Source organism: Labrys sp. 22185 (genome assembly GCF_052045555.1).
GTDB lineage: Bacteria > Pseudomonadota > Alphaproteobacteria > Rhizobiales > Labraceae > Labrys > Labrys neptuniae.
In genome coordinates, this window is sequence record NZ_JBQEPH010000030.1 from 1 (window position 1) to 53861 (window position 53861).

At 62.6% G+C, this 53861-nt stretch carries 60 protein-coding genes (1 of these 60 running past the window's edge); 34 read left to right on the forward strand and 26 right to left on the reverse strand.

Features of this window, described 5'->3' with window-relative positions; genetic code table 11:
* Positions 1-2042, forward strand: a 2042-nt coding sequence (gene katG / locus ACTJKX_RS31495) for a catalase/peroxidase HPI (RefSeq protein WP_440727389.1), incomplete at its 5' end; no start/stop codon positions are given.
* 77 nt (positions 2043-2119) lie between these two features.
* Here katG and ACTJKX_RS31500 read toward each other — a convergent pair.
* The 6 genes from ACTJKX_RS31500 to ACTJKX_RS31525 all read right to left on the reverse strand — a co-directional run bounded on the left by ACTJKX_RS31500 (position 2120) and on the right by ACTJKX_RS31525 (position 10078).
* On the reverse strand, positions 2120-4171 hold the full coding sequence (locus tag ACTJKX_RS31500; protein ID WP_311939411.1) for a sigma-54-dependent Fis family transcriptional regulator: 2052 nt from the start codon (positions 4169-4171) through the stop codon (positions 2120-2122).
* A 172-nt stretch (positions 4172-4343) separates the two neighbouring features.
* Positions 4344-4817, reverse strand: a complete 474-nt coding sequence (locus ACTJKX_RS31505; protein ID WP_440727675.1) for a hypothetical protein — start codon at positions 4815-4817, stop codon at positions 4344-4346.
* Between the two features lie 299 nt (positions 4818-5116).
* The gene (locus ACTJKX_RS31510) at positions 5117-6085 is read right to left on the reverse strand and encodes a dihydrodipicolinate synthase family protein (RefSeq protein WP_440727676.1); all 969 of its coding nucleotides are present in this window, start codon (positions 6083-6085) and stop codon (positions 5117-5119) included.
* 133 nt (positions 6086-6218) lie between these two features.
* A complete protein-coding gene (locus ACTJKX_RS31515) occupies positions 6219-7574 on the reverse strand; it encodes an MFS transporter (RefSeq protein ID WP_440727677.1) in 1356 nt (451 codons plus the stop codon).
* Positions 7575-7854: 280 nt separating this feature from the next.
* Positions 7855-9261, reverse strand: coding sequence for an FAD-binding oxidoreductase (locus ACTJKX_RS31520; RefSeq protein ID WP_440727678.1), 1407 nt, complete (start codon positions 9259-9261; stop codon positions 7855-7857).
* The gene (locus ACTJKX_RS31525) at positions 9251-10078 is read right to left on the reverse strand and encodes an HpcH/HpaI aldolase family protein (RefSeq protein WP_440727679.1); all 828 of its coding nucleotides are present in this window, start codon (positions 10076-10078) and stop codon (positions 9251-9253) included. Before ACTJKX_RS31525 ends, ACTJKX_RS31520 begins: the two co-directional genes overlap by 11 nt.
* Before the next feature lie 220 nt (positions 10079-10298).
* Between ACTJKX_RS31525 and ACTJKX_RS31530 the strand changes: the two genes are divergently transcribed.
* Positions 10299-11006 (forward strand): GntR family transcriptional regulator, encoded by a 708-nt coding sequence (locus ACTJKX_RS31530; RefSeq protein ID WP_440727680.1) that lies wholly within the window; start codon positions 10299-10301, stop codon positions 11004-11006.
* Positions 11007-11018: 12 nt separating this feature from the next.
* Here ACTJKX_RS31530 and ACTJKX_RS31535 read toward each other — a convergent pair whose 3' ends face one another.
* Positions 11019-11924 carry an SMP-30/gluconolactonase/LRE family protein gene (locus ACTJKX_RS31535; RefSeq protein ID WP_440727681.1) on the reverse strand — a complete coding sequence of 302 codons (906 nt, stop codon included), beginning with the start codon at positions 11922-11924 and terminating at the stop codon, positions 11019-11021.
* Positions 11925-12068: 144 nt separating this feature from the next.
* Between ACTJKX_RS31535 and ACTJKX_RS31540 the strand changes: the two genes are divergently transcribed.
* Genes ACTJKX_RS31540 through ACTJKX_RS31555 form a run of 4 tightly spaced genes read left to right on the forward strand, consistent with a single transcriptional unit; the run spans position 12069 to position 16501 of the window.
* A complete protein-coding gene (locus ACTJKX_RS31540; RefSeq protein WP_440727682.1) occupies positions 12069-13088 on the forward strand; it encodes an ABC transporter substrate-binding protein in 1020 nt (339 codons plus the stop codon).
* 30 nt (positions 13089-13118) lie between these two features.
* A complete protein-coding gene (locus ACTJKX_RS31545; RefSeq protein ID WP_440727683.1) occupies positions 13119-14579 on the forward strand; it encodes a sugar ABC transporter ATP-binding protein in 1461 nt (486 codons plus the stop codon).
* Positions 14576-15541 carry an ABC transporter permease gene (locus ACTJKX_RS31550; RefSeq protein ID WP_440727684.1) on the forward strand — a complete coding sequence of 322 codons (966 nt, stop codon included), beginning with the start codon at positions 14576-14578 and terminating at the stop codon, positions 15539-15541. Before ACTJKX_RS31545 ends, ACTJKX_RS31550 begins: the two co-directional genes overlap by 4 nt.
* A gap of 3 nt (positions 15542-15544) precedes the next feature.
* Positions 15545-16501 (forward strand): ABC transporter permease, encoded by a 957-nt coding sequence (locus ACTJKX_RS31555; protein WP_440727685.1) that lies wholly within the window; start codon positions 15545-15547, stop codon positions 16499-16501.
* On the opposite strand, the gene ACTJKX_RS31560 is transcribed toward ACTJKX_RS31555, so the two are convergent.
* Together ACTJKX_RS31560 and ACTJKX_RS31565 are read right to left on the reverse strand one after the other, a co-directional pair.
* Positions 16474-16755 (reverse strand): hypothetical protein, encoded by a 282-nt coding sequence (locus ACTJKX_RS31560; RefSeq protein WP_394315046.1) that lies wholly within the window; start codon positions 16753-16755, stop codon positions 16474-16476. The two genes, ACTJKX_RS31555 and ACTJKX_RS31560, sit on opposite strands and share 28 nt — an antisense overlap.
* Complete coding sequence (locus ACTJKX_RS31565) at positions 16733-17608, reverse strand: DeoR/GlpR family DNA-binding transcription regulator (protein WP_367625871.1); 876 nt, start codon at positions 17606-17608, stop codon at positions 16733-16735. Before ACTJKX_RS31565 ends, ACTJKX_RS31560 begins: the two co-directional genes overlap by 23 nt.
* Positions 17609-18376: 768 nt before the next feature.
* Between ACTJKX_RS31565 and ACTJKX_RS31570 the strand changes: the two genes are divergently transcribed.
* From ACTJKX_RS31570 to ACTJKX_RS31590, 5 genes are all read left to right on the forward strand, one after another.
* Positions 18377-19660, forward strand: coding sequence for an ABC transporter substrate-binding protein (locus ACTJKX_RS31570; RefSeq protein ID WP_311939446.1), 1284 nt, complete (start codon positions 18377-18379; stop codon positions 19658-19660).
* A gap of 64 nt (positions 19661-19724) precedes the next feature.
* Entirely contained in the window at positions 19725-20663 is a 939-nt protein-coding gene (locus ACTJKX_RS31575; protein WP_440727686.1) for a carbohydrate ABC transporter permease, read from the forward strand.
* The gene (locus tag ACTJKX_RS31580) at positions 20660-21496 is read left to right on the forward strand and encodes a carbohydrate ABC transporter permease (protein ID WP_440727687.1); all 837 of its coding nucleotides are present in this window, start codon (positions 20660-20662) and stop codon (positions 21494-21496) included. The genes ACTJKX_RS31575 and ACTJKX_RS31580 overlap by 4 nt, the downstream gene beginning before the upstream one ends.
* Before the next feature lie 3 nt (positions 21497-21499).
* Positions 21500-22588: an ABC transporter ATP-binding protein gene (locus ACTJKX_RS31585; protein ID WP_440727688.1), complete on the forward strand. Its 1089-nt coding sequence runs from the start codon at positions 21500-21502 to the stop codon at positions 22586-22588.
* A gap of 75 nt (positions 22589-22663) precedes the next feature.
* The gene (locus ACTJKX_RS31590; protein WP_394315042.1) at positions 22664-23392 is read left to right on the forward strand and encodes an SDR family oxidoreductase; all 729 of its coding nucleotides are present in this window, start codon (positions 22664-22666) and stop codon (positions 23390-23392) included.
* Between the two features lie 124 nt (positions 23393-23516).
* On the opposite strand, the gene ACTJKX_RS31595 is transcribed toward ACTJKX_RS31590, so the two are convergent.
* From ACTJKX_RS31595 to ACTJKX_RS31605, 3 genes are all read right to left on the reverse strand, one after another.
* Entirely contained in the window at positions 23517-25802 is a 2286-nt protein-coding gene (locus tag ACTJKX_RS31595) for a hypothetical protein (RefSeq protein WP_440727689.1), read from the reverse strand.
* Between the two features lie 625 nt (positions 25803-26427).
* Positions 26428-27090 carry a hypothetical protein gene (locus tag ACTJKX_RS31600; RefSeq protein ID WP_440727690.1) on the reverse strand — a complete coding sequence of 221 codons (663 nt, stop codon included), beginning with the start codon at positions 27088-27090 and terminating at the stop codon, positions 26428-26430.
* A gap of 267 nt (positions 27091-27357) precedes the next feature.
* Positions 27358-27726: a DUF2171 domain-containing protein gene (locus ACTJKX_RS31605; RefSeq protein ID WP_440727691.1), complete on the reverse strand. Its 369-nt coding sequence runs from the start codon at positions 27724-27726 to the stop codon at positions 27358-27360.
* Between the two features lie 143 nt (positions 27727-27869).
* Between ACTJKX_RS31605 and ACTJKX_RS31610 the strand changes: the two genes are divergently transcribed.
* Together ACTJKX_RS31610 and ku (ACTJKX_RS31615) are read left to right on the forward strand one after the other, a co-directional pair.
* Positions 27870-28229 carry an avidin/streptavidin family protein gene (locus ACTJKX_RS31610; protein ID WP_311939468.1) on the forward strand — a complete coding sequence of 120 codons (360 nt, stop codon included), beginning with the start codon at positions 27870-27872 and terminating at the stop codon, positions 28227-28229.
* 81 nt (positions 28230-28310) lie between these two features.
* Positions 28311-29102 carry a non-homologous end joining protein Ku gene (ku, locus tag ACTJKX_RS31615; RefSeq protein ID WP_440727692.1) on the forward strand — a complete coding sequence of 264 codons (792 nt, stop codon included), beginning with the start codon at positions 28311-28313 and terminating at the stop codon, positions 29100-29102.
* A gap of 26 nt (positions 29103-29128) precedes the next feature.
* On the opposite strand, the gene ligD is transcribed toward ku (ACTJKX_RS31615), so the two are convergent.
* From ligD to ACTJKX_RS31630, 3 genes are all read right to left on the reverse strand, one after another.
* Entirely contained in the window at positions 29129-31666 is a 2538-nt protein-coding gene (ligD, locus tag ACTJKX_RS31620; protein WP_440727693.1) for a DNA ligase D, read from the reverse strand.
* A gap of 1 nt (position 31667) precedes the next feature.
* Entirely contained in the window at positions 31668-32552 is an 885-nt protein-coding gene (gene ku / locus ACTJKX_RS31625) for a non-homologous end joining protein Ku (protein WP_440727694.1), read from the reverse strand.
* A 157-nt stretch (positions 32553-32709) separates the two neighbouring features.
* Positions 32710-32901 carry a hypothetical protein gene (locus tag ACTJKX_RS31630; RefSeq protein WP_311939479.1) on the reverse strand — a complete coding sequence of 64 codons (192 nt, stop codon included), beginning with the start codon at positions 32899-32901 and terminating at the stop codon, positions 32710-32712.
* 118 nt (positions 32902-33019) lie between these two features.
* On the opposite strand from ACTJKX_RS31630, the gene ACTJKX_RS31635 reads away from it, so the two are divergent.
* Entirely contained in the window at positions 33020-33265 is a 246-nt protein-coding gene (locus tag ACTJKX_RS31635) for a DUF982 domain-containing protein (protein ID WP_311939482.1), read from the forward strand.
* A gap of 82 nt (positions 33266-33347) precedes the next feature.
* Here the strand turns inward: ACTJKX_RS31635 and ACTJKX_RS31640 are convergent, their stop codons facing one another.
* Complete coding sequence (locus ACTJKX_RS31640) at positions 33348-33851, reverse strand: sigma-70 family RNA polymerase sigma factor (RefSeq protein WP_440727695.1); 504 nt, start codon at positions 33849-33851, stop codon at positions 33348-33350.
* A gap of 199 nt (positions 33852-34050) precedes the next feature.
* Here ACTJKX_RS31640 and ACTJKX_RS31645 point away from each other — a divergent pair, with 199 nt between their 5' ends.
* Both ACTJKX_RS31645 and ACTJKX_RS31650 read left to right on the forward strand, forming a co-directional pair.
* The gene (locus ACTJKX_RS31645; protein ID WP_440727696.1) at positions 34051-34947 is read left to right on the forward strand and encodes a DUF72 domain-containing protein; all 897 of its coding nucleotides are present in this window, start codon (positions 34051-34053) and stop codon (positions 34945-34947) included.
* Positions 34948-34987: 40 nt separating this feature from the next.
* Positions 34988-35194, forward strand: coding sequence for a hypothetical protein (locus tag ACTJKX_RS31650; protein WP_394315034.1), 207 nt, complete (start codon positions 34988-34990; stop codon positions 35192-35194).
* Between the two features lie 85 nt (positions 35195-35279).
* Here ACTJKX_RS31650 and ACTJKX_RS31655 read toward each other — a convergent pair whose 3' ends face one another.
* Together ACTJKX_RS31655 and ACTJKX_RS31660 are read right to left on the reverse strand one after the other, a co-directional pair.
* Entirely contained in the window at positions 35280-35486 is a 207-nt protein-coding gene (locus ACTJKX_RS31655; protein WP_068290145.1) for a CsbD family protein, read from the reverse strand.
* A 63-nt stretch (positions 35487-35549) separates the two neighbouring features.
* Positions 35550-35825: a hypothetical protein gene (locus ACTJKX_RS31660; RefSeq protein ID WP_440727697.1), complete on the reverse strand. Its 276-nt coding sequence runs from the start codon at positions 35823-35825 to the stop codon at positions 35550-35552.
* A gap of 241 nt (positions 35826-36066) precedes the next feature.
* Here ACTJKX_RS31660 and ACTJKX_RS31665 point away from each other — a divergent pair, with 241 nt between their 5' ends.
* Together ACTJKX_RS31665 and ACTJKX_RS31670 are read left to right on the forward strand one after the other, a co-directional pair.
* The gene (locus tag ACTJKX_RS31665) at positions 36067-36222 is read left to right on the forward strand and encodes a DUF3309 family protein (protein WP_311939738.1); all 156 of its coding nucleotides are present in this window, start codon (positions 36067-36069) and stop codon (positions 36220-36222) included.
* A gap of 409 nt (positions 36223-36631) precedes the next feature.
* On the forward strand, positions 36632-37633 hold the full coding sequence (locus tag ACTJKX_RS31670; protein WP_440727698.1) for a DNA topoisomerase IB: 1002 nt from the start codon (positions 36632-36634) through the stop codon (positions 37631-37633).
* Here the strand turns inward: ACTJKX_RS31670 and ACTJKX_RS31675 are convergent, their stop codons facing one another.
* Positions 37634-38197, reverse strand: a complete 564-nt coding sequence (locus tag ACTJKX_RS31675) for a type 1 glutamine amidotransferase domain-containing protein (protein WP_440727699.1) — start codon at positions 38195-38197, stop codon at positions 37634-37636.
* 171 nt (positions 38198-38368) lie between these two features.
* Between ACTJKX_RS31675 and ACTJKX_RS31680 the strand changes: the two genes are divergently transcribed.
* The 5 genes from ACTJKX_RS31680 to ACTJKX_RS31700 all read left to right on the forward strand — a co-directional run bounded on the left by ACTJKX_RS31680 (position 38369) and on the right by ACTJKX_RS31700 (position 41097).
* Positions 38369-38683 carry a plasmid stabilization protein gene (locus ACTJKX_RS31680; RefSeq protein WP_440727700.1) on the forward strand — a complete coding sequence of 105 codons (315 nt, stop codon included), beginning with the start codon at positions 38369-38371 and terminating at the stop codon, positions 38681-38683.
* Between the two features lie 30 nt (positions 38684-38713).
* Positions 38714-38911, forward strand: coding sequence for a hypothetical protein (locus tag ACTJKX_RS31685; protein ID WP_440727701.1), 198 nt, complete (start codon positions 38714-38716; stop codon positions 38909-38911).
* Positions 38908-39579, forward strand: a complete 672-nt coding sequence (locus tag ACTJKX_RS31690; RefSeq protein ID WP_440727702.1) for a UdgX family uracil-DNA binding protein — start codon at positions 38908-38910, stop codon at positions 39577-39579. The genes ACTJKX_RS31685 and ACTJKX_RS31690 overlap by 4 nt, the downstream gene beginning before the upstream one ends.
* Before the next feature lie 245 nt (positions 39580-39824).
* The gene (locus ACTJKX_RS31695) at positions 39825-40103 is read left to right on the forward strand and encodes a hypothetical protein (protein ID WP_440727703.1); all 279 of its coding nucleotides are present in this window, start codon (positions 39825-39827) and stop codon (positions 40101-40103) included.
* A 28-nt stretch (positions 40104-40131) separates the two neighbouring features.
* Positions 40132-41097 (forward strand): DUF6328 family protein, encoded by a 966-nt coding sequence (locus ACTJKX_RS31700; RefSeq protein WP_440727704.1) that lies wholly within the window; start codon positions 40132-40134, stop codon positions 41095-41097.
* On the opposite strand, the gene ACTJKX_RS31705 is transcribed toward ACTJKX_RS31700, so the two are convergent.
* From ACTJKX_RS31705 to ACTJKX_RS31725, 5 genes are all read right to left on the reverse strand, one after another.
* Positions 41079-41936 (reverse strand): alpha/beta fold hydrolase, encoded by an 858-nt coding sequence (locus tag ACTJKX_RS31705; RefSeq protein WP_440727705.1) that lies wholly within the window; start codon positions 41934-41936, stop codon positions 41079-41081. The genes ACTJKX_RS31700 and ACTJKX_RS31705 overlap by 19 nt on opposite strands.
* 131 nt (positions 41937-42067) lie before the next feature.
* The gene (locus ACTJKX_RS31710) at positions 42068-42328 is read right to left on the reverse strand and encodes a PepSY domain-containing protein (protein ID WP_068290161.1); all 261 of its coding nucleotides are present in this window, start codon (positions 42326-42328) and stop codon (positions 42068-42070) included.
* 78 nt (positions 42329-42406) lie between these two features.
* Positions 42407-43954: a PAS domain S-box protein gene (locus tag ACTJKX_RS31715; RefSeq protein WP_440727706.1), complete on the reverse strand. Its 1548-nt coding sequence runs from the start codon at positions 43952-43954 to the stop codon at positions 42407-42409.
* A gap of 253 nt (positions 43955-44207) precedes the next feature.
* On the reverse strand, positions 44208-44369 hold the full coding sequence (locus ACTJKX_RS31720) for a hypothetical protein (RefSeq protein WP_394315024.1): 162 nt from the start codon (positions 44367-44369) through the stop codon (positions 44208-44210).
* An 83-nt stretch (positions 44370-44452) separates the two neighbouring features.
* Positions 44453-45532 (reverse strand): ROK family protein, encoded by a 1080-nt coding sequence (locus tag ACTJKX_RS31725; protein WP_311939526.1) that lies wholly within the window; start codon positions 45530-45532, stop codon positions 44453-44455.
* Between the two features lie 257 nt (positions 45533-45789).
* Here ACTJKX_RS31725 and ACTJKX_RS31730 point away from each other — a divergent pair, with 257 nt between their 5' ends.
* From ACTJKX_RS31730 to ACTJKX_RS31770, 9 genes are all read left to right on the forward strand, one after another.
* Entirely contained in the window at positions 45790-46056 is a 267-nt protein-coding gene (locus ACTJKX_RS31730) for a hypothetical protein (RefSeq protein WP_440727707.1), read from the forward strand.
* 35 nt (positions 46057-46091) lie between these two features.
* On the forward strand, positions 46092-46529 hold the full coding sequence (locus ACTJKX_RS31735) for a CBS domain-containing protein (protein WP_394315022.1): 438 nt from the start codon (positions 46092-46094) through the stop codon (positions 46527-46529).
* 166 nt (positions 46530-46695) lie between these two features.
* Positions 46696-47085, forward strand: a complete 390-nt coding sequence (locus ACTJKX_RS31740) for a response regulator (RefSeq protein ID WP_440727708.1) — start codon at positions 46696-46698, stop codon at positions 47083-47085.
* 196 nt (positions 47086-47281) lie between these two features.
* Positions 47282-47884, forward strand: coding sequence for a response regulator (locus ACTJKX_RS31745; protein ID WP_394315020.1), 603 nt, complete (start codon positions 47282-47284; stop codon positions 47882-47884).
* A 120-nt stretch (positions 47885-48004) separates the two neighbouring features.
* The gene (locus ACTJKX_RS31750; protein ID WP_311939540.1) at positions 48005-48151 is read left to right on the forward strand and encodes a hypothetical protein; all 147 of its coding nucleotides are present in this window, start codon (positions 48005-48007) and stop codon (positions 48149-48151) included.
* A 286-nt stretch (positions 48152-48437) separates the two neighbouring features.
* Positions 48438-48593, forward strand: a complete 156-nt coding sequence (locus ACTJKX_RS31755) for a hypothetical protein (protein ID WP_440727709.1) — start codon at positions 48438-48440, stop codon at positions 48591-48593.
* A 289-nt stretch (positions 48594-48882) separates the two neighbouring features.
* Positions 48883-49182, forward strand: a complete 300-nt coding sequence (locus tag ACTJKX_RS31760; RefSeq protein ID WP_440727710.1) for a hypothetical protein — start codon at positions 48883-48885, stop codon at positions 49180-49182.
* A gap of 149 nt (positions 49183-49331) precedes the next feature.
* Positions 49332-50651: a S41 family peptidase gene (locus ACTJKX_RS31765; protein WP_440727711.1), complete on the forward strand. Its 1320-nt coding sequence runs from the start codon at positions 49332-49334 to the stop codon at positions 50649-50651.
* A gap of 117 nt (positions 50652-50768) precedes the next feature.
* Positions 50769-51131 carry a hypothetical protein gene (locus ACTJKX_RS31770; RefSeq protein ID WP_311939550.1) on the forward strand — a complete coding sequence of 121 codons (363 nt, stop codon included), beginning with the start codon at positions 50769-50771 and terminating at the stop codon, positions 51129-51131.
* A 33-nt stretch (positions 51132-51164) separates the two neighbouring features.
* Here ACTJKX_RS31770 and ACTJKX_RS31775 read toward each other — a convergent pair whose 3' ends face one another.
* Together ACTJKX_RS31775 and ACTJKX_RS31780 are read right to left on the reverse strand one after the other, a co-directional pair.
* Positions 51165-51398: a cold-shock protein gene (locus ACTJKX_RS31775; protein ID WP_311939552.1), complete on the reverse strand. Its 234-nt coding sequence runs from the start codon at positions 51396-51398 to the stop codon at positions 51165-51167.
* A 747-nt stretch (positions 51399-52145) separates the two neighbouring features.
* Entirely contained in the window at positions 52146-52307 is a 162-nt protein-coding gene (locus ACTJKX_RS31780; protein ID WP_311939554.1) for a DUF1328 domain-containing protein, read from the reverse strand.
* A gap of 310 nt (positions 52308-52617) precedes the next feature.
* Between ACTJKX_RS31780 and ACTJKX_RS31785 the strand changes: the two genes are divergently transcribed.
* Together ACTJKX_RS31785 and ACTJKX_RS31790 are read left to right on the forward strand one after the other, a co-directional pair.
* A complete protein-coding gene (locus tag ACTJKX_RS31785) occupies positions 52618-52920 on the forward strand; it encodes a YMGG-like glycine zipper-containing protein (protein ID WP_311939556.1) in 303 nt (100 codons plus the stop codon).
* A gap of 141 nt (positions 52921-53061) precedes the next feature.
* Positions 53062-53861: the 5' portion of an ABC transporter transmembrane domain-containing protein gene (locus ACTJKX_RS31790; protein WP_440727717.1), read on the forward strand. It continues 328 nt past the right edge of the window; only the first 800 of its 1128 coding nucleotides appear in the window; it begins with the start codon at positions 53062-53064; the stop codon falls past the right edge of the window.

Consider the following 53861-nt stretch of genomic DNA (forward strand, 5'->3'; position numbering starts at 1 on the left):
ACTATGCGCAGGAATTCAAGAAGCTCGACTTGGCGGCGCTGAAGCAGGACCTTTTTGCGCTGATGACGGATTCGCAGGAATGGTGGCCGGCCGATTTCGGCCATTACGGCCCGCTGTTCATCCGCATGGCCTGGCACAGCGCCGGCACCTACCGCACCGGCGACGGGCGCGGTGGCGCGGGTGCGGGCCAGCAGCGCTTCGCCCCGCTCAATTCCTGGCCCGACAACGTTAATCTCGACAAGGCCCGCCGCCTGCTCTGGCCGATCAAGCGCAAATACGGCAACGCGATCTCCTGGGCCGATTTGATGATCCTGACCGGCAATTGCGCGCTGGAATCGATGGGCTTCAAGACCTTCGGCTTTGCCGGCGGCCGCGAGGACGTGTGGGAGCCCGAAGAGGACGTCTACTGGGGCAGCGAGAACGTCTGGCTCGACGACAAGCGCTACAGCGGCGACCGCAATCTGGAGAACCCGCTGGCCGCCGTGCAGATGGGCCTGATCTATGTCAATCCGGAAGGCCCCAACGGCAATCCCGATCCGCTGGCGGCGGCGCGCGACATCCGCGAGACCTTCGCCCGCATGGCGATGAACGACGAGGAGACGGTGGCGCTGATTGCCGGCGGCCACACCTTCGGCAAGACCCATGGTGCCGGCGATGCCGCCAATGTCGGGCCGGAGCCGGAGGCGGCCGGCATCGAGCTGCAGGGCCTTGGCTGGCACAACCAGTTCGGCAGCGGCAAGGGGGGCGACACCATCGGCTCGGGGCTCGAGGTGACCTGGACCTCGACGCCGACCAAATGGAGCAACAACTTCTTCTGGAACCTGTTCGGCTATGACTGGGAGCTGACCAAGAGCCCGGCCGGTGCCCATCAGTGGCAGCCCAAGCATGGGGCGGGTGCCGGCTCGGTGCCGGATGCGCATGACCGCTCCAAGCGCCATGCTCCTTCCATGCTGACCACGGACCTGGCGCTGCGCTTCGACCCGGCCTATGAGAAGATCTCCCGGCATTTCTTCGAGAACCCGGACGCCTTCGCCGATGCCTTTGCCCGGGCCTGGTTCAAGCTGACCCATCGCGACATGGGTCCGCGCGCCCGCTATCTCGGCCCGGAGGTTCCGGCCGAGGAGCTGATCTGGCAGGATCCGCTGCCGGTCGTCGACCATGGCCTGATCGACGACAAGGACGCGGCCGAGCTCAAGGCCAGGATCCTGGCTTCGGGCCTGTCGACCGCCGAGCTGGTCTCCACCGCCTGGGCTTCGGCCTCGACCTTCCGCGGCTCCGACAAGAGGGGCGGGGCCAATGGTGCGCGCATCCGCCTGGCGCCGCAGAAGGACTGGGCGGTCAATCAGCCGGCGCAGCTGGCCAAGGTGCTCGGCGTGCTGGAGGAGATCCAGCAGGGCTTCAACGCGGCGCAGGCCGGTGGCAGACAAGTCTCGCTGGCCGATCTGATCGTGCTGGGCGGCAATGCCGCGGTCGAGCAGGCGGCCAGGCAGGCCGGGCAGGACGTGGCGGTGCCCTTCGCGCCGGGCCGCACCGATGCGAGCCAGGAACAGACGGATGTGGAATCCTTTGCCGTGCTGGAGCCGGTGGCGGACGGCTTCCGCAACTATCTGAAGACGACCTACAGCGTGCCGGCCGAGGGGCTGCTGGTCGACAGGGCCCAGCTCCTGGGCCTGACGGCGCCGGAACTGACCGTGCTGGTCGGCGGCCTTCGGGTGCTCGGCGCCAATGCCGGCGGCAGCCAGCACGGCGTGCTGACCGACCGGCCGGGGGTGTTGACCACCGACTTCTTTGTCAACCTGCTCGACATGGGCACGGCCTGGAAGGCGACCTCGGCAGCCGAGGACGTGTTCGAGGGTCGCGACCGCGCCACGGGCGAGGTGAAGTGGACCGGCACCCGCGCCGACCTGGTGTTCGGCTCCAACTCCCAGCTGCGCGCCCTGGCCGAGGTCTATGCCAGCGACGATGCCAAGGCCCGCTTCGTCGCCGACTTCGTCGCCGCCTGGACCAAGGTCATGAACGCCGATCGCTTCGATCTCGTCTGATCCCGACAGGGAGCGGCGCACATCGGCATGCCGCCGCGCCGTTCCCTCCCCCGCAGGCCAGACAACCTCAGCAGAATTCAGATGAAACCGCGGCGGATGCCATATTGGTCGAGCTTGCGGTAAAGCGTGGGACGGGAGACGCCGAGCCGGCGCGCCGCCCGGCTCAGATTGCCATCCTCGGCCGCCAGGACCTGGCGGATCGCCTGGCGTTCCGCGTCCTCCAGCGTTCCCATCCCCGCCGCGGGCAAGGAAGCCGGAGCGTGAGCGTCGCCCTCGCCTCGGATGATCTCCCCCGGCAGGTCGGCAAGGCCGACGCTGCCGCCATGGCTGAGCACATGCAGCTTCTCGACCAGATTGCGCAGCTCGCGCACATTGCCGGGCCAGTGATAGGCCATGAGATGGTCCAGCGCCTGCGGCGTGAACACCAGCGGCTCCATCTGCATGCGGGTAGCGATCTTCTGGTTGAAGTGATCGAGCAGCAGCACGATGTCCTCTCCGCGCTCGCGCAGGGGCGGCACGCGGATCGACACCGTGCTGATGCGATAATAGAGATCCCGGCGGAAGCGCCCGGCCTCCACCTCCTGCTTGAGCTCGCGATTGGTCGAAGCCACCAGCCGCACGTCGACCGGCCGGCGCCGGCTGTCGCCGATACGGGTCACCACGCGGTCCTCGAGCACGCGCAACAGGAAGGGCTGGATATCGAGCGGCATTTCGCCGATCTCGTCGAGGCTGAGCACACCGCCATTCGCGAGCTCGAACACACCCGGCTTGCCCTCGCGGCTGGCACCGGTGAAGGCACCGGGTGCATGGCCGAACAGCTCGCTGCCGAAGAGCTCTCGGGTGATCGCCCCGCAATTGAGGGCAATGAATGGCGCGCTCGTGCCCGAGCGGCTGCCTTGCTGGAGGAGCCTGGCGAACAGCTCCTTGCCGACGCCGGTCTCCCCTTCGATCAGCAGGGAGGTGACGTCACTGGATTGGGACACCCGGCAGGCGACGTCGACGGCCGCCCGCAAGGCAGGGCTTTCGCCGACGATGGCGGCCCGGGCCTCGTTGAGACGCGTGGATGCCGGATTGACGGCTGGCACGAGGCTCGGCGCCGCAACGGGCGGAAACACCAGCGCCGCTCCCCGCAGATCTCCATCCAGCTCCAGCCGGTTGACATGGCAGGTCTGGAATTCCTGCGGCAGCTGGCTGACCAGCCCCTCCAGGCTGTCGGCCCCCGTCAGTTCGACCAGCCTGCGGGCCGGGGCGCCCGAGAAGGAGGCGAGGAAGCCCCCCTCGATCGGCCTGGGCAGGTTGGCCTTGTAGATCACTCGGCCATGGCGGTCGACGATCATCAAACCGTCGGAACGGCGATAGCGCGGCGCCGAGGTGATGAAGGCTTCGAGCAGGCGCGTGCGCTCCTCGCTCTGCTGGTCGGCCAGGGCTTTCTCGATTTCGCGCGCGGCCGCCGCGACCAGAGCGGTGTTGTGGGGCCTGAAGATGTCGGGATGGCCCGAGAGGTCGACCACGCCGATGATGCGCCCATCGAAGGGATCACGCACCGGGGCACCGGCGCAGGTCCACGCCTTGATGCCCGCGCAGAAATGCTCGGCCGCATGCACGAAGACGGGTTCACCGGCCCACAGCGCCGTACCGATGCCGTTGGTGCCCACGACATCCTCGGTCCATTTGCCGCCAATCGCCAGATGGATATCCATGCCGTCGCGCAAAGTGCGTTCGTCGCCGACCGTATCGATGAGGGTGCCCTCGCCATCGGCGAGAACCAGCATGGCGCCGGTGCCTTCGAGCAACCGGCCGATCGTGAAGAAGGACCGGCGTGCCGCTTCCAGGAGCTCGCGGTTGAGGTAGGCCAGGTGCTCGACCTCGTCCCGCCCGCCCCTGAGGGGGGCTTCGTTCTGCTGTGCATCGATGCCGCCGCTCGCACAGCGGTGCCAGGAATCGCGGATGAGGGAGCGGACCGGCGAACGCGCACGATCCCTGTCCGAAGCGCCGGAGAGCAGATTCTCCCAGGCCCGCATGGTCCGTCGTTCGTCATAGTCGAGGTTTGCCACGGACAGGCTCTGCGTCTGCCGGCCGGGCGGGGCAACGCTGGTGCGGATGTCGTCCAGATCGATATCGCGTGTCATGCGTGCTTCACATCGCTTTCTCGAGTAGCACCTCTAGTTCACGGGAGTTCCAATCGGGCGGCAGCGATAGTGCGAGGCACGGAATGCCAGCGCCATGCCGCAGGTCGTAAGAGCATCAGGAATGCACCGTCCTCGCAAGGTCCGTGGACACGGCAAGAACGGAGCTCCAGATTCATTCCAGATCCAGCCGACGGCCGATCTCGGCAACAAGCCACTCTTCAGTGTGGTCGCCGGACAAGGTCTGGTTGTCGAGACCGGCGAGCAGGGTTGCGATCGGCTCATCCAGGGGAGCGAAAAAGCCATTCTCGCTGGTTGCCAGCACGAAGATCTCGCCGCCGTCCCGAGTCGTGATCTGGCCGAGATGGTGCAGCTGGCGACTGGTGTTTTCATCCACTATGATGACGCGGCCGTTGAGGCTGACGCGTATGCGGGCAAGTGGCTCCTCAGAGGGAGCGCCTGCGCTCATGTCATGGAAGATCAGCCCCTTGGGCTGCGGTTTCGGCTTGGCGACCTTGCTGGCGGAATAGGCACCGGCGCTGAACTGATCGGCAAGACGCGTGATGGTCGTGCGGTTCTCCGACAGAAGCCTGCGCAACGCGGCATCCTCCCGGCGCGGGCCATCCCGCTTGGAAATGATCTCGACCACGAACTCCTCCCAGATTTCATTGGCCAGAACGGCGGCATTTCATGCTCTGCTGCGAGCATATTCTTTTTCCGGCCACCTCACCAGCATGACCTTATAGGCCCGATTTTCTGGCTTGGGGTAGTAGAGGAGTACGACAAAGACCGGCAGGTTTGTGCTGCGACACCCAATGCGGGCCCGCTTCCGACCCAGACAATTTCGGCAAGCAGGCCACATTGGAGGAGGCCCCGACATGCGGAGCGCTCACATCTTCAAAGGCTGCTTTCGTCAAAGACCACACGCCGGGCCAGAAGCCGGGAACGTCAAGAGGGCGAGCCGCTCTCAATCCCGTTTTGAAGAAGCTCGGCCGCCGCAATACGCCTGCGGCAATGTTCCGTCCCCTGGACGATCTTGTCCATAAGCGCATCCAACGCCCAGAATCGCTCGCGAATATCGAAAGTCACGGTCCGGCTGTCGGTGCAGGAGAAAGTGCCAATGCGCTGATGATAAAGCTTTGCCAGTTTCGGATACCCCATCGGCTCGGCCATTGCGGAGAGTGCGAGATAGACCGAGAGCTCATCGGCGAGGGCCGGATTGTCCGAGCTCTTGATCAGCAGCCATTTGTAGAGATCGGGATGGAAATTGGTAAAAACCCCGGTGAAACCGCGCGAGCCCGCCTTGATCGCATCGAAAGCAATCGCTGCATTGGCATTGATGATGGAAAGCGGCGTATCCTTGGTGAGCTCGATGCGCCGCCTGACCGTATCGAGGTCGCACGACACGTCCTTCAAGATGACAAATCTGCCGCTATGGGCGCAGAAGGCCAGCTCATCATCCGTCAACAGACGGCGATAGGGAGCAGGACATTCGTAAAGACCCAATGGCATGTCCTTCGGCAGCCGCAGCAACAGCCAATTGAGATCGTCGATGAATTTCGTGCCGCCCTCTTTCTTGGCATCGAGGCGGTTGGTGACGAGAACGATGCCGTCTACCCCTGTTGCCGCGATCGCGGTGAGTTCGGCGAGCTGATCATCGAGATCTTCGCTCACATGGCCCGATGCGATGACGGGGATCCGGCCTGAAGCCGCCTTCTTCACGAAGGCTGCGAGCTCGACACGCTCCTCCAGGCTCAGGAACTGCATTTCGCTGGATTGGCAAACGGCAAACAAGGCATCCGAGCCGTTTGCGACATACCATTCCACCAGATTGGCCACGCCCGCATAGTCGATCTTCCCGGTCGGCGTGAACGGGGTGATCATCACGGGAATGATGCCCTCGATTTTCTTGGTCATTTTGTGTTCGGCCTAGGTGTTTGTCTTGGACTCAACGAGGTTGGATCGTCAGTTTTAAACGGCTCGACATCGGCGACATTCGGGGAGGCTGATCCTACCCGCAGGACGCCGACATCATGCCGTGCTCCCCTGTTCAGGTCCGAACAGAGGAGATCGTCGCGCTGAGCGGCTGGCTGTCCGAAACCCTTTTGATGAAGAGCACCAGGACGAATGCAAGAAACGCGGCTGCAGCGATCGCGTAGAGACCATAGGCCTCGATGCCGGACCAGGTGATGGCTCCGGTACGGACGTTCGGAGCGACGAAGCCGCCCAGGGCGCCCAGGGAATTGATCACCGCAAAGCCGCCGGCCGCCGCCGCGCCGCCCAGATATTGCGTCGGGAAGGTCCAGAAGATCGGCTGCGCCGTCATGATGCCCATGGTGACGAAGCAGAGCGCCGCAATCGCCAGCGCCGGGCTGGCATGCGCGGAAGCCACCAGGCCGAGCGCGATCGCAGCCAGCGAAAACAGCAGGCAGATTTGACGCCGGCCCGAGCGCACCGCCCAGTCCGGATAGAAGAAGCCCGCGATCAGGGCACAAATCCACGGAATGGCCGAAATGCAGCCCACCAGCAGGCCGACCTTGACCCCGAGCAGCGCCGCGACCTGTGTCGGCAGATAGAAGGCCACGCCAAGGCCGGTGATCTGAATCAGGAAATAGATGGCGGCAAAATAGAACAGGCGCGGATTGCGAACGGCACGCGCAAAATCGATCTCCCCGCTATGGGCCTTTTCGGACTGCTCCGCGGCAAGCGCGGCCGACAGGGCCTGGCGTTCGTCGGCAGGCATCCATTTGGCTTCGGCCGGCGTGTCGGTCAGATAGAAATAGGCCCAGATACCGACCAGAACGGTGATGCCTCCCTCGATCAGGAACATCAATTGCCAGCCATGGAGGCCGAACAGGCCGTCCATATCGAGGAACAGGCCGGATATCGGACCGCCGAAGATCAAAGCGAGCGGACTGCCGAAATAGAAGATCGCCAGGATTTTTCCGCGGACTTCCTTTGGAAACCAGAGCGTCAGATACAGGATGGCGCCGGGGAAAAGGCCGGCCTCGGCAGCGCCCAGGACAACCCGGATCAGCGAGAATGTCGTGTCGTTGTAGGCGAACATCATCAGCGCGGAAATGATGCCCCAAGTCACCATGATGCGGGCCAACCAGCGGCGGGCTCCGACCTTGTGCAGCATCAGGTTGCTCGGCAATTCGAAGAGGGCGTAGGTGAGGAAGAAGACGCCTGCGCCAAAGGCGAAAGCCGCTTCGGTTACACCCGTGGTCGCCTGATAGGATTGCTTGGCGAAGCCGATATTGACCCGATCGAGATAGGCCAGCAGATACATCAGGATCAAGAACGGCAGGATGCGCCATTTCGCCCGAGATATGGCGCGGTCGAGCGATGCCCGATCGGAGCTGTCGCGGCCGGCCAGGTGGGCCTGGCCATTGTTCATAGTCATCATAGTCTCCGTCCCATTGGCCTTTCCCATGTGGCCGGTTCTGTTTTAAGTCGGGTGATCTTCCGAAAGGCCCGTTTGGAGGCTGCCAGGATGCGCGGTCTGGCCCTGCCCTCGAGCCAGACGCCTATCTCCGGCTGCACCGGCTTGCGTGGCGCAGTTCGCTTCGGCCGCAGGCTCGGAGTCCCGACGAGGCAAGCATGCCCTGCGCCCCGTCCGCCGAATGATATGCGTGCGCAATGGCAACCGTCGTGGCTGCGCCACGGCCCGGCTCCGCCAGGCCTCAGACAACCTTTCCAGGGTTCAGCAAACCGCGAGGATCGAGAGCGGCCTTGATCGAGCGCATGAGCTCGAGCTCGGCCGGCGAGCGCGTATAAGGCAGGAACTTCTTCTTTTTCAGCCCAATGCCGTGCTCGGCCGAAATGGTGCCGCCATGGCTGCGCACGAGGTCATAGACGATGTCGTCGATCGCCTCGTAAGGCTGCTGCGCCGTGCCGGGAACGCAGGCGATGATGTGCATGTTGCCATCGGCAATATGGCCGTAGAAGTAGCTCTCGCACCCCGGCAGCTCACGCGCCAATCGTGCGCGGCATGCGCGGGCATAGATATCCATGTCGGCAACCGGAAGGCCGATATCGAAGGAACTGTGCGGCCCCAGCACCTGCCTGAACTCGGCCGCCGCGTCTCGCGCGCCCCAGAATGCCTTTACGTCGCCCAGCGATTGCGCCACTGCCGCATCTTCGATGACGCCGGCTTCCATCTGGTTCTCGAGCAGGGCATCGAAGCGCGCTCTTTCGTCCTCATGGGTGCCCATGCCCTCGACGAGCACGTAGAAGGCATGCTCGCCGGAAATCGGACGGCGGATATTGGGAACGCGCTGGGTCGCCACCTGCCAATAGTCTGGCCACATCACCTCGAAGGCCGACAGGGTCGCCCCCAGCCAGCGACGGGTGCTGGCCAGAAAGGAGAGAACCTTGTCGTAGCTGCCAAGGCCGCACAGGGCTGCCATGACGCAATTGGGCTTGGGATGCAGGCGCAGCACGGCCCGCGTCACGATGCCGAGAGTGCCTTCCGACCCGATGAAGAGCTGCTTGAGATCGAAGCCCGCATTGTTCTTGATCATCTTGTTGAGGCTGGTCATCAGCGTGCCGTCCGGCAGCACGACCTCGAGCCCGAGCACCATGTCGCGAGTCATGCCGTAGCGGATGACGCGGTTGCCGCCGGCATTGGTACCGATATTGCCGCCGATGGCGCAGGACCCGCGGGCCCCGAGATCCAGGGCAAAGAAGAAACCGGCATCGTCGGCCGCCCGCTGGATGGCCTCCAGCGTGGTACCGGCTTTCACGGTCATGGTCGCCGCCGCCGCATCGATCTCCTCGATGCCCACCAGCCGTTCGAGCGACAGGGCGATGGCGCCTTCGATAGGGCGGCTACCGCCGGCCAGGCCCGTCAGCCCACCCTGCGGCACGACAGCGATACCGTGACGCGCGGCAATCCGCATCGCCGTCGCAACGCCCCGGGCATCGGACGGCCGGACCACGGCCAGCGGACGGACGGGTCCGAGCGTGCTCCAGTCCTGGAGATTGCGTTCGGGAATATCGGCACCCGAAAGCACCACGGCAGGCCCAAGCGCCTCCTCCAGCGCACGGATGGCCTCGGCGGAGGCATTTGTCGACATCTTAGTAAGCATGAGCCCTGTCCATCGGCAGGGCGGAGTGAACCGCCACGCCCGTCCGCTCCTCGCGGAATTTCACCTGTTCGCGCACCACCGCCAGAGCGGCGTCGCGCATGAGACCGACATCGCTTGCCACCGGGACCAGGCGATAGCCGGCCTCGATGAGGGACTGCCAATTTGCACCGGCGCTCGGGACGGTACCCATCGGCTTGCTGCTGGCAAGCAGCGCCTTTTCCGCTTCGCTCACCAGGACACGCACTTCCGGCCTGTCGAGCTGCTCCAGCATGCCGATCGAACCGGCCATGTCGTTGACCCCGAGAAACGGCACGTCGACGCCCTCGACGGCACAGATCTCGGCGGCACGATGCACGGCATCGGCGGATTCGAGCTGGATGACGATCAGGAGTTCTTCATTCGCCCGCGCCATGTAGTCGGCGACCTTGCCGAAGGTCGAGGCACGCACCAGCGGCGCCGCATATCCGCGCCGTCCCTGCGGCGGGTAACGGCAGGCGGCGACAGCTGCCCTGGCCTCCTCGGCCGTCTCGACCGATGGGATCATCAGGCTGTTGGCGCCGGCGTCGAGCAAGCGCTTGAGGATAATCGGATCGTTCCACGGTACACGCACGATGCAGGGCGTGCCGCCTTCGGCCGCTCGAAGCATGTCGACGGCATCGCGCAGCTCGCCCAGGCCATGTTCAAGATCGAGGATGAGGAAGTCGAAACCCTGATGCGCCAGGATTTCGACATTGGTGGCGCTGCCAGTCTCCACCCAGGCGCCGAACAGGGCATCCCCCGCTGCAAGGCGTCGCTTCAGCTGATTTGGCTTGAACACTTTCCTCTCCCGTCGGGTGGCACGAGGCCTGTTGATGGCCGGCTTCCCGGATGCTGAGCCAACCAAGGCTGCCCGCAACTTAGACGCCTCCCCACCTGAAGTACAGTACCTCAGTAATTTTTGTTGCTAGCGCCTGCATCTCGGAGAATTTCACTCCCCATTGCCGGTGCGGGCTGTATCTTGCATACTGGAAAGCTGGAATCTGGGAGAACCGCCCATCGTGTCGCTCGCTTCATCCGCAGCCCTGTCGATCGACCGACCGCGCTCGCTGACGACCACCGTGGCCGAAAGGTTGCGCCAAGCCATCATCGATTCTGAATTGCCGCTCGGCAGCGAGCTTTCCGAACTCGGTCTGGCGGCCAAGCTCGGCGTCAGCCGCACACCGGTGCGCGAGGCCCTCTCGATGCTGCAATTGCAGGGAATGGTGAACATCGTGCCGCAGAAAGGCAGCTATGTTTTCTTCCCCACGGAGCAGGACCTGGTGGACCTTTGCGAATATCGCATCCTGCTCGAATGCCGGGCCGTCAGTTTCGCGCTGGCCCGCCGCCGTGCCGAGACGATCAAGATGCTGAATGGCGCCAAGGCGGCCATGGACGAGGCTAGGGCCAAGGCCGATCCCGTGGCTTATTCGCGGGCCGACACCGTGTTCCACGAGGCCTTCATCCGCAATTGCCGCAATCGCTTCATCGAAGACGGTTACGCCCTCGTCTCCGGCCCCATTGCGACGTTGCGCACCCATCTTTCGGTACCGCTCGCCGGCGTACAGGACCGCTCCTATATCGAGCATCAACAGATGATGTCGGCCTTCGAGAGAGGCGACCTCGTCGAGCTCGATTCGATCCTGGTCAATCATATCCTCAACACGCGGCACTCCTATGTCCGCGCCTTGCAGGAAGGCCTGATCGGCACTAGCGCCCGACACGATTAGGGCGCCGGCCTCCTAGAACGTCTTGGCGCCGTTGACCGGCAGGCGGACGCCGTAGAGCGACGTCGTCCCGCAGATATAGAGATAATTGCGCTTCAGCCCGCCGAAACAGACATTGGCAACCACCTCCGGCACGAGGATCTTGCCGATGAGGCTACCGTCGGGATCGTAGCAATGCACGCCGTCGCCGGCGCTGGTCCAGATGCGGCCCTGCGTGTCGAGGCGCAGGCCATCGAAGAAGCCGGCCGTGCAGTCGGCAAACAGCCCCTTGTCGACGAGCGCCCCGCTCTCCCCCACGGCGAAACGGCGAATATGGGCCGGACCATCCGGCAGATGGCTGCGGCCGGTGTCGACGACATAGAGCAGCTTTTCGTCCGGAGAGAAGGCGAGACCGTTGGGCTGGACGAAATCGTCCGCCACCACGCTCAGCTTGCCCGACGCATCGAGACGGTAGACGCGATTGGCACCCTGCTCGCTGTCGGCCTGGTGGCCTTCATAGTCGGAATCGATGCCGTAAGTGGGGTCGCTGAACCAGATATCGCCATTGGACTGCACGACCACGTCGTTGGGGCTGTTGAGGCGCTTGCCGTCATGGCGGTCTGCCAGCGTGATCACGCGACCATCGATATCGGTGCGCGAAACGCGGCGCCCGCCATGCTCGCAGGTCACCAGCCGGCCCTGCCGATCCACCGTGTTGCCGTTGGAATGGCCGGCAGGATGGCGGAATACCGAGACCGAGCCGCTGCATTCGTCGAGGCGCAGCATGCGATCATTGGGGATGTCGGACCAGACCAGCGAACGGGCTGCCGGGAAATAGGCCGGCCCTTCGGCCCAGCGGCAGCCCGTATACAACCGATCGAGCTGTGCAGTGCCGACGAACAGGCGCCGGAAGCGGTCGTCGAGAATTTTGAAACAGGACATCGTCACCGTCACCTCCGCAAGGGCGCCGCTATCGCGTTGTGGTCGGGCGCTTGACCATGTGACATATTGTACCTTAGGTTCATCGGCAAGCAGCCTGCGTTGGCAGGCAAGAAAAACATCAGAGCACTGAACCGGAGGACTCCCATGAATTCGAAGCTGGCCTTTGTCGTCGCGCCGATGCTGGCGCTCCTGCTGGGAGGTCCCGCGCTTGCCGACACGTCGGGCAAGAAGATCGCTCTTTCCAACAACTATGCCGGCAATTCCTGGCGTCAGGCCATGCTGCAGAGCTGGGACAAGGTCGGCAAGCAGGCCGTCGCCGACAAGGTGATCGCCGCAGCCGATGCCTTCACCACGGCCGACAAGGAAGCTCCGACCCAGGCCGCCCAGATCCAGAACCTCATCCTGCAGGGCTATGATGCCATCGTCATCGATGCCGCCTCCCCCGAGGCCCTGAACGGCGCGGTCAAGCAGGCCTGCGATGCCGGCATCGTGGTCGTGGCCTTCGACGGCCTCGTCACCGAACCCTGCGCCTACAAGGTAACGGTGGACCTCGCCGAGACCTATGGCGCCGAACAGGTCCGCCAGGTTGCCAAGCGCCTGCCCAATGGCGGCAATGTGCTCTATGTGCGCGGCCTGGCCGGTACGAGCATCGACGCCGACATCACCAAGGGCGTGGAAGCCGAAATCAAGAAACATCCGAACCTGAAGATCGTTTCCGAGGTCAACGGCAACTGGGACCAGACCACGGCGCAGAAGGCGGTGACGACGGTCCTGCCCTCGCTGCCGCAGATCGCCGCGGTGGTCGACCAGGGCGGCGATGGCTACGGCACGGCGCAGGCCTTCAAGGCCGCCGGCCGGCCCCTGCCGCTGATCATGCTCGGCAACCGCCAGGACGAGCTTGCCTGGTGGAAGGAGCAGGGCGGCGCCAGCGGCTACGACACCTGGTCGGCCTCCGAAGCGCCGGGCATGGTGACCTTCGCCTTCTGGGTGGCCCAGCAGGTCCTCGACGGCAAGAAGGTTCCCAACGAAGTGCCGATGGGTATCCTGACGATCGGGGCGAGCGAGCTCGACAAATATCTCGCCGATACGCCGGCCGGGGGCGTGGCCAATCGCGAATACGGCCAGGACGAAGTCGCCAAGGCCATCGAGGCGGCCGCGAAGTAAGCGGCCGGGATGCAAGGCGGAGATTCATCGGTGACGCAAGAGCCTTCCGATATCGTTCGCCTCGACGGCGTGACCATGCAGTTCGGCACTGTCTGTGCGCTCGCCGGGGTCGATTTCACTGTCACCCCCGGCGAATGTATCGGCCTCGTCGGCCATAACGGCGCCGGCAAGTCGACGCTGATGAACGTGCTGGCGGGTACCCTGCCGCCTACCTCGGGCAGCATCCGGATCTCGGGCCAGCAGCAAATCGGCTATACGGTGACGGCAGCCAATGCCCTCGGCATACGCTGCGTGTTCCAGGAATTGTCGCTCTGCGCCAATCTCACCGTGGCCGAGAACACCCGCGTCAATCACGGCGCGCTGCGTGGCTTGGGTTGGCGACGCCGGGCCGGCGCCCTGATCACGGCCAAGCTCGACGAGATCTTTCCCGGCCATGGCATCGCCGCCGGCGACGTGGTGGAGGATCTCTCGATCGGCCGTCGGCAGATGGTCGAAGTGGCCCGCGCCTTCACGGTGACGGACGCACCGCTCCATCTCATCATTCTCGACGAGCCGACCTCCTCGCTCGACAGCCATACGGCGGGCCAGCTCCTCGCCTATATGCGCGCCGCAGTGGCAAAAGGCCTGAGCTGCATCCTGATCTCCCACATGCTCGGCGAGATCCTCGACAATGCCGACCGCATCGTGGTCATGCGCGATGGCGCCGTAGTCGCCAACGGGCCTGCGCGTGAGTTCGATCGCGACAGGCTCGTGAGCGCCATGGGCGCCGAACATCGGCAAGGCAGCACCAGCATTCAGGCGCCATCGGCGCATGGTGAGGTCTGCGTGCGCGTGCGGCCTGCCGGTGACGGATCGGCCATCGAGCTGCTGGCGCGCCGGGGCGAGATCGTCGGACTGGCCGGCCTGGCCGGCCACGGCCAGACCCGGATGCTGATCGACATCTTCGCGGCGAAGGGCGGACACAGCTCCGGCATCGAGGTCACCGTGCCCACGGCCCTGATCGCCGGCGACCGTCAGCGCGACGGTATCTTCCCCCTCTCCTCGATTGCCCGCAACATCGCCATCGGCTCGATGCGCGCCCTCCGGCGCGGCTTCCTGATCTCCCGCAAGCACGAAGACGAACTCGGCGAGACCTGGCGCAAACGTATGCGCATTCGCACTCCGGCCATGACCGATAACATCCTCACCCTTTCGGGCGGCAATCAGCAGAAAGCCCTGTTCGCGCGGGCGCTCGCCTCGGATGCACGGATCGTATTGATGGACGACCCCATGCGCGGCGTCGACATTGCCACCAAGCTCGAAGTCTACGATCTCCTGCGCGAGGAGGCTCGCAAGGGGCGTACCTTCCTATGGTACACCACCGAAACGGAGGAACTGGAGAACTGCGACCGGGTCTATGTTTTCCGGAACGGCAGCATCGTCGCCGAACTCGCCAGCCACGAGATTACTGAAGAGAAGGTCATCCAGTCTTCCTTTACGGAGGCCGCATGAGCCTTGCTTCCCCTGTCCCCGCTCCGGCCCGCACCACCACCTGGCGTCCGCTCCTGCGGGCGGTGTTGCCTGCGATCTCCCTCTTCCTCGTGCTCGGCGCGATCGGCTGGCTGAACCCGCGCGCCATCAGCTATCTCGGCTTTAACCTGATGCTGAACCTCGCCGTGCCGCTGGTGCTGGTCACCATCGGGCAGATGTTCGTGATCACCGTCAATGATCTCGACCTGTCGCTTGGCTTCTTCGTCAGCTTCATCGGCTGTGTCACCGCCACCTGGCTGGTGCAGGCGCCCCTGCTGGGCACCGCGGTGATCATCGGCGCCGTCGTCGTCTATGGATTGATCGGAGCTCTCATCCATCTGCGCAACCTGCCATCCATCGTGGTGACGCTCGGCATGAGCTTCTTCTGGCAGGGTGCAGCCATCCTGCTGCTTCCCACGCCGGGCGGCAAGGCGCCGGACTGGCTTCACACGGTGATGACCATCAAGACGCCCTACGTACCGATGCCGATCGTCGCCGCTGTCGTCATCGCAGCGCTGGTGCATTGCGGACTGAAGCGCACGGCTTACGGCGCCATACTGCGCGGGGCCGGCGGCAATGCCGCTGCCATCCGGCGGGCGGGCTGGTCGCTGCTGAAAATCAAGATCGTGGCGTTCATGCTGGCGGGCATGTTCGGTGTCCTGTCGGGTTTGGCCCTTACAGGCCTGTCGACGGCAGGCGATGCCAATATCGGCAATGGCTACACGCTGCTCTCCATCGCCGGCGTCATCCTCGGCGGCGGCGAATTCGTGGGCGGGCGCGTGTCGCCCGTCGGCGCTGTGATCGGCGCCCTGACGCTCTCTCTCGCCTCCTCCTCACTGCTCAGCTTCATGCATGTCCCGCCCGATTGGCAGGTCGGCGCCAACGGCGCCATCCTGATCGTCATTCTGGCGGCGCGTGCGCTCATCGCGAAACGAGAGGCCTGAGCGATGGATTTGACCCGCAAGCTCTTCGCCCTTCCCTGGATCTGGTCCTTCATCGGCGCCGGCCTCGTCTATGCCGTCACCATCCTCGCCACCGGCGGGGGCGGCGCCGCCGGCATGCTCGACGCTGCCTTCTCGCTGGCGGTATTCACCATCGTGGTCGGGATCGGGCAGATGTTCGTCATCACGCTCGGTCCCGGCAATGTCGACCTGTCGCTGCCGGCCAATATCGGCCTGGCCAGCGCCGTTGCGATGAAAGTAATGGGGGGCTCGGATGCCATGATCCCGCTCGGCCTGTGCGCGGCGCTCGCCTGCGGCGCGTCCATCGGCGTGATCAACTACCTCCTGATCGCAGCCTTGCGCATCCCCCCGATCATCGCCACCCTCTCGGCAAGTTTCGTCATCCAATCCGTCGACATCAGCTATGGCCGCGGCCTGCAGATCAAGCCGCCGCCCGCCTTCGCCGCCTTCACGGATCTGCGCCTCGCCGGCCTGCCCCTCTTCGTGCTTGTCGCGATGCTCGCCAGCATCGGCATCGCCGTGCTGCTGCACCGCTCGATCTTCGGCTACAGCGTCACTGCCATCGGCCAGAACCAGCGGGCCGCCTGGCTCGCGGGCATACCGGTCGCCACCATCCGCTGTCTCACCTACATGCTCTGCGGCGGCCTGGGCGGCCTCAACGGTGCCTTGCTGGCCGGTTATTTTCGCGGTTCTTCGGTCGACATCGGCAACGAGTATCTGCTTGCCTCCATCGCGGTAGTGGTGATCGGCGGCACCGCCGTGGGCGGCGGCCAGGCGAGCGTCGCAGGCGTATGGGGGGCATCATTGTTCCTGGTGTTTCTGCAGATCATGCTCAACACGCTTGGCGCCGATGCGGGGATGCGTCTGATGGTGACCGGGCTCGTCATCGTCGCCGTGATCGCTGTTGCCGGCGGTCAGGCCAGCACCGGTCCACGGCGCTGAAGAGACATGTGCGCTCCCAGCACCTTATCGCGTTGTCCACCGTTGGCCCGCGGCGCCCTCGGGTCGGGAACGGGTGTCCTGGCTTCGACCACCGCGAGGAAGGGTTCCGAATTGTCGAGCGGCACGAAGCCGAGCTGGCTGGTTCTGCAGTTGTCGACGATCTTGACTGTATTGTCGGAAATGCCGGACCAGATGACGTGACCGGCGCGCGGCGTAGCCCCCCGGACACTCCTACCGAAAAGCTGGCGAGGCAATCGCTTGGCTCACCACGCCGCCGGCGCGGCGAAAAGGCCTGCCGTCCACGCGTTGCACCGGCACCAGCGTCACGGATTTCTCGGCCGCGCGTAGAGGCGCCAGGGCTTCGGCGCCAACCGCGTCATCGGTGATGATCTCGTCGATCTCCGAGACTTCGCAAAGGGTGCAGAAGCTCGGTGAGGTAAATTTGGAGCTGTCGACAAGCAGGATCTTGCGTCCTGCCGAGGCAATCATGGCTCGCTTCAACGAGGCCACTTCCAGCGACGCCTCGGTCAAGAGGGTGCCGGTAACGGCCGATGCCCCCATGAGACAAAGATCGGCGTGCAGCGTGCGAATGAAGCTCTCCCCCGGCTCTCCGGCAAGGTGCCTGTAGCCGGCACGGATGCTCCCACCGGGCATGATCGTCCGCCAGGACCGGATGTCGGCGGCAAAATCGGCGATCTCAAGACTATTTGTCACGATCGTCAGGGGAAGGTCGCGCTCGGCCGCCGCCCGCACAGCTTCCATCACCGTCGAGGAACTGTCCAGGATGACGCTGTGTCCGGCGCTCAGCCGTGATGCAGCCTCCCGCCCGATTGCCAATTTCTCGGCGCGCTGCAGCTGGGCATTGAGCGAATTCTCGCGCTCGAAGGTTGCGCGCGCCGGCTGAACCAGGTGGGCGCCGCCATGGGTTCTCTCAAGGTACCCCTTTTCCATCAAATATTCGAGATCGCGCCGTGCGGTGGATTGGGATCCACCCGTCGCATCAGCCAATTCCTGTACGCTGGCTGCACCATTCGCCCGCAGATGCTCCAGGATGATCGCCCTGCGCTTTGCAGGAACCATGTCCACTCGTTTGCTCGCTGATTCCATGGCTCCACCTTGGTTATCCCTGCTGCCTTCCGACAAGCGCGCAAGCCTGCAGGCTTTCCGCTGCCACCATCAAATCGCGTACCCGCAATCTGCGATCAGATCGGATCCGGTCATCGTACCTGATCCTTCAATTTCTATCATTATCGGTCAACCGAGCAATCGAGCCCCCGCCAACGATATCGCCGTCTTTAGTAGAAACGCAATAATCTGGATCATTTGATCTGCCTTGCGTGTTTTTATCGCCATTTGATCATAATTTTCCGAAGATGGGCAAAACACACAATCAAGAGCGGAGATCGCCGCAAATCCGAGCTGCCTCCTGAGAGAAGGAAATGTCGGCGAATTTTGCTCCAAACCATTGAAAGAAATCGAAGGATACGGTCGCCCTCAAGAACTCCAACGCGACGCTCGCTCAATCTCTCTGCGCTAATTAGATAGAGATTGACAGAATTTGGAATTTTGCTTTTATGACGAGCAAGCCAGAGCTATGCCCTCCAACGAGGTTCATCCGGTGTCAACCAGACTTGATCAGAAATTGGCAAATCGTCGCGCTGGCTGCGACAAGAGCAGTGATGTCGGCACGGCTGCATATGACACTGGCCTTGACCGACGCTACGAGCCGCGACGCCGATGGATCGGCCAGCCATCGACACTGCAACGCCTTCGTTCCCTTGTCTTGATGCAACCATAGCGAGGGAGGTTTACGCGCAAATACAGCGCAGAGCGTGCGCACCATAAATATAAAAATATCCAGGAGGAGGAGACGTTATGCGACGCAGAGCATTTCTTGGCACAAGCATGCTTGTGCTTGCCTTGTCGACCGTGTCGGCGTTTGCGCAACAAAAGGAAGTCACGGTGTGGTCCTGGTTCATCCAGAGCACCATGCAAAAGTCCATCGACGCCTTCGAGAAGGCGCATCCGGGCGTCAAGGTAACCTATACCTACTATAATTACTCGCCGGAATACATAACGGCGCTCAAGGCGGCGGCTGCCTCCAACAGCCTGCCTGACGTCATTGGCCTGCAGCCGGGTTCCCTGACCCAGCAATATCGCGACAATCTTGCCCCGGTCGACGAGCTCGCGGCAAAGACGTGGGGCAAGGACTGGAAGGACAAGGTCTTCGCCGTCAATCGCAAGCAGATGCAGATGGGCAATCCGGCGGGAGACAGCAATACCTATATTGTCCCTCAGGAATCACAGGTTCTTTGCGTTTGGTACAACAGAAAGCTCTTTGAAAAGCTGAAGATCGCTGTGCCCAAGACATATGCCGATCTGAAGGCAGCGTCGAAGGCTCTCACCGATGGCGGCTACATCCCGATGTTCCAGGGGGCTGCCGATGGTTGGCAGAACGAGAACGTTTTCCTGATGCTTGCCAATCAGTTCTCGCCAGGGATCGTCGACAAGGCCCAGGCCGGCCAGGCCCCCTGGTCGGCACCGGAACTGGTCTCTGCGATGAAGGCCTGGAAGGGCCTGTTCGACGACGGCATCTTCCAGCAGGGGGCCCTGGGCGCGCATGCCTATCCCACCGGTGCCCAGCTATTCGCGCAGGGTCGCGTCGGCATGATGGCACTCGGCTCGTGGTGGATGCAGGAAAGCAAGTTTCCGCCGCCGCTTTCCGAATATGTCCAGAACATGGATGGCTTCGACTATTTCTATCTCCCGCCTGTCAAGGATGGCGGCTCTGCAAGCCCGCCGATCGGGGGCATCGATATCGGCTATGGCCTGACAAAGAACGGCGCGAAGAATCCAGAGGCCTGGACCTTCCTCTCCGAGCTGACCAATGGCGTCGGCCTGCAGCAGGCGTTGAACGACCTCAACGACCTGCCGGCTTTCGAGGGGCACGAACCCAAGGGCGACATCACCGATCACGTCAAGCAGATGTCGGCTCGGTTCATGGCCGATCTGCCAAAGGCCGAGAACCAGCGTTTCGCTTCGCCCGCCGTCGCCGAGGCGTTGGACAATGCGCTCGCCGGCGTTGCGGATGGCAGTGTGCAGCCGGAGGCGGCATTGGCCTCCGTGCAGGCTGCGACGGACAAGGCGCTCGGCAAGTAACCCGGCACGTGAGAAGCCCAGAGGACCGGGTGCGGTGCACCCGGTCCTTCCCGGAGAAGAAGACATGGCAGTAGGAACCGGGATGGCTGGACATGCGATCGCGACGACGAAATCCTTCTCCTCGAGGAGGGCTCTGGGTCTCTACGGCTTCGTGATCCCGGCAGTGGCGTTGTTCGTCGTCTTCATCGCCTATCCGATCCTCTGGGTTCTGGGCCAGAGTTTCTATACCAAGGATGCGGCTGGCGTGCCTTCGCTGAGCCTGTCGGCAAACTACATCGGCGTCCTGCGCGACCCGACATTCTGGGTGGTCGTCCGCAACATGACGCTCTGGGCCGTGATCACCATCCCGGTGCAGATGCTGATCGGCGGCCTGCTCGCCTATTTCATCGAACGCCATACAAATCGATTGCGCGGCTTTTTCCGCACGATGTTCTTCCTGCCCGTGGTGACATCGGTTTCCGTCGTCAGCCTCGTCTGGGTCCAGATCTACGCTCCCTATTATGGCATCGCCCAGGAATATCTGAAGCATGTGGGGATCGTGATGTCGACCTCGCCCATCGGCGATGCCAAGACCGCGATCTATGCCCTCATCATCGTGAATATCTGGCAGTGGACCGGGTTTTCGATGCTGATGTACATCGCCGGCATTGCGAACATGCCGAGCGAAATCCTCGATGCGGCCCGTATCGACGGCGCCAGCGGCTGGCGCCTAGCCGTGAATGTCGTGATACCGATGCTCGCGCCGGCGACCAAGTCGCTGTTGTTGCTCGGAATCATCGGTACGCTGCAGACCTTCCCGATCGTCCATCTGATGACCGGCGGCGGTCCCAACCACGCCAGCGAAGTATTCGGCACCTACATTTTCAAGCAAAGCTTCATCCTCAACGATAGCGGAGGTGGAGCGGCGCTCTCGGTTATCGTCCTGCTGCTCGCCCTGGCGCTTTCGCTGATCCAGATCGTTCTCCTCGGCGCCCGCCTCACGCCTGCGCAGAAGGAGGGATGATGAACAGCCTCACGCGCAACCAGGTCCGCTCGTTTGTCATCCACCTCGTGCTGTTCATCGTGCTGGCGCTCTGGATGGTTCCACAGATCTACATGCTCTCGATCGGGCTGCGGACGCCTGCCCAGGCCTTCGCCCCCTCTCTCGTCACCTGGCCCGTCACCTTCGACAATTTCGTGACGGTGATCCGGGACAATCCTCTCAGCAGGATCTTCCTGAACAGCCTCATCGTCACGGTTGCGACCGTGGCGATCGTGGTGGCGATCTCTTCGCTTTTTGCGTTCGCCTGCGCGGTACTGCGCCTGAGAGGGACCATCTTCATCTATACTGCCCTTTTGACCACGCTGATGGTGCCCCTCGCCTCGCTGGTTCTGCCCCTTGCAATCCTTTTGAAGAATTTCGGCTGGATCAACACCTATATCGGCCTGATCATGCCCTATGCCGCGCTTGGCGTGCCCTTTGCCATGGTGATCCTCAAGGCCTTCATGGAGGACTCGCCGCAGGAACTCTTCGAAGCGGCGCGCGTCGACGGGTGCACCCCCTGGCAGACCTATTGGCACGTGGCCCTGCCACTGGTGCGCCCGGCCCTGGTCTTCGTGACCATCTGGCAATTCATCGTGACCTGGAACGAATTCTTCCTGGCCCTGATCGTCCTGACCAAGGCCGAGATGAAAACGCTCACCATCGTTCCGATGCAGTATTCCGGCCTCTACATGGCCAATCCGGGCGCCTTGTTCGCGATCCTCACCCTGATCGCGCTCCCCCTGATCTTCCTCTACGTGCTGGTACAGCGAGCCTTTGTCCGAGGTCTGCTGGCTGGCGCGGTGAAAGGCTGAGGCATGGCCACGCTATCGATCGACAACATCACCAAGCGGTTCGGAAACTACTCGGTCATACCGGAACTTTCGCTGACCATACCCGATGGGGAGTTCTGCGTGCTCGTCGGGCCCTCGGGTTGCGGGAAGTCAACCCTGTTGCGGATCATCGCCGGGCTCGAGCCGATCTCCTCGGGCCGGATCCTCATCGACGGCGCCGATATGAGTGCGGCCGAGCCGACGGAGCGCGGCGTGGCGATGGTCTTCCAGTCCTATGCGCTCTACCCGCACATGGATGTCAGGCGGAACATCGGCTTCGGGTTGGAAATCGCCCGCACACCGCGCAGCGAAATCTCGGACCGGGTCGGCAAGGTGGCGGATAAACTGCGCCTGTCCACCTATCTTCGCCGCAGGCCACGGGAGCTCTCGGGCGGCCAACGCCAGCGCGTGGCGATAGGGCGCGCAATTACGCGCAAGCCCAAGCTCTTCCTCCTGGACGAGCCTCTGTCGAACCTCGATGCGGCGTTGCGTGTCGGCATGCGGCTCGAGATCGCCCGGCTCAAGGCAGAACTCGCATCCACCATGATCTACGTCACCCATGACCAGGTCGAGGCCATGACTTTGGCTGACCGCATCGTGGTGATGAATGCCGGCCGCATCGAACAGGTGGGCCCACCGCTGGAGCTCTATGAGAAGCCAGCCAATCTCTTCGTCGCGGGTTTCATCGGCTCACCTGCCATGAACCTGCTGAAAGGCAAGGTCGAAACCCTCGACGACGGACACATATCCATTGGGTTGGAAATCGGGGCCCATGTGCGCGTCTTCCCGGCCACGGGCTTGAAGCCCGGAGACCAGGTAACCTTGGGCATCAGGCCGGAGCATGTGACCTATTCCCTCGACGGGGGGCCTGCCGATTACGTCGGCCAGGCCCACATGGTCGAGATGTTGGGCAGCGACACCTTCATTCATCTGCGCTGCAACGACGAATCCCTGGTGATCCGCGACAGCGCGGGCCGCCGCGCCCGGGCGGGGGATCAGGTTGCTTTGTCCTTCCCTCGGCAAGCCTGCCATTTGTTCAACGCGGAAGGCCTGCGCGTTTCACAGACGAACTGACGAACCGGCTTCGTGCCGCCGGCGACGCCGCGCAGATGCCTCGGACACCACAAGGACTTGCAAAGGAGACGACAAATGACCGACTTCAACGGGCGCACCATCCTGGTCACGGGCGGCAGTGGCGGCATCGGAGGCGCCACCGTGCGCCATCTCGTCAAGGCCAACGCCAAGGTCATCGCGAGCGGACGTTCGCACAGTGCGCTGGATGCCATCGCGAAGGAAACAGGCTGCAGCACGCTGGCGTTCGACCTAGCATCCGAAGAGGAGATCCGCAACGCACTGGAAGGGCTCGACCTGTGGGGCGTCGTCAATTGCGGCGGCTTTGGCGGAGAAATCGCCACCCCGATGGACAGCGATATCGCGATTTTTGACAAGGTGATCAGCATCAACGCCCGCGGGGCTCTGATCGTCACCAAATATGCGACCCAGTCGATGGTCCGGCTTGGCAAGGGCGGCGCGATCGTCAACGTTTCCAGCCAGGCCGCCCTTGTGGCCCTGGACGGTCACATCTCCTATGGCTCGTCCAAAGCCGCGCTCGACAACATCACGCGGGTCTCGGCGCTTGAGCTCGGCAAATACAATATTCGCGTCAACAGCGTGAACCCGACCGTGGTCATGACGCCGATATCATCGGGACATTGGAGCCAGCCCCACGTCGCCGAGCCCTTCCTGAAGAATATGCCGCTGGGGCGTTGGGCGACGGAGGATGAGATTGCCGCCCCCATCGTGTTCCTGCTGAGCGATGCGGCATCGATGATCACCGGCGTCTCGCTTCCCATCGACGGCGGCTACACCTGCAGATAGGCTGGAACAGATCGTACAAATGAGCGCGAGGGCCAGCCACGCTGTTGCCACGTCAAAGTCTTGCCAACGTGACACTGCCCCCGCACTCATCGAATTCCACCACCGGCTTTGCCGGATGGTGCCGTCAGCAGGTCCGGGCCACCGCAATCTGCACGGAACCGGAATAACCCTGGCCGATGGAACCCGTGTAGCAGACCGGCGAGGTCAGGGTGTAGTTGCCAGCCTCGATCTGGCCATCGGCCCAGACATCGCCGACAACGATCCCGCCAGGATGCTGATGCGTCGAAAACTGGGCGATCAGATCGCCTGCGGTCGGGCCGGCGGACGGGTCATAGAGCGTGAAGGTGATCGCCTGCCCCTTGATATTGCTAAGGCACTGTCCCAGCAGCAACACGGTACTGTAAGGCGCCAGTACGGTGTTGGCCGGCGAGAGCAGCGAGCCTTCCGTGCAGTCCGCCGCGATCGTCAGCATGTTGGGCGTGAGATTGGTGATCGCGACCGCCAGAATGTCGAAAGGAGGAGCGCCAGCCGGTTCATAGACGGCCTTAGGCAGCCCCCAGCCATTATTGCCGGCGAAGAAGTCATTTTGCGGAACACCTGCGCCCCAGATGACATCCATGGCCTGGCTGGACGGATAGGTGCCATAGTCGTTCGCGTCGGCAATCCAATAGCAAACACTGCTTCCATCGGGCTGGGACGATGCGTATTTGCCGTAGCTCGGAGCATCGCCATATTGGCCGGCAAAGCCCGATCCGCTCCCATTGCTGGTTGAGTATTGATAGATGCGGAATTTGGCCTGCAACAGCATCTGCATCACCGAGGCGACGTAGCTCGGCTTGGCCTGCTTGACGAGTTCCGCGGTGGTAAGAGGCGGCCACGCCAGCCCATTGGGGGCAAACGATATGCCCAATTTGGCTGCCGCCTGGAGCTTGGTCCAATCGGTGAGGATCGTCGTTGCCATATCCCCGACGGTCGTCAGAAGGGCCTCAAGGGAATCGCTGAGCTGGCCCGCAAGCTGGGCGGCAGTGACCTGGAACGGACTTGCGGTAATGCTTTGCGTACTGACATCGCTCGCGGCCACGGCAACATTCACCGCGCTTTGGATGATATTGGCCGCCACCGCGGTCGCCGGGTCCGCCGAAAGTACGGTGTACACGATCGAGGAGAGGATGTTGATGATGACGCCCCAGACCCCCGTGGTCTGATCGTCCCCGGTCTCGAAACCGGCCAGGGCAATGAGTTCGGACAGCAGGTCGCTCTGGTCCGCGAAGAGGGCGTTGTGGAAGGTGCTATAATTGTTGAACAGGTTGTGCACGACAATGACGGCGGTCATCTCACGATTGAGCTGCTCGACGACGGGCTTCCAGACGTCAGGCTGGAAGGAGTCGAATTTCATCCCGAGTACGCTGGTTTGATAGCTGCCGATGGCAGCATTCAAATTGGTGTACTGCTCGCGCAAGGTCGAAGGCGCGAGGTTCAGCCGCTGGTTGATCTCGGCATAGACTTGTTGCTGCTCCGTCGTGAAAACCGGAAAGGACGGGTTTGCCGGGGGCAGCGCGATGATCGCCTGCAGTGGATTGGCCGGCATCACGAACCATTGTTGCGCCTGCGCACCGGTGAGCGATTGCGGTTGCACGGAGATGCCGTCGCCGGCAACACCGAGGGCCAGAGCCGCATCCAAGGCGGTGATGGCCACGGCCTCCAGTGTGCTGCTGAGGACCCAGATCTGCGCACCCGCCGGGGGCATGGTCTGGGCGGCGAGGGCCAGGCTGGCCGAGCCGTCGCTGGCTGTCTGCAAGGTCAGCACCTGGCCTCTCAGCAGGCCGCTGAGCAAGCGCCCGTCCGGGGTGAGCTGCCACATCTGCGAAGGCGCTGCCGTCTGCGGCGGGGTGAGCGTCAGGCCGCCGCTGCCTGCGGTGAGGACCAGGGGCGCCTGCCCTTGCTCGGACAGGCTGTACTGGATGTAGCTCCAGTTCGACTTGGGCCAGACCTGGCTGTCGTTCGTATAGGTTGCCCATAGCACCGCGAGCTGGGCGGAGTAGAGCACCAGGTTGCCGTCATTCTGCACGGTCAAATTGGCCGCCGGCTCGCCGACCGTGCCGGAAGACCAGACGGGGGACCCGTTGCCGTCATAGACGACCAGGTTGCCGTCCGTCTGGACGGAGAAGGTCTTGCCGCCATTGGCATCGGTGCCGGTCCACCACAGCGCGAAGCCGGTAAAGCTCCCGCCGCTCTCGGGAGGCGTGCCGATCACCTGGTACAGCACGAGATTGCCGTCCGTCTGCATGGTCAGCAGATAGGTATTGGCTGTGCTGATGACCCATTGACCTGCGGTCAGGGTGGTCCCGACCGGAATATTGCCGCCGGAGACCTCGACCTGGTCGCCGACTATCACAGGAACGTAGCCCATTTCTTGCTCCTTATGGCCGGGAGGGAGGTTGAGTGGGCGAAAATTTGCCGCACCGCACCGTCCAACGGAGTCACCTCAATGCCCCCGGCGGCTGTCGACTGATTATTGGAAGGTCAGGACCGGGCATGGTTGTGCCGGCCGCTGACAAATTCCACACGCTGCGTCGCGGTGGATGAACAACAACATCCCCAATAAATCTTCAGATTACTATTACCCAAAGGGGTATGATTGCATCGAAATTCAGATTTATCGCTGCAAATTACTAAAGATAATAAGTTCTTCAATCGGTGAAATGACGCGAAAACTGGGATTGTACCCCAGATTTTTCCACAAGATCCCATAAGCAAGGACAGGGACGGCAAACTCGATACCGATGTCCGACACGTCCAAGAAGCGGAGCCAGGTCTGCAGACACTTCCCTCTCATCGACCCATGTTCTGATATGTCTGCTGTCAGGATGATGGCTATTCCGACCGTCCCAACCGACATGAGGGTGCAAACCGGGCGAGCTTGGCGTCATCGTTCGAGCAAAACGGCCAAGCATAAACGTACTCTCGTTGTGATTTCGACTTCTCGATCGGCGGCGCTGCGGCGTTCGCCGGGCCGGCACGCCTTTGACAGCCTCTCAATCTGCCAGCATGTAGTCCGCCACGCTGTAGCAATGGCTCGCCTGGTAGGCGTTCCGACCCCGGTTCATATGCGTCAGGTTGAAGGTCCGAATGGCACGCAAGACGCGGCCGCTCGCGAGGAACTGGCGTACCGAGACGGAGCCGCGCACATTGATGCCGAACATGTCCGCACCGCGCGGGAAGAAATAACTGACGTCCTCCGGCGCCGCGACGCTTTGCTCGAGAAAGGGTTCGTCCAGCTGGCTCGGCGTGGCAGAACGATCTTTGGTGAAATCCGAAAGATGCACGATGAACCTGGCGCGGACATCCTCACCCTGGGCATAGAGTGTAAAAAGCTCCATCCAGCTCGCATTGACGCGTATCAGCGGTTTATCCGAGGTCGACGGCAGACAGGAAACCGACCAGTAGTAACGCTCGGTCTGGCGCAGGATCGGAATACAGTTTGGGCCGTATAGCTGTAGAATCTCCAGCACTTCCTTTGCCTGGGGACGGCAAAGCAGCTTTGCAAATCGAGCGGCATATTTGAACCGATGCTCCAGGGACTCCGAGCGATCGGCTATGTCCGGTAAATCGATCTTGCCCTTTATCCATTCGCGCTGCTGCTCAAGCTCGAGGAATTGCCGCAAGCCAGTGGTTCGCGGGCGAGGCGTCATGCCCATGTCAAGCGCCCTGTGACATTCGCATGCTCGGCATCAGCCGGCTCCTATGTTCCCGCCAGGGCGATTTCAAGTCCAAGCACCGCACCTGATACACCCCCGAATGATACGTCGCTGACGAAGAATTGAGAACATCTCCGCCGCCACGAGGAGAAACCGCATCATCATGCCCCGGCAGGGGCACTGAAATGCCACGGGAAGTCCTAGCGACTTCCCGTGGCTCGCTGAAAGCAAAAGGTCTTCGCTTGATGTCATCGGTCCTTGGAGCGCCTATCCTTCGGAAGACAGGAAAGCTCGCGTCGAAACAGCCGACACTTTCTGCCGCAACTTCACCTGGTTGCCCTCGACGGTGGAGACTTGAGACATGTCGAGAAAGGGCTTCCGGGGATCCAGCATGTCATGGCTGCTCAACTTGATCCGGGTGCCTTCCACTTTTTCGACGATACCGACATGTTGGTCATTGGCATCGACGACTTCCATATTTTCTCGGATATCCATCATGGGGTGCCGCTCGCGTTGAAAACGAGCACCTAACCACCAGGCAGATGCGAAGTTCCTCGAGCATCGCGCAGAGGCGACATCGGCTGGCCCGTCGAAACCCAGACCAACTGGCTTCTGCCGGCTGCCGGGCCGCAGCATGAAACAATCCTTGTCCAGGCTCGTTCTCCTTCAGAAGAGGTTTTTCGCATGCGTCCCGAACGCACGCCATCCCGCCGCCACGACTCCCCCTCTCCCCGCGGGACTGCGCCGGCAGCGGCGGAAGGGCCAATATGGAGGATGGCATGGGCTGGATAGGCAAATGGAAAAATCAGTATGGCTCGATCCTCACCGTGACCGAAGATGCAGAAGGCCGGATCATCGGTACTTTCAAGACGGCACTCCTCGATAGCGGTTTCTACGGCACCGAAATCGCGGTCTGCGGCATTCATCTGGGACAGTGCATCAGCTTTGCCTTTACGGCGTCGACCGCTGGCGGGGACCTGCTGTGTTCCTATAGCGGATTGTTGCGGGACGACCGCCTCCACACGGTCTGGCACGTCATCTCCGCCGGCCGGCTCGATCCGGACGCCCGCATCACCGAGCGCCCCTGGCCGCATGCGGTGACGACGAATGCCGACACCTTCGTTCGGGAGGCCGGATGAACCCGAGGTGAAGACCGGTCGCGACAGAGTGCAAAAAAAGGCGCCCTGGCATGAAAGTGCCCGCCTCCAGGAGAAAACCCCATGGCTTCTCGTCCGTTCTGGAAAGGTTACCTCAAGCTCTCGCTGGTCACCTGCCCTGTGGCGCTGACACCGGCGACCTCGGAAAGCGAGAAGGTCCGTTTCCATACGCTCAACCGGGCAACCGGCAATCGCATCGTCAGCCAATATGTCGATGCGGTCACCGGCAAGCGCGTCGACGAGGAGGACGAGATCAAGGGCTATCAGCGCGGCGAGGACGATTATGTCATGCTCGAGGAGGACGAGATCGAAGCCGTCGCCCTGGAGAGCACCCGCACCATCGACATCGATCTGTTCACCCCGCATGACGACATCGAATGGATCTGGCTCGACAAGCCGCATTATCTCACGCCCGACGATCCCGTCGGCGAGGAGGCTTTCGCGGTCATTCGCGACGCCATGACCACCACGAAGACGGTCGGCATCGCCCGCCTGGTGATGTATCGGCGCGAACGCGCGGTGATGCTGGAGCCCCGCGGCAAGGGCATCGTCGTGTGGACCCTGCGTTTCGGCGATGAGGTTCGTGATCCCCGCGCCTATTTCGGTGATCTCGGCGATCTCAGCCCTGATCGCCCCACGATGCAGCTCATGCAAAAACTGATCGACGGGCGTACCAAACACTGGAACCGGGACATGGTTCGCGACCCGGTGCAGGAGCGCCTTCTCGAGATTATCGCCGCCAAGAAGAAAGGACGGCGTCGGTCGGCGGCCGCGCGCAAGAGCGAGCAGCCCGGCAAGGTCGTCAGTATCATGGATGCCCTGCGCAAGAGCCTGGCGCGCGAGGCGCGGCGCTGATTCCAGCAGGTACGGCGCTCGCCTGCTCAGGCAGCCTTGCGCGCCGCGCGGGCCTCGAGTGGCACGGCCGCCTCGCGGAAACGCGCCCAGGGATCGGCAGCAAGTGCCGATAGCCGCGTCGGCGTGTTCGTCACCGTGAAATAGGCAGGGCCTATCGCCGGCGCCAGTTCCTCCCAGGCAATCGGCATGGAGACGGCGGCGCCGGGCCGCGCCCGTGTCGAATAGGGTGCAACCGCCGTGGCGCCACGCTGGTTGCGCAGATAATCGATCAGGATCTTGCCATGGCGCTTGGCCTTGGTGATGGTCGAGACGAAACGATCCGGACTGTCGGCGGCCATGGCGTCGGCAAGGGCCTTGGCAAAGGCCTTGACCTTCGGCCAACCGGCTTTCGGCTTCAGGGGAGCGACCACATGCAGCCCCTTGCCGCCCGATGTCTTCACGAAGGCGGCAAGCCCGGCTTGTTCCAGGCGTTCCTTCACCTGTTCGGCCGCCGCGATCACCTCGCTCCAGGCGACATCATCACCCGGATCGAGATCCATGGTGATCATGTCGGGCCGCTCCCAGTCGGCGAGCGTCGATCCCCAGGGGTGGATCTCCAGGACGGCCGCCTGGACCAGGCCGACCAGGCCATCGAGATCTTCGATTGCGATCAGGGGCTCGCCATTCCGGTCCTTGGGATCGCTCACTTGAAGGATATGTTCGTTCACCCCCTTCCAGGCATGCTTCTGGAAGAAGCGCGGTCCTTCGATGCCATCGGGGCAGCGCAGCAAGGCAAGCGGCCGGCCGACGACGAAGGGCGCCATGACGCGCCACACCTCGGCGTAATAATCGGCAAGTCCTTCCTTCGTCACGCCTTGCTGGGGCCAATAGAGTCGGTCCGGATGGGTGAGCTTCACGGTACGGCGCGGTGCTGCAGCCATGGTTCCTGCCTTTTTTCTGGTCTCCCTGACGACCTCTCTTGCCGGCTTGTCCTCACGAAGACCGCGAAAGGCAGCATGGCGCAGATGACGATCGGCCGTCCAGGCCCGGAATTCCACCTCGGCCACCAAGTCTGGACGCGTGAAGCGTACCTGCCGGCCTTCCTCGGCCGTGAGCGGCCGGCCGAACGGGCTTTGCTTGATACGCATGCCCTCCAGCCGCCGGAACAGGTCTTCGGCAACCGAACGGGTGAAACCGGTGCCGACGCGGCCGACCGGCTCCAACTCGTCGCCCTGATAGACGCCAAGGACGAGCGAACCGATCGCCGTTCGGGACGTGGAGGACGGCACGTAGCCACCAACCACGAATTCCTGGCGCGCCGAGCATTTGGACTTCACCCAGCTCCGGCCTCGCCCAGACTGGTAGGGGGCGGAGCGAAGCTTGGAGACGACGCCTTCGAGGCTCAGCCGGCAGGCATGGCGCAGAACCATGGCACCGCTTTCCTCGAAATGATCGGAAAAGCGGAGTTCCTTTGCGGACTGAGCCAGCAATTGCTGCAGGAGCGCCTTGCGCCGGATGAGCGGCAGGGCCCTGAGATCATAGCCGTCGAGATACAGCAGATCGAAGCCGTAATAGACAAAGCGGTCGGAACGGCCTTCGCTCAGATCCGCCTGAAGGGTGGAAAAATCCGAAGCGCCCGTACCCGCCTCGACCACCAGCTCGCCGTCGAGGAGTGCCGAGCTTGCCGGCAAGGCCTGCAACGCCGCCCGTACCGGCTCGCCGAACCTTTCGGTCCAATCGAGCCCGCTGCGGGTCAGCAGCTTCACTCGCTTTGCCTCGATGCGCGCCTGGAGGCGGTAGCCATCGAATTTGATCTCGTGGATCCAATCGGAACCTGCCGGCGCCTTGGCGACCAGCGTCGCGAGCGTCGGCTCGACGAAATCCGGCATCGGCGCCTTCCTGGCACCCTTGATCGAGGCCGGATCGGAGACGGCGCCAGGCTCCTGTCGCTCCTCCAATGGCTGAGCTCGCCTGCGTTTGGGCGCGATCCTGCCGGTCCTCGACGACCAGCCCGGCTCTTCGCCAGCGACCTCTGCAACCTGGCGGCCCGTCTTTACCGATTCCGGCCGCTCCTCGAGGATGTCGGGAGCGTCCGGCGGGCGAGCGGCCTCGTCATCGCCCTTGATCAACAGCCAGTTCTCGCGCTTTTCGCGCGGCCTGCCGCGCATGCGGATCAGATGCCAGAGGCCGGCAAGTTTCTCGCCCTTCAGCTCGAATTCGAGATGCCCCTTGTCATAGCCCCGATGCGCATCCCCGATCGGCTGCCAGGTCCCGCGATCCCAGACGATCACCGTGCCGCCGCCATATTCCCCCTTGGGGATGGTTCCCTCGAAATCTCCATAGTCGAGCGGATGGTCCTCGACATGCACGGCAAGGCGCTTTTCGCCGGGGTCAAGGCTAGGACCCCGGGTCACCGCCCAGCTCTTGAGCACGCCGTCCATTTCGAGCCGAAAATCATAATGCAGCCGCCTGGCATCGTGCTTCTGGATCACGAAGCTGTTGCCGCGCCTGCGTCCGGCGCGCCCCTCCGGCTCGGGCGTCACCTTGAAATCGCGTTTGTGGTGATAGGGTTCGAGCGCACTCATGTCAGCTCGCCTTGCGCCGGGCGGTACGGATCTTGCCCGCACGCGTCTTGCGCGCGGCTGTCTTGCGTACAGCCTTGGCCGGCGGCGAGGAGCGCTGCGCCGCTTTACCTCCAGCCAGCCCGGCGCTCTCCCGCAACACGGCCATCAGATCGACCACCTTCTCGCGCACGGGCTCCTTGCGGATCGGAACCGGTTTTCCCTCGATCTTGGCCTTGACCAGGTCGGCGAGAGCCTCTTCATAGCGATCCTCGAATTTCGATGGATCGAACCGGCCGGACTTGGTTCGGATGATATGCTCGGCCAGATCCAGCATCTCGCCTTTGATGGCGAGGTCCGGCACCTCGTCGAAGACCTCTTCGGCCGCACGCACCTCATAGTCGAAATTGAGCGTGGTCGCGGTCAGGCCTGGTCCCTGCGCCCGGATCAACACCGTCCGAACCCGCCGAAACAACACGGTTCGGGCCAGCGCCGCGACCTGGCTGTCCCTCATGCCGTCGCGGATCACGGCATAGACTTCCGTAGCCTCGCTATTGGCGGGCGCAAGATAATAGGGATTGTCGAAATAGACATCATCGATCTCCCGGCATCGGATGAAGGCCTCGACGGCGAGCGTCTTGTCGCTTTCCGGGACGGCCGAGGCGACTTCCTCGGGCTCCAGCACCACATAGTCCCCAGGCGCGGTCTCATAGCCCTTGACCTGTTCCTCCCGGGGCACGGTCTTGCCGGTCTCGCCATCGATGAAGATGCGATGGACGCGGTGGCCGGTTGCACGGTTGAGCGTGTGGAACACGATGCGATCGGAAGCCGATGCGGCCGTATAGAGCGCAACCGGACACGTGACCTCGGCGATTTTCAAGAACCCCTTCCAATTCGCTCGTGGTGCCATGGATCCGCCTCCGGGCTCGACGCTGAACGTCGCGAGAAGCTCTGAGCCGGTGCCCGCGACCGTTTCTCAAACCGGGCGTCGGCGCTATTGTTCCGGCAGGCCATCGATGTCGGCATCATCGCCAAAGGCAACCCCTGCGACAAGCCAAGGGACCTGCCTATCGGACATATGTCCAGATCATGTAGGCAACGAAACAGGCCAGTGCCGCACCGCCCATTCCCAGGATCAGGACGTAGAGAACCCGCCATCCCGCAGGCCCCTGCCGGACGGTATCGGTCGTGATGTTCTGCGTTTCCCGCCCATCGGGCGGTGCCGGCTGGACATTGTCCTTTTCGACCGTGGGGGTCATGTCAGCCTCCTTCTTTCGATCTCCCTGCGCTCCCAACTTCTTTCCTGGCGATACGTTCCTGTTCCGGCCATGCCGGAACCTTCCGATCCCGCTCGGGTTGTTGAGCAGGAGATATGATATGGACACCCAGCCCTGGAGCCGCCCGGTTCAGTTTGGAACCGAGGAAGGAGCGGTCAGAATCCTGACGTCGACTGAAGAGGCCTCCTACTATCTGCAGAACGACTGGCCTGCCGATATCGGGCCGAAGTTCATCGAAGCACAGCGTACCTGCCTGGATGTTCTGGCAGGCATCGGAGGCCCCGACGATGCAAGGGCCGCCTTTCTCGAGGCCTGCAAGGAAGCCGAAATCGACGTCGTGCCTTGAGGGGAGGCCTCATTTCGCGGCCTCCTAGCCTCTCGTCAGGAACAGCGCCCCTGCTCGGCAAGCAATATCGTGGCAGGCGCCGCTAGCTCGCCTGCCTGTAGTCATCCTCGCCCATTTCACTGCTCAGGCGGGCCCTCGCCCGGTTGAGCCTGCTCTTGACCGTGCCTACGGCACAGCCGCAGATCCCGGCCGCGCTTTCGTAGGATTCCCCCAGAACCACGATCAGGGCGATGATCTCCTTGTATTTGTCGGGCAGGCTCTGGAACGCCCGGCCGACCTCGCCGATCCTGACATTCCATTCCTGTTCGCCCGGCACCGCCGCACTGTCGAACAACGTGTCGTCACCACGCAGCACTTCGCGGCTCCGCTTCTTGGCCTTCGTGCAATAGCTGTTGCGCATGATCGTGAAGAGCCAGGACTTCAAACGGGTACCCGGTTCGAACTGGTCGATATTGGCAAGAGCCTTGAGAAGTGTTTCCTGGACCAGATCGTCGGCATCGGCGGGTTCCTGACAGAAGGTACGCGCAAAGGCCCGCAAGGCTGGGATCAGCTTTACGATGTCGGCCCGCTCAGCATTCTCAGTCACGTGATTATCCTGCAAAGGAAATCCCCTTCGTTTGACGGCTGAAATGATGGGATGTCCTGGATCAACGCGAAGATAACGGTGGTTGTTCCGTCGCCGGGTCGAACTTCGTGATGAATCTCCCCTCTTCGTCGGCAGTCTGGAACAGCATGGGCCGATGCAGGTTTGGTCGACACCAGCTGTGTCCGTCAATGGAGGCTGCATGCGTCACGCAGATATTCGCGTCGGCATATCGGGCTGGGCCTATCCGCCCTGGCGCGGCGACTTCTATCCGGAAGGACTGCCGCACAGGGACGAACTTGCCTACGCCAGCACCATGTTCCGGACGATCGAGGTCAACAGTACCTTCTATCGTCTGCAGAGCCCGGCAACCTTCGGGCGATGGTTTGACCAGACCCCCGAGGATTTCACCTTCGCCGTCAAGGGTCCCCGCTTCATCACCCATGTCAAGCGACTGCGCGATAGTTCGGCGCCGCTCGCCAACTTCTTCGCGTCCGGGGTCTTGCGGCTGGGGCACAAGCTGGGGCCGATCCTGTGGCAGTTGCCGCCCAATTTCCGGTTCGATGCGGATCTGCTCGCTGACTTCCTGAGACGGCTACCCCGGAACACCACCTCTGCCTTGCGTATCGCCAGGCAGCATGACGACAAACTTCGCACCGAACCCTGGCTGAAGACCGCCGGCGAACAGCCGATGCGGCACGCTCTCGAAATCAGGCATCAAAGCTTCCTCGTCGACGATTTCATCACCCTGTTGCGCGAGGCCGACGTGGCGCTGGTCTGCGCCGACAGTGTCGATTGGCCGCTCGTTATGGACGCTACGTCGGACTTCACCTATTGCCGGCTGCACGGATCGAAGCAACTGTATCGCAGTGCCTACGGCGCCAAGGCGATCGATCTCTGGGCAAAGCGGGCCAAGGCATGGGCCCAGGGCAGGAAGCCCGTCGAAAGCCGGTTCATCGGGCCGGCCAGGGACATATCAAGACGGCGCGATGTCTTCGTCTTCTTCGACAATACCGACAAGTTGCAGGCACCCCATGACGCCCAGGGCTTGATGGAGCGGCTGGGGCAGCCGGTCAGGCGCCTCACTTCCGCGGCTTGAGGCCTCCAGCCAGGCCGTGTCCACCCGAAAGGAACAGGTCATGACGTTTCATATCGTACAACTGGGCCCCGGCTCGAACGAACGGATCGTGCATGAAAAAAGCTATGCAACGCTTCAGGAAGCCCGCGGACGTGCCAGCAGGGAAATAGAGGCTTTCGAAGGCGAGCATGGCTACGATGCGCTGCGCGGCTATTGGTGGTGTCGGGATAGACGGGGGCGGACGCGCTTCATCTTTGTCGTGGATTGATGCGTTCTCTACGCATGGCACCGGCCTCCCCGCCCTGGGACATGGAACGCCCCGGCTCACATGAAGGTGAGCCGGGGCGATGGTTTTACTGCCACTTCTGGCTGGCGTACCAGGAGTCGATCTCTGAGCGAACCCTGTCCTTGGTAAGCCCATAACGCTCCTGGAGCTTGCCTTCGAGCTGGTCGCGCCGACCTGCGATGACATCCAGATCATCGTCGGTAAGCTTGCCCCATTGCTCCTTCACCTGCCCCTTGAGCTGCTTCCAGTTTCCTTCCACGCGGTTCCAGTCCATGTCGTCCTCCTGTTTCGAGACGGCCCCCAAACTCTCCAAGAGCCGAAATGTTCTGTCGCCCGGCTATGTCGTGCTGCGGGCATTGAAGGCTGGAGGGTCGCTGGCGGGAAAGGATTCATCCGCCGCCTCATCAACCTCATCCCAATGCCGGGGAGGATAGCGCATCTCCTCGGTTCCGGCATGGCGCTCCCCACCCAATCCGCGCCTGGCCTTCTCATCCAGGGCCAGTTCCCGAGCAATGCGGGCCTCCAGTTCCGCCCGCAAGCGGCGATTTTCGTCCAGCAACTTGGCGATGGTGAACGCAGTTGCAAGCGACGCCAGAAGACGAAGACCGGACATGACATCCTCCTCAAACAGGAAAATCACTGGCTGAGCTGAGCCGATATCGACCTAGGGCAAGATCGACCTAGGGCAAGCCTTGCCAGCTGTCAGTTGCCGGCATTCGCCAACCCTCACCAGAAGCGGTCGAGACGCCCCAATATTTTCGATCAAAAATTCAGAAACATATCAGTAACCAACAAATTCATGGAACCATTTTCGGTGCAAACGAGTTATATGAGCCAATAGAAAGGAGATTTCCATGCTATACACAATTCTCCTCATTATACTTATACTTGCTTTGCTTGGCGCGCTGCCAACCTGGCCTTATTCCGCCGGCTGGGGATATTGGCCCAGCGGCGGCCTCGGCCTTGTCGTCGTCATTGTGCTTCTGCTCGTCCTGCTCGGCCGATTATGAAGCTATCGAGGGCGGGAAGAGGGCGGCGCTCGCTTGCGTCTCGTGCCGCCTTCTTCTGCATCCCCCGGTCTGGAAGCCGATCTGTCGGCAGCCTCGGCCGCCCGCGCCGGCGTGACGCCACGCCGGATGGAATCCGCCAACCCCTCGGCATTTCCCCGTCCGCCGGGGCCAAGGGTGCGGATTTCACGCCGGGATTCGGCTGCATAGGGGGCCATGCCGGTTCCGTCCTGTTTGGACCTCATGGAATCGCTCCTCCGGGCCTTGCGATCTGAGCCGCGCCATGGCGCGACGTTCCTCTCCGAACCTTCGATGCCCGCAGGGGTTCCCGGCGCGGCAGATGGTTTGATCCGTTCCCAACCTTCGGAACCCGTTTGTTTTTCAGCCGTTGCCCTGCTGCGGGGAGGAACCCATGCCAAGATTGAAGATCGTCTCGCCCGACCAACTCGATCTGCGCCGGCGCCGTTGCGGGCGCGGATTTTCATATGTCGACGCGGCGGGTCATCGCATCACAGACAAAGCAGCCCTGGCACGGTTTCGCGCCCTGGCCATTCCGCCGGCCTATGCACAGGTGCGTATTGCATCGGACGAACGGGCCCATATCCAGGCGATCGGCCGGGACGAAGCCGGCCGGCTACAATATCGCTATCATCCCGAATGGGAACGCAGGCGAGAAAACCGCAAAACCCTGAACATGATGAAGCTCGTGCGGACGCTTCCCAGGATCCGGGCCGCCATCCGCCGTGACCTTGCCTCCCCGAAGCTGGACCGGAACAAGGCGATCGCCTGTGCCGTCGCCCTGATCGACAGCACGCATATCCGGGTCGGCGGCGCAGCCTATGCGCGGGACAATGGCAGCCATGGCGCCGCCACCCTGCTCAAGCGGCACGTCACCATCACGGCAAGCCGGGTGGAACTGCGTTTCCGCGGCAAGGGCGGCAAGCCCATCCGTCGCAGGGCTGAGGATGCCGCCCTCGCCCGTGCTCTCGCCCGCTTGCGCACCCTGTCCGGTCCCAGGCTGTTCCAGTTCGTGGATGCGGAAGGCGCCCGCCATGCGATCGAGGCTGACGACATCAATGCCTATCTGCGCAGCATTTCCGGCATCGACGTCACAGCTAAGGATCTGCGCCTGCTGGGCGCCAGCAAATGGGCCGTCGAGGAACTGGCCGCCTTGACTCCGGCCCGCAGCATGGCCGGCCGGAAACGCCAGATTGCTGCCGTCATGCGGCAGGTTTCGTATCACCTCGTCAACACGCCGGCCGTCGTCCGCAAGAGCTATGTGCCGGCACTGATCATCGATTCCTTCAAGACGGGCCGGCTGCACACAGCCTTCATGAAGGCCCGCTCGAGCGGCTATCGGCGCCGCTCCGAGGCGGCGCTGGGTCTTCTGGCAGCGAAGGAGCAGACGGTCTGATCAGATCCCCCGCGCCCGCTTGTGCGGGCCTTCTCGAATTTCCTCGACGATCTTCGCTACGAAGGCCGGAATGTCCTGCGGTCCCCGACTTGTGACGATGCCGTTGTCGGCGACGACGGCCCGATCGATCCATTGGCCGCCGGCATTTTCGACATCCCTTCGGATGGATTGATAGGACGTCACGTCGCGTCCCCGAATGGCATCGGCCTGGACCAGAAGCCAGGGGGCATGGCAAATGGCGCCGACGACCTTGCCGGTGTCGATGAAGTTGCGGACGGTCTCGATGGTCGCATCATCCGTCCTGAGCTTGTCCGGGTTCATCACGCCGCCGGGCAGGACGAGAGCATCATAGTCATCCGGCCGGGCCTCTCCTATCTTGAGATCCGCTTCGATCGTTTCCCCCCAGTCGGTCCTGTTCCACCCACGAATGGGCAGGCCGTCGGGCGTTGCAAGGTCGACCTCGGCCCCGATGCTGCGCAGCTGATTGCGCGGTTCGACCAGTTCCGATTGTTCGAAGCCATGCGTGGCAATCATGAGTATCCTGGCGTGCCTGATATCGGGCATGGAAACCTCCTGTCGGCGGGCTTGTCATGCTCTTCGAACCCCCGATGCCGGTACCGGTTCCTCCTTCCCTCGCATCGACGGCAAGCCTCCATGGTGGCCGTCACGCCGAGAAGGCGCGGGAACCCGGGGCGGCCGTGCCGGTTAGGAAGGCCAGCACAAAGGAGGCCCGTCATGCCCCGTGGAGACAAGTCGAAATACACCGACAAGCAGGAACGCAAGGCCGATCATATCGCCGAAGGCTATGAGGCACGTGGCGTATCCGAGAAAGAGGCCGAAAGGCGCGCCTGGGCCACCGTCAACAAGGACGATGGCGGCGGCAAGAAAAGCGGCGGTTCCGGACGTGGCAAATCCACGAGCCATCCGGTATCCCACAAGGGCGGCAAGCTCGGTGGTGAGGCTTCCGCCTCGCGCCCGGCAGCCGCGCGCTCCGCTTCGGCCAAGAAGGCAGCCGCCACGCGCAAACGCCACGAAGCCCACAATGCCTGAGGCGATGTCTGCAGCATGAGGGAGGATATCATGGCCCGGCAGCCAAAACGGACGGACAGGGAGCGCGACCAGCCCTACACCACCGAGCGGGAGGAATATCGGTTCGACAAGGTGAAACCGCCGACCGATCCGGAAGAAAGGCAAGCCCACAGCAAGCCCGGCAGCGGCATCAAGCGCCCGCCGGACAAAGGACCTCCTCCGCGCCGATCGGACGGTCCGGATCGATGACGGCCCGGCAAGCTCGAACAGGTGCCGACACCCATCCTCCGATCGAGGCGGAAACCTCGGCTTTGGATCGCGAGGAGATCGCCACGCTCGCCGATATCCGGCGACTGGCGGGCGGCTGCCGGCGCTGTGATCTTTACGAGCACGCCACCCAGGTCGTGACGGGAGAAGGCAGCGAGCACGCCCGCCTGGTTCTGGTCGGTGAGCAGCCGGGCGATCAGGAGGACCTGCAGGGGCGCCCCTTTGTCGGGCCGGCTGGCCGATTGCTGGATCGATGTCTCCAGGAAGCGGAATTGGACCGCGACGAATGCTATGTCACCAACGCGGTCAAGCATTTCAAATTCGAACGCCGCGGCAAGCGCCGGATCCACGAAAGGCCTAATGCCGGCGAGGTGCAGGCCTGCAAATGGTGGCTCGACAGGGAACTGAAAATCCTCAAGCCCCGATTGGTGGTGGCCCTGGGAGCAACGGCGGTCCAGGCCCTGCTCGGGCGCGCCGTCGGCGTGATGAAGCAGCGCGGCCAGGTTCTGCCCGGCCCGGACGGGCTCCAGGTTCTCGTAACCGTTCATCCCAGCTATCTGCTGCGCATCCCGGATTCGGGTGCCGCCGAACGCGCGCGCGCCGCCTTCATCGAGGATCTGCGCAAGATCCACACGGTCCTCGGGAAATAGCTATCAACGCGAAGCCGGACCGGACCGGCCAGACCTGCCTTGCCTCAAGACAATCTCGCATTGTGAAGGGGAACAAGCCTGCCGTAGCCGGCTTAGGAATGCGGCTGGCAGCCGACGTCGTCGGCTGCGGGACCCTGCCCTCACCCGATGGAGCCTTGCGTCCAGCCAGGCCTTGCGTCCGGGATCGCGATCCGCCGCAAGTGAGGGCATCGCCCCGGCTTCAGTCATCGATGACGGAGGTTCGAATGATACAACCGGAGAGAAAATCCCTCGACTTCGCCGAGCATCGCCAGGCTTATGACGGCTTCAAACGCCTGACACTGATCGTTATCTTCCTGCTACTCTCCCATCTTGTCGCGCTTGCCGTGGGGGGAGTGGCCCATTTGTGGGTTCTGGCCTGCCTCGAACTGGGGCTGTCGATCCTGGCCGCCGTGATCGGGGCTGCGGTCCCCGGCCTGGATTGGAAACCCGGAGCCGCCGTGCTGGCCTTTTGCCTTCTCACTCTGGCGATCGCCACCGGCTGAGCCTGCTCGCCGGGGCTACGAGGAACAGATGGGCAAGGTCAAGGCTGCTCTCGACGAATCCCGCACGCTGATGCTCGGGGCTCAGATCCTGCTCGGCTTTCAATTGCAGGCTCCTTTCCAGAACGCCTTCGAGCATCTCACCCCCGGTGAAAAGGCCATCGAGATCGTCGTGCTCTGCATCATGGTGCTGGTTCTGGGCCTGCTCGTCTGTCCCAGTGCACACCACCGCATCGTCCACCGGGGACATGCAGCTCCGAGTGTTGAAGGGACAGTCAAATGGGCTATGGCTGCGACCCTGCTGCCCTTCGCGGTGGCGCTGGGGCTGGACCTCTACATCGCCGGAAACCGCGTCGCCGGCTTCACGACCGGCGTGGTGGCGGCGGCGGCTGGAACCACCCTTGCATTGGGCTTCTGGTACGGCCTGCCGCTCCTTCACCACCGGCAACAGCGAGAACAAGCCATGCCGATCGCCAAGGAGACCCCTATCGGTACCAAGGTGGAGCACGTCCTCACGGAGGCGCGCGTGGTCCTGCCCGGTGCGCAGGCGCTGCTGGGTTTTCAGCTGGCCATCATCCTGACCGACGGCTTTGAGCATCTCCCGCCATCCGCCAAGCTCGTGCACGGCTTGGCGCTTGGCCTGGTGGCGCTCTCCACCGTCCTGCTGATCGCGCCGGCGGCCTATCACCGGCTGGGCTACCAGGGGCAGGACACCGAAGGGTTTCATGCGATGGCGAGCCGGCTCGTCCTGGCCGCGACCGTCCTTCTCGCTCTCGGCCTCTGCGCGGACATCCATGTCGTCGTGCAGAAGATCACCCTGAGCGACGGGTTCGCCAACCTGCTTGCCGGCCTCTCGGCCATGTTGCTGCTGGGGCTGTGGTATGTCCTGCCTCTCTGGCATCGCCACAGGCAGCTGGACAAGGCGCAACCAGAGGGTATCCAGGCACGCGACCAAGGCCCGCGGGTTGGACCTGGCTCTCACAACCTTCCGATGTGAATGACGCAGGTATGGAGCAGGATCTCCCGTGCGATCTGCGGCCAGTCATTGGGATGCAATTCGTGGCCACCGTCCTCGATGGCGACCATGCGGGCACCCTTCACGGCCGCCGCCATGGCGTCGGCATGCGCGATCGGAAATACCGGGTCGGCCGTGCCATGCAGGATCAAGGTGGGAACCTGGATATCGGCGGCCTTGGCCTGAACAGGTGATGGCGCCGCCACCGCCAAATGATTCCGCAGGCTGGCAAAGGATGGCGAGAGGGCCAGATCCCTGTCGATCAGCTGCCGGGCGGCATCGGCATCGTGCGGGTGGCGCCTGCCGGCAACCGCTTCGGCATCGCGGACCAGAAAATCAGCCACCTGGTTTTTGTCGTTCCAATCGAGATGGTGGAGCATGGCCATGTGCTGCCTGTAATCCTCGCGAGGCGGCGGCAACCACTCGACGCCGAGCGGCGTGGAACTGACGACGGTCAACGTCTTGACCCGATGCGGCCGGATGAGGGCCGCCAATTGCGCGATGACGCCTCCCATCGACATGCCGACCAGATGACCTGCCTGGAGGTTGTAACCGCTGAGCACGGCCATGGCGTCCTTGGCCATATCTCCAAGCGTATACTTAGCCGTTCCGGGCGCGTAGGCCGTGGACGCACCGGTATCCCGGCTGTCGTAGCGGATGACATAGCGCCCGCCAGAGGAAAGCAATTCCACGAAGTCTTCCGGCCACCAGACCATCGAGGCGAATGCACCCGCGATCAGGAGGATCGGGGGATCGTCGAGATTGCCGAAAGCCTGCGTCCGGATCCTTACGCCCTCGCCATCGATGATCCGCTCTTCCATCGCGCCAATGTCCTCGTTGGTGAGGCTCTCGTACCGAGCAATCTCCCACGCGGGAAATCGGGGACGTGGTGGCACCCGCCCGGGTGGGTCGAGCACAGGTCCTCAACCGTGGCTTCGCCGGCGCATCTACCCTATCGCGTGGCGCCGGACATCGGATCGAGATGCAGTTCGACCTTGGCCTTGTCGGTGGTCATATAGGTAACCTCATAGTAGCCGCTCTGGCTCCATTCGATCTCCGAGATATAGGCAAAGCCATCGCGGGCTTCGACCTTGGCGATGATCTGCGACAATTTCAGGCTGCCCTGTGGAGGTAGAGCGGTGCTGGTCGTCTGGGCGCTGGCCACGCCAGCGAGCAACAGAAGGCCGGCAAGGGCCCCGACTATTCTTCCCATTGCGCATCCCTCATGTTCCGAATGCGCAACAAGAACCCAACAGAAGGCTTTAGGTTCCCAAAGAGGCCATAGCCAGGATCAGGCGGCGACGCGACTCAGATCCATTCTCAGTTCGATGACAAGCCCTTCCGGACGCCACTGGCGTGAAAATCCGCCGAATTGGCTCGCGGCGAGCCGCACGAGACGGCTGCCGAACCCTTCCGCGTCCGATGGCTGCACCTCTGGCCCGCCGATCTCACGCCAGATGATCACGGCATCGCCGTCCCGCCGCCGGCATTCGATCGTCAATCGGCCTGTCGACGTCGAAAAGCAGCCATATTTGGCAGCATTCGTTGCGAACTCATGCAGGAGAAGCGCAACGGGCGTCATCACATTCTCAGCGAGCTCGATATCGAGGCCTTCAATCGTGAACCGCCTGCGCTCTCCCTGCGCCCCTTCCACATAGGGAGCCAGGATCGCTTCGATCAGCGCGTGCAGCGTCGCCGTTTTCCTGAAGCCGGTATCGGCCGTTCCGGAAGCCAGGGTCAGGGCATGTGCCCTCGATAGCGCCCCCAATCGATCGGCGACGATCGAGGCAAGCATCGCCGGCGTCTCGGCGGAAGCAACACTCAGATTGACGATGCTGGTGGCAAGGGCAAACAGGTTCTTCACCCGGTGGTTCATCTCATGCAGCAGGAGCTGCTGCTGCTCGTGGGCCCGGCGCCGCTCGGTGATGTCGCGCGCGATCTTGGAAGCCCCGATGGTCACGCCCTCGGCATCCTTGATCGGAGAGACACTCAGCGAGATATCGACAAGGCTGCCATCCTTGCGCCGGCGGATGGTCTCGTAATGGTCGATCCGTTCACCCGCCCGGATCCGCGCCAATATGGCCGGTTCCTCATTATGCCGGTCGGGTGGGATCAGCATCATTACGGATCGGCCGATCGCCTCGGCGGCAGTATAGCCGAAAAGCTGCTCGGCCCCGGCATTCCAGCTGGTAATGATCCCCTCGAGATTCTTGGAGATGATGGCATCGCCGGAAGATTCCACCAGCGCCGCGAGGCGGCGGGCAGTCTGGTCGCTGTGCTGGCGCTCGATCGCAAAGCCCAGCTGGCGGGCGACGATCAATATCGCTTCACGCTCCTCATCGGTGAAAGGACGGGGCGTGTCGTAACAGAGCACGAACTCGCCGGCCACGCCGTGGCTGACCATGATCGGAATGAAGGCGAGTGCGCCGATGCCCTCGTGCCGGATCAGGGTTGCAAGGTCGGGCGGCAGATCGGCCTGGCTGATATCACCCATATAGATCGCCGCCGGTTCCTGGTCATCCGACCGCCATGGCGAATGCCCCTCGGCGCCGGCGCGATATTGTTCGGTAAGTCGCCGCCAGGCCGCAAAGCGCAGAACACCCTTGCCATCGAAACGCAGGATCGCTGCCCGCGTGCAGCCCAGCATGTCGTGGATGACGTCCAGGGCCACGTCGTAGATCTGATCGAGAGTGCGCGCGCGATAAAGAAGATCGGTGAAGTGGAACAGCGCATTTTGCTGGCGCATCGGATGCGCGAGCGGCGCCTGTTCATCCTGCTCCGGATCCGTCACGCCGGAGACGAGCGCCGGCCTACCGCTCGGCTCCTTCTTGGTTTTCAACGCCGACACAGCCCTGATTGCTTCAAAGACCCGGACCTATTGCCTGATATCCGCTCCCAGACCAAGCGGCAGATGAAATGCGCCGCGCGCCCGAAGCATGGAGAATATCACGATCACAATAGCCAAGCCGTTCGGATAAAGACAATCCAAAACTCGGCCAGCCCGATCTTCGGCCGCTTCGGCAAAGGCCGAGACTGCGTTCATCCGTATCACAACCGAAGCGAGAGAGGACCTCTATCCGGGTCCGGCCTGTTCACGACGTGGTCTCGCCGGCATTGCTGCGGTTCCTGCCTTTGGGCGCACCGGTCTGATCCTTCGGCGTTTCGCCATGTTTGAGCTTCTCCGCCTCTTCGTTCCGTCCATTGTCGTTGGGGCGTCCCGGAGGCTCCTTCGTCCTGGTCTTTTTCTCGGGCATCGTACTCCACTCCGTTGAGGTAGGGACTTCCTGAACGGTCCGGCGACAATTCGGTTCCAATACCAGACACCAGCCTGCCAGCATCACCGCGCCGAGGCCTTGCCCTCTTCCTTCTTCCTGTTGGTAAAGCGCGCATTGCCCAGCCCCGTGCCGATGGTCAATATGCCCCAGCGCTTGACGTCGCCCATGCGAGGCACCTCCGACAGGCCCTGGACCACCGCATCATTATGCAGAACGATGTGGGTTGCCTGCCCGCCAATCTTGGGCACGAATTTGAGCAAGGCCGCCGGCAGGTTGAAATTGGCGCCTTCCCAGTTGGAACCCGGAAGATTCTGACCTCCACGCGCGATGGAACCGTCGGATCTGATGGCTCCCGGACAGCCCACGCCGATCACCGGGGTAAGCCTGATCTTGTTCTTCTCGGCGCGCGAGCGCAGGTCCTGCAGCATCTCGCCGAGACGGCCGATCGCCGCCGTTCGCGCCGGCTCGTCATCGGCATGACGCCAGATCGCGAGCTTTTCCACTTTGGCCCGGCCGAGATCGGCTTGCTTGTCCACCTGGCTCAGCACGATCCCGGCGCGGATGTTGCGTCCACCGATATCCACCGCCAGCATGCCGTCGTGATTGGCCAGCACATAGGGTGGCAGCAAATGCAGGCTGCCGATCAACCCCGCCTCGTCGGGGTGATTGGCGATCGGCACCACTTCCACCGAGACCCCCTCTCCGCTGAGCAGCGCCTGGGTTCTGGCAATCGCCAGCCGCCCTACGCGGCTTTCCCGAAAACCTCCGCCGATGACGATCCGCTCGGTGCGCCGCCAGGAGGCGGTACGCAGGAAGCGGCGGATGACCCCGGAAAGAGACCGCGCGAACTCCTCCAACGCTCCGTGTACCAACGCGGCGCTGTTCAGATCGTCGCCAGTCAGCATCTCGTCGATTTGCTTGCGCTTGATTTCCTCGGTGGCTTCCTCGCCCAGGGGATCCTCGCCGGCCTTGCGGTAGAGCAGGCGCAATTCCTCCAGCTTTTCGAGAAAGGCCCCCGTATTGGCCCTGTCGCCGACAAAGCCCTCCTTGTCGCGCAGGCCGATATTATAGCCGTCCACGCGGACGGATGGCAGCACCTCGCCGCCGTGATTGAGAAATTGCCAGCCCGCCTGCTCGTTCATCCCCGAACCCGTCGATCCCCTCCGAACCCTGCTGCTGGCGACAACCATTCGCGCCCGCGAAAGTTCCCACCACGCCCTGCTGTAAGACCCACCGGCATTTCAGACGTCCGCAAAAATGGCCCATGCCTGGTGGAACCCTCCTCGGCGGGGGTCGTTCGGTAGACGAACAGGCATCGAAACGAGCCATAAGCCGTGGAAACCGGCGCGTTGGGCCCGCGGTTCGCCTGTTTGCAACCGATCCGACAGGGAGACCGACGATGCCTCAAGCATCCTATCGCATCACGGGCAGTGCCGATGGCTGGGTCATCGAGCATGATGGCAAGCGCGGCGGCGGATATGAGCTTCCGGAAGCGGCTTTCGAAACCGCGGTCGCCGCGGCCTCCCTGGATCTCAAGGAACGCCGGGACGTCACCATATCCGTGCAATTCCCCGAAGGCCCCGAAGATACCGAAGCCCTGGCGAGCGGATCCGAACCTGCGCTTCAGCGTGCCGAATTCGACAGCCCCCTCGGCAAGGCGAAGTGACGCCGTCAGGCGCTCAAAGGCAAAAGGAGGATGTGATGAATATCAGGCAGGCCATGACGACCGAAGTTTGTGTCGCCACGCCGGACGAGACGATCCAGAAGGCGGCCCAGCTCATGCTGGGCCTCGATATCGGCATGATTCCCGTTGCTCACGAAGACCGGCTGGTGGGCATGATCACGGATCGCGATATCGCCGTGCGCGGCGTCGCCGCAGGCCGGGGCGCCGATACGCCGGTTCGAGACGTGATGACAGAGGATGTCAAATATTGCTTCGATGACGATGAGATAGAAGACGTTCTTGATAATCTGGGTGAGATCCAGGTCCGCAGACTCCCCGTCGTCAATCGCGACAAGCGTCTGGTCGGCATCGTCTCGCTGAGCGATCTCGCCCGCTCCAGAGCGCCTGACAAGGCAGGAGTCGCCCTCGGCGAAATTGCCCGGCCAGGTGGCGAGCACAGCCAGGCGACGTTCTAGATTTTCCTTCTCGCCTCCCTGCCGTCGGCTTTCCCGAGCCGGCGGCGCATCAGGAGATCCCAACACGCGCTCCGTCCAGGCAGCTGCACCACTTTCGAATTGTCTTCTTCGTCGGGGCACAGGAACCTGAGCGAATCCCTGCCGGCCCACGCGGAAGGAAAGTGCCATGACCAGAACCGAGATTCCCGCCGACGCCATCCTCCAGGGCCAAACGATCCTGGTCGCCGACGACGAAATCATCATCGCTCTCGACATCGAAGACATGCTGATATCAGCCGGAGCCCAGGTTGCCGGCCCTTGCCTGACCCTGGCCTCCGCATTGGAGACCGCCAGCCAGCAACCCATCACAGCGGCTGTTCTGGATATCAGCCTCGGCAAGGACACGAGCGAGCCTGTCGTCGACCTGCTCGCGGCGCGTAGCATTCCCATCGCCTTCTGCACGGGCAAAGTGCTTCCCGAGACCTTGCGGCAGAAGGTTCCCGACGCGCCGGTTCTGGTCAAACCCGTTCTGCATCAGATCCTGCTTGAAACCCTTGTGCGCCTGACCAAGGAGTAGCGATCCGCCCTATCGCCACCCGGACATCGCAAACCGTCCCAATTGCTGCAGGGAACATGTGCAAGTTTGCATCGTTACACAGAAGCACCGGGTGAGATGAAAGCGGAGTGATAGCCCGTTCCAGCGCGAAGATTCACCGGGACGGAAGATACAGCATCCGCATTCGAGCGAACCGGCTCAAAACGAGTGACGATCCATGCAGCAACTCCAGGGCATGCGTCTCCTGATCGTCGAGGACGAGATATTGCTCGCAGGCGATCTGGCTGACTATTTCGAAGAGAGGGGAGCGGTAATCCTCGGACCGGCGTCGACGATCGAGGCTGCGCAATGTCATGTGAGTTCAGCCAATGCAGCCATTCTCGACGTCAACATCAATGGCAAGATGGTCTTTCCGATCGCAGACCGCCTGCTCGCCCTGGGCATCCCATTCGTCTTCTTCAGCAGCTATGACGAAGACATCATTCCCACCCATCTCAGGCATGTCGACAATGTTCGCAAGTCGGGTGGCCGTCACGCTCTGCTTGAAACCCTGTTCGTGGCGCGCCGCAGGACGCAGGACGAAATCAAGGGCATTGACGGGGACCCGAGCGCTGACATCGCCGGGCTTCTCCCCGAACTCAGGCTGAGGGCCCGCCACTATCTTGACGGCAGGGCCGCTGCCGACCGACTGGTCGAGCAAACGCTGCTCGCCGCTATCGATCTGGCAGACCGCAAGCCGCCGGACCGCGATACGCTGCCATGGCTTTGCGACCTCATGGACAGGACCTTCAGGGCCGTCGGCCATCAGCTGCTCGACTGAACGGTTCGCCCGAGTTTCTTCTGCTATTTTTCCATCCGAGCCCGCCAGCCGCGAACACGGCGGAACCGGAGCGGACGACGACGCGTTGATGTTTCATGGTCAATTGCATCGGAAGAAGATATGAGCCGCAACATCGTCTTATTGCTGATTGTCGCAATCGTCGCGGTAGCCGGCATTGGTGCCTATATCTACCATGAGCAGAATAAGAATACTGTGCAGATTACCATCGGAAACCAGGGCGTAAAAATCAAAGGGCCGTCCGACTGAGCCGCGGTGCCAGGCGCCTCAGCGCTGGTCTTCCGTCTGCCCTCGATGCGGACTGCTCCCCTGGAACACCGCTTCTCCTGGAACATTGTCGTGCGAGGATGGTTAGCAAGGCCATAGCAATTCCCCGCCCCCGCCGCATGCGTGGGCGACACATGCGACAGGACCTTTGCAAGTGACTTCCCGGCACAAACCTCCTAGTCTGTCGGCAGGCGAGCGAGGAAACTGCGTCTTGATCTTCCCTGGCTCGTGCAAGTTGCCCCCGACCAACGGCGAGACGAGCAGTTCAGTGGACAGCGATCAGAAAAGCGACAAGGCCAGATCCGCAGACAAGGAAGTGGCGCGCATTCTGGCCCGAGTCGAGCGCGAACCCATTCCCCAGCGTCTGCTCGAACTTGCCTTCAAGCTCCAAAAGGCCCTGAGGGACGCCAAGAAGGCAGACTGACCAGGAAGTGCGCTCGCCCTCCTCTCCCCTTGAAACGCGGAGTGCAAGCCTCGATCACCCTGTCTATCGCTTGGCTGGAATCGTCCGACGAGCCCCCTTCATGCAATGGCCTTCCAGCGGCCAGAATGTGGTCGGATTGATATGGCAGGATAATTGGACAGCTTGTGAGCCCGGCCCAGGGAATGGGATTTGGCCCCGATGGGGTGGCAACGGCGTTATGACTTTCCCAGGTCGTCGGCAGACATCCGATTGGTCGCCTTTACGGTGGCTACAGATGGGAGTTCTTCCAATGAAGCTGTCGCCCACGCACGTCACACAAACACTGAATCAGATCAGGGCCGAACCCGTCGCCGAAAGCCATCCCGTATACAGCCAGTTCGCCCGGTTGTTCGGGGAGCATACGTTCTTTGTCGACGACGAGGGGCTCAACATTGTCGAGCCGATGGCATCGGACAAGGACAGCGCCCAGAAGATGGAAGTGGCCCGGTTGGTAAGGCTGGCCCATTGGTGCGACGAATATCATTCCAGCCTGGTGCCGCAGGTACCGCAAAAGACCGATACCGTGGTCATGCTGAGCAAGGCAGCCTGACGCCCAAGCGTCCCGGCCGCGAGCCGGCGGGATAGGCGCAGCGCGGATTTCGCAATAGGCCGGCGCAGCAGGCCGACGTCATCCGCACCGCTGTTTACACTCGCTTACTTGCGAGGCGTAGCCTTCGCATCTCCGGGAAGAGGTATGCAATGTATGGCAAAGTTTCCCTGTTATTGAGCGGCATCGCAATGGGCGCGGCAACCGCATTCGCCGTCACGCATTCCGACCTGCTCGGCCACGCCAACGCCTCCGCCAGCGATGCCTATCGCGAGCTCAATCGCTTTGGTGACGTCTATGAGCAGGTGCGCGCGAGCTATGTGACCGAGCCCGACGATGCCAAGCTCGTCGCCGGTGCCATCAGCGGCATGGTCTCCGGCCTTGATCCGCACTCGCGCTATGTCGATGCCGCCGGTTTCCAGGACATGCAGGCCCAGACTTCCGGAGCATTTTCGGGAGTTGGCCTCGAGGTCACCATGGAGGGTGATCGGCTCAAGGTCGTTTCCGCCATCGACGATACGCCCGCCGCAAAGGCTGGCCTTCTTTCCGGCGACATGATCACGGCCATCGACGGCAAGTCCACGCAGGGCATGCCCCTGCAGCAGGCCAGCCAGAAGATGCGCGGGCCGGAGAACAGCACGGTCACGCTCACGGTGCGGCGTGGGGGCGATGCACAGCCTGTGGACGTCAAGCTTGTCCGCGATACCATCAAGCTGTCTTCCGTGCGGACCAGGAAGATCGGCGGCGATATCGCCTATATCCGTATTGCCCAATTCAGTGGGAATACGTTCGACGACTTCCTCAAGGCCATGATGGAAGCCGGGGCGGACAAGGGAGGCCGGAACCTTGCCGGTTTCGTCATCGACCTGCGCAACAATCCTGGCGGCCTGCTCAGCCAGGCCGTCGAGGTGGCGGGTGCCCTGATCGGGCGGGGCGAAATCGTCTCCACGCGCGGACGTGGGCCCGACGATTCTCTGCGTTATAGCGCTACGGGAGGCGGCCTCGTTCATACCAAGCCGATCATCGTGCTCGTCAATGGAGGCTCGGCCTCCGCCGCCGAAATCGTGGCAGGCGCGTGGCAGGACCATCGCCGCGCGACGATTCTGGGCACGCGTTCCTTCGGCAAGGGATCGGTTCAGACCGTCTTTCCGCTTGGCGACAACGGCGCCCTGGTGCTGACGACTGCCCGCTACTACACGCCGTCGGGCCGATCGATCCAGGCCAAGGGCATCGATCCGGAAATCGTGGTGAAGCAGGCCATCCCAGCCAATCTGAACCAGCAGGATGCCGCCGGCGGTGAAGCCGGCCTCAAGGGACATCTCGACAGCCAAGGCGACACCGAGCAGGGCGGCTCGTCTGCCTATGTCCCTGACAACGAGAAGGACGATATGCAGCTCAATGCCGCTGTTGAATTGCTCCATGGCATTCGCAAGAACCCATCCTTTCCAGCCGGCGGAGCGGCACGCCGCTAAGCATTCGGGACAGGTGTCGATCCCACAAAATTGCCATTCGAGCGGCAAACGATCGAACCCTTTCCGTGCGATGCTTATCCGTGATGATCCCTGACCACAGAGCGGAAAGGAGACATCATGTACAAGCTCATGTCCGCAACATTCGCCACGATCGTCCTGGCTTCGGGCATTGCCACCGGCTTGGCCCAACCCGCCACCAATCCGGCGGACACACCCAATGACGGCGTTATCGAGCGTGCTCCCGGGAAAATCAGGGCCGTCACGGTCTCAACTCTCGACGAACTCTCGATTCCGCAGCGTATCGCGGCCAATCAGCAGATCGCCGAAACAGGCCCGAGCGAACTGCAACATTTGAGACAGGTCATCGCCGATACGCCCCGCCTGCAAGCCGCACTCGAAGATTATGGCTCGGCGCCGTCCTCGGTGATCGCGATGACGTTCGATGACACGGACGAGGTGACGCTGGTCATCGCCTCGTAAACCGCCTCGGCCCCTTCCCTTGGCAAGGTGCCCTCAAGATCCTGCGGCTCCCTCGGACGGCAGGATCTTGAGATTGCCCGCCTTCGACTTGCCGGTCTTGGCATCGACCACCAGCTCATAGCCCATTCTTTGGCCCTCGCGCACCGTACTGATGCCGCTGCGTTCGAGCTCCCTGATATGCACGAAAGCGTCGATACTGCCGTCATCGGGCGCGATGAAGCCATAGCCCTTGTCGTAATTGAACCATTTCAGGCTGCCGGTGATCATTTCCAATCCCTCCATGGCAGAACGCCACATCGAATTCGAACGCAAGCCGAAGGCATTCGTTCCGATTTGCACGTGGATGGACGGTCGATCGATCGGTGGACAAACGAGCGATGCCGGGGAAGCACTGCATGGAACGATCCGGGCCCAAACCAGGTTGGGAAGATGCGAAGCACGGAACGCCAGGCGTTCCAGGCTTCGTTCGACCGACGCAAGCGTTGGTCGTGGCGGCTCGGCCCCTACAGATCGACCCGAGATCCCCGGGGTCGGGCCGTTCGGCCATCGTCCATGTGGCTCGGTATCCGTGCCTGGGATCGGCCGATGAATCGAAATCTTCGATATGAGGGAGAATTCGAACGATGATCCGAAAATTGAAATCAGGAGAGTATCGCATCTATTCGCGAAAGGTGGATCCCAAGACGGGCAAAAGGCGCAATCTCGGCACGTTTCAATCGAAGGAAGCTGCCCAAAAGCACGAACGCGAGATCCAGTATTTCAAGCGGCACTGAGGGTGGACGACAGACCGGAAGCCAATCGCGCCGGCCTGATCCTCCGGCAGTGCCCGATGGCCAGATGCGCCGCCTCCTCGCTCGTTCACGCCCACTACGCTCAAATCGACCGGACCGCCGCCTGAGCAGAACCTTCGCTGCCTCGTCGGCATCGGCAGAGCAATCATCGCCCGTAACGGCGAGGGCGAACCCCTCGCTCTCCCCCCGTTGATCCTGCCGACGCCCATGGACCATGTCGGGCCTAGGCAACGGTGAGGACACCCAACAGCACCAACAGGAATACGATCAGGGCGATCCCGATCAAGACCCGGGCTCCCGTCGCGGCCGCTCCCGCAAGCGCGGGCATGCCCAACAAGCTGGCTGCGGCAGCAACGATCAACAGAATGAGGATCCAGTGAAGCATGGTAGCACCTCCTTGATGTGGCGCTATCGAACCTCGACGGCCGGCCTTTGTTCCCGCCCCCGCCACCGAGACTGCACCAATCCTGACAGCTGACTTGGGTTCAACCGATCGAATGCTGGCAGGGGCTGTGTATCCGAGTATTTCAGCTCGGAAATACTCTCCACCCCTAGTAGGGTGCTCCGATTTGCCTGCTCGTCTCGATCAGGAGCCATGCCTGACATTCTCTGGACGCGGAGACCTCGCAAATTCGAAAGCGGAACGATCCCCCGGCTGCGCAGTTTTTGCATTGTTGCAACCAGGGATAACGATCATGGCTGATTTGCTTAGAATATTTGCGGCGGCCGGCATGGCCATCTCCGTCGCAGCCTGCGCGAGCGACAATCCGGGTGATCGCGCCGCCGGCGGCGCGGTTATCGGCGGCGTCGGTGGCGCAGCTGTGGGTGCTGCCGTCTCGAACCGGCATCCCGGCCGCGGTGCGCTCATTGGCGGCGCCATCGGTGCCGTCGGAGGGGCTGCCGTAGGTGCCGCGACGACACCGCCCAGCAGCGGCCGGTCATGCGCGCGGATCGGATATGATGAGTATGGCAACCGTGTATGCACCGCCTATTACTGATGTTGCGGTCCGGAGCTGTTCCCAGCTCCGGACCGCGACGCGTGCAGCCACCGCGCGCCGTGCTCCTTCCTCCGACCGAGATTGGAAGGTCTCGATCACCAGCCATTTCCTGGGTGCGCGCCGGCAGATCGTCTGGCCTTGATGCCGATCGACAGCGCGCATTCCGGTAACGTTGAAAGATGCAACAGTCTGGGTCGCAAAGCATTGCTTCGACGATTCTTGGCATTGATCTGCAGGCGAGTTACGGCACAGGCCGGCCCGCATGAGAGCCCGCATACCTCCCCGAATGCTCAAATGCCACCGACCCTGGTCGGATTCATCATTTGGGTCTCGGGCCGGCACCAGATCTGGATCGGCCTATGCGCCATTTTGCTGTTCGTTGCGGATACGGTGCCGCTCGAGGTGCAGCGGCGCCTGGTCAACGCCGCCGTGAAGGGCGGAGATGTCTATAACGTGCTGATACTGGCGATGATGTTCGCCGCCCTGACCTTTCTGCAGGGCCTGATCAAGATCGGCCTCAATCTCTATCGCAATTGGATCGGCGAGTCGGCCGTGCGGTGGCTCCGAAACGAGATCTCACATGTTGCGCAGCGTCCCGACTCCAAACTGCCTTCGGGTAAGGCCGGCGGCGTCGAAATCGCCATGGTCGTCGCCGAAGTCGATCCGATCGGCGGCTTTGTCGGCGCGAGCCTTTCTGACCCGATCCTCCAGATCGGCATCTTGCTGTCGGTGTTCGGCTATCTCATCTATCTCCAGCCGTTGATGGCCCTCGTCGGCGTCCTCGTGTTTCTGCCGCAGTGTTTCCTGGTGCCGCTGATGCAGGGGGCGATTAACCGCCGAGTGGGGGCTCGCATCTGGGTGCTGCGCAAGATCAGCGTGATGCTGGTCGACACGCTGCAACGCGACGAGACGACCAATCATTCTCAATCGAGACGCGTCGA

Bases quoted from the DNA above. Each gene is read 5' to 3' on its own strand.
- ACTJKX_RS31500 (WP_311939411.1), bottom strand. From the start codon at position 4,171: ATGACACGCGATATCGATCTGGACGACATCCGCACCAGCGTTGCCCCG.
- ACTJKX_RS31510 (WP_440727676.1), bottom strand. From the start codon at position 6,085: ATGACCAAGAAAATCGAGGGCATCATTCCCGTGATGATCACCCCGTTC.
- ACTJKX_RS31515 (WP_440727677.1), bottom strand. From the start codon at position 7,574: ATGACTATGAACAATGGCCAGGCCCACCTGGCCGGCCGCGACAGCTCC.
- ACTJKX_RS31520 (WP_440727678.1), bottom strand. From the start codon at position 9,261: ATGCTTACTAAGATGTCGACAAATGCCTCCGCCGAGGCCATCCGTGCG.
- ACTJKX_RS31535 (WP_440727681.1), bottom strand. From the start codon at position 11,924: ATGTCCTGTTTCAAAATTCTCGACGACCGCTTCCGGCGCCTGTTCGTC.
- ACTJKX_RS31540 (WP_440727682.1), top strand. From the start codon at position 12,069: ATGAATTCGAAGCTGGCCTTTGTCGTCGCGCCGATGCTGGCGCTCCTG.
- ACTJKX_RS31550 (WP_440727684.1), top strand. From the start codon at position 14,576: ATGAGCCTTGCTTCCCCTGTCCCCGCTCCGGCCCGCACCACCACCTGG.
- ACTJKX_RS31555 (WP_440727685.1), top strand. From the start codon at position 15,545: ATGGATTTGACCCGCAAGCTCTTCGCCCTTCCCTGGATCTGGTCCTTC.
- ACTJKX_RS31565 (WP_367625871.1), bottom strand. From the start codon at position 17,608: ATGGAATCAGCGAGCAAACGAGTGGACATGGTTCCTGCAAAGCGCAGG.
- ACTJKX_RS31570 (WP_311939446.1), top strand. From the start codon at position 18,377: ATGCGACGCAGAGCATTTCTTGGCACAAGCATGCTTGTGCTTGCCTTG.
- ACTJKX_RS31575 (WP_440727686.1), top strand. From the start codon at position 19,725: ATGGCAGTAGGAACCGGGATGGCTGGACATGCGATCGCGACGACGAAA.
- ACTJKX_RS31580 (WP_440727687.1), top strand. From the start codon at position 20,660: ATGATGAACAGCCTCACGCGCAACCAGGTCCGCTCGTTTGTCATCCAC.
- ACTJKX_RS31585 (WP_440727688.1), top strand. From the start codon at position 21,500: ATGGCCACGCTATCGATCGACAACATCACCAAGCGGTTCGGAAACTAC.
- ACTJKX_RS31590 (WP_394315042.1), top strand. From the start codon at position 22,664: ATGACCGACTTCAACGGGCGCACCATCCTGGTCACGGGCGGCAGTGGC.
- ACTJKX_RS31595 (WP_440727689.1), bottom strand. From the start codon at position 25,802: ATGGGCTACGTTCCTGTGATAGTCGGCGACCAGGTCGAGGTCTCCGGC.
- ACTJKX_RS31600 (WP_440727690.1), bottom strand. From the start codon at position 27,090: ATGGGCATGACGCCTCGCCCGCGAACCACTGGCTTGCGGCAATTCCTC.
- ACTJKX_RS31605 (WP_440727691.1), bottom strand. From the start codon at position 27,726: ATGCTGCGGCCCGGCAGCCGGCAGAAGCCAGTTGGTCTGGGTTTCGAC.
- ACTJKX_RS31610 (WP_311939468.1), top strand. From the start codon at position 27,870: ATGGGCTGGATAGGCAAATGGAAAAATCAGTATGGCTCGATCCTCACC.
- ku (WP_440727692.1), top strand. From the start codon at position 28,311: ATGGCTTCTCGTCCGTTCTGGAAAGGTTACCTCAAGCTCTCGCTGGTC.
- ligD (WP_440727693.1), bottom strand. From the start codon at position 31,666: ATGAGTGCGCTCGAACCCTATCACCACAAACGCGATTTCAAGGTGACG.
- ku (WP_440727694.1), bottom strand. From the start codon at position 32,552: ATGGCACCACGAGCGAATTGGAAGGGGTTCTTGAAAATCGCCGAGGTC.
- ACTJKX_RS31630 (WP_311939479.1), bottom strand. From the start codon at position 32,901: ATGACCCCCACGGTCGAAAAGGACAATGTCCAGCCGGCACCGCCCGAT.
- ACTJKX_RS31635 (WP_311939482.1), top strand. From the start codon at position 33,020: ATGGACACCCAGCCCTGGAGCCGCCCGGTTCAGTTTGGAACCGAGGAA.
- ACTJKX_RS31645 (WP_440727696.1), top strand. From the start codon at position 34,051: ATGCGTCACGCAGATATTCGCGTCGGCATATCGGGCTGGGCCTATCCG.
- ACTJKX_RS31650 (WP_394315034.1), top strand. From the start codon at position 34,988: ATGACGTTTCATATCGTACAACTGGGCCCCGGCTCGAACGAACGGATC.
- ACTJKX_RS31655 (WP_068290145.1), bottom strand. From the start codon at position 35,486: ATGGACTGGAACCGCGTGGAAGGAAACTGGAAGCAGCTCAAGGGGCAG.
- ACTJKX_RS31660 (WP_440727697.1), bottom strand. From the start codon at position 35,825: ATGTCCGGTCTTCGTCTTCTGGCGTCGCTTGCAACTGCGTTCACCATC.
- ACTJKX_RS31665 (WP_311939738.1), top strand. From the start codon at position 36,067: ATGCTATACACAATTCTCCTCATTATACTTATACTTGCTTTGCTTGGC.
- ACTJKX_RS31670 (WP_440727698.1), top strand. From the start codon at position 36,632: ATGCCAAGATTGAAGATCGTCTCGCCCGACCAACTCGATCTGCGCCGG.
- ACTJKX_RS31675 (WP_440727699.1), bottom strand. From the start codon at position 38,197: ATGCCCGATATCAGGCACGCCAGGATACTCATGATTGCCACGCATGGC.
- ACTJKX_RS31680 (WP_440727700.1), top strand. From the start codon at position 38,369: ATGCCCCGTGGAGACAAGTCGAAATACACCGACAAGCAGGAACGCAAG.
- ACTJKX_RS31685 (WP_440727701.1), top strand. From the start codon at position 38,714: ATGGCCCGGCAGCCAAAACGGACGGACAGGGAGCGCGACCAGCCCTAC.
- ACTJKX_RS31690 (WP_440727702.1), top strand. From the start codon at position 38,908: ATGACGGCCCGGCAAGCTCGAACAGGTGCCGACACCCATCCTCCGATC.
- ACTJKX_RS31695 (WP_440727703.1), top strand. From the start codon at position 39,825: ATGATACAACCGGAGAGAAAATCCCTCGACTTCGCCGAGCATCGCCAG.
- ACTJKX_RS31700 (WP_440727704.1), top strand. From the start codon at position 40,132: ATGGGCAAGGTCAAGGCTGCTCTCGACGAATCCCGCACGCTGATGCTC.
- ACTJKX_RS31705 (WP_440727705.1), bottom strand. From the start codon at position 41,936: ATGGAAGAGCGGATCATCGATGGCGAGGGCGTAAGGATCCGGACGCAG.
- ACTJKX_RS31710 (WP_068290161.1), bottom strand. From the start codon at position 42,328: ATGGGAAGAATAGTCGGGGCCCTTGCCGGCCTTCTGTTGCTCGCTGGC.
- ACTJKX_RS31720 (WP_394315024.1), bottom strand. From the start codon at position 44,369: ATGCCCGAGAAAAAGACCAGGACGAAGGAGCCTCCGGGACGCCCCAAC.
- ACTJKX_RS31725 (WP_311939526.1), bottom strand. From the start codon at position 45,532: ATGAACGAGCAGGCGGGCTGGCAATTTCTCAATCACGGCGGCGAGGTG.
- ACTJKX_RS31730 (WP_440727707.1), top strand. From the start codon at position 45,790: ATGCCTCAAGCATCCTATCGCATCACGGGCAGTGCCGATGGCTGGGTC.
- ACTJKX_RS31735 (WP_394315022.1), top strand. From the start codon at position 46,092: ATGAATATCAGGCAGGCCATGACGACCGAAGTTTGTGTCGCCACGCCG.
- ACTJKX_RS31740 (WP_440727708.1), top strand. From the start codon at position 46,696: ATGACCAGAACCGAGATTCCCGCCGACGCCATCCTCCAGGGCCAAACG.
- ACTJKX_RS31745 (WP_394315020.1), top strand. From the start codon at position 47,282: ATGCAGCAACTCCAGGGCATGCGTCTCCTGATCGTCGAGGACGAGATA.
- ACTJKX_RS31750 (WP_311939540.1), top strand. From the start codon at position 48,005: ATGAGCCGCAACATCGTCTTATTGCTGATTGTCGCAATCGTCGCGGTA.
- ACTJKX_RS31760 (WP_440727710.1), top strand. From the start codon at position 48,883: ATGAAGCTGTCGCCCACGCACGTCACACAAACACTGAATCAGATCAGG.
- ACTJKX_RS31765 (WP_440727711.1), top strand. From the start codon at position 49,332: ATGTATGGCAAAGTTTCCCTGTTATTGAGCGGCATCGCAATGGGCGCG.
- ACTJKX_RS31770 (WP_311939550.1), top strand. From the start codon at position 50,769: ATGTACAAGCTCATGTCCGCAACATTCGCCACGATCGTCCTGGCTTCG.
- ACTJKX_RS31775 (WP_311939552.1), bottom strand. From the start codon at position 51,398: ATGATCACCGGCAGCCTGAAATGGTTCAATTACGACAAGGGCTATGGC.
- ACTJKX_RS31780 (WP_311939554.1), bottom strand. From the start codon at position 52,307: ATGCTTCACTGGATCCTCATTCTGTTGATCGTTGCTGCCGCAGCCAGC.
- ACTJKX_RS31785 (WP_311939556.1), top strand. From the start codon at position 52,618: ATGGCTGATTTGCTTAGAATATTTGCGGCGGCCGGCATGGCCATCTCC.